Origin of the sequence: Mycobacterium hackensackense, from assembly GCF_025822555.1 — a bacterium.
Classification (GTDB): Bacteria; Actinomycetota; Actinomycetes; order Mycobacteriales; family Mycobacteriaceae; genus Mycobacterium; species Mycobacterium fluoranthenivorans.
Genome location: NZ_JACKUC010000032.1, coordinates 109,606 through 166,439, shown reverse-complemented (window position 1 = coordinate 166,439; position 56,834 = coordinate 109,606). Strand labels below are relative to the sequence as shown.

57 protein-coding genes (3 of these 57 cut by a window edge) are annotated in these 56,834 nt (G+C 65.9%); 31 read left to right on the top strand and 26 right to left on the bottom strand.

What is annotated here, in order from left to right; translation table 11 throughout:
* On the top strand, positions 1-9 hold the final stretch of the coding sequence (locus H7J86_RS25155) for a DUF6611 family protein (protein ID WP_267294290.1). It extends 510 nt beyond the left edge of the window; only the last 9 of its 519 coding nucleotides appear in the window; its start codon lies beyond the left edge, outside the window; its stop codon occupies positions 7-9.
* On the opposite strand, the gene H7J86_RS25150 is transcribed toward H7J86_RS25155, so the two are convergent.
* Together H7J86_RS25150 and H7J86_RS25145 are read right to left on the bottom strand one after the other, a co-directional pair.
* Positions 1-641: the 5' portion of a DUF998 domain-containing protein gene (locus H7J86_RS25150; protein WP_267294288.1), read on the bottom strand. 25 nt of this gene lie to the left of the window's left edge; the window shows 641 of its 666 coding nt (coding positions 1-641); the start codon lies at positions 639-641; its stop codon lies off the left edge, out of view. The two genes, H7J86_RS25155 and H7J86_RS25150, sit on opposite strands and share 34 nt — an antisense overlap.
* Positions 642-666: 25 nt before the next feature.
* Entirely contained in the window at positions 667-1,701 is a 1,035-nt protein-coding gene (locus H7J86_RS25145; protein WP_267294286.1) for a 4Fe-4S binding protein, read from the bottom strand.
* Between the two features lie 246 nt (positions 1,702-1,947).
* Here H7J86_RS25145 and H7J86_RS25140 point away from each other — a divergent pair, with 246 nt between their 5' ends.
* Both H7J86_RS25140 and H7J86_RS25135 read left to right on the top strand, forming a co-directional pair.
* Positions 1,948-2,433, top strand: coding sequence for a MaoC family dehydratase (locus H7J86_RS25140; protein WP_090362379.1), 486 nt, complete (start codon positions 1,948-1,950; stop codon positions 2,431-2,433).
* Positions 2,434-2,500: 67 nt separating this feature from the next.
* Positions 2,501-2,725 carry a DUF1737 domain-containing protein gene (locus H7J86_RS25135; protein WP_267294284.1) on the top strand — a complete coding sequence of 75 codons (225 nt, stop codon included), beginning with the start codon at positions 2,501-2,503 and terminating at the stop codon, positions 2,723-2,725.
* Positions 2,726-2,773: 48 nt separating this feature from the next.
* Here H7J86_RS25135 and H7J86_RS25130 read toward each other — a convergent pair whose 3' ends face one another.
* Positions 2,774-4,411, bottom strand: coding sequence for a fatty acyl-AMP ligase (locus tag H7J86_RS25130; RefSeq protein ID WP_090362371.1), 1,638 nt, complete (start codon positions 4,409-4,411; stop codon positions 2,774-2,776).
* Between the two features lie 279 nt (positions 4,412-4,690).
* Entirely contained in the window at positions 4,691-5,647 is a 957-nt protein-coding gene (locus H7J86_RS25125) for a 4-(cytidine 5'-diphospho)-2-C-methyl-D-erythritol kinase (RefSeq protein WP_267294282.1), read from the bottom strand.
* A 60-nt stretch (positions 5,648-5,707) separates the two neighbouring features.
* Between H7J86_RS25125 and H7J86_RS25120 the strand changes: the two genes are divergently transcribed.
* Entirely contained in the window at positions 5,708-6,472 is a 765-nt protein-coding gene (locus tag H7J86_RS25120; RefSeq protein WP_267294280.1) for a serine/threonine-protein kinase, read from the top strand.
* Here the strand turns inward: H7J86_RS25120 and H7J86_RS25115 are convergent.
* From H7J86_RS25115 to H7J86_RS25100, 4 genes are all read right to left on the bottom strand, one after another.
* Positions 6,462-7,448: an asparaginase gene (locus H7J86_RS25115; RefSeq protein ID WP_267294462.1), complete on the bottom strand. Its 987-nt coding sequence runs from the start codon at positions 7,446-7,448 to the stop codon at positions 6,462-6,464. The genes H7J86_RS25120 and H7J86_RS25115 overlap by 11 nt on opposite strands.
* Positions 7,449-7,450: 2 nt before the next feature.
* Positions 7,451-8,389, bottom strand: a complete 939-nt coding sequence (rsmA, locus tag H7J86_RS25110; RefSeq protein WP_090362359.1) for a 16S rRNA (adenine(1518)-N(6)/adenine(1519)-N(6))-dimethyltransferase RsmA — start codon at positions 8,387-8,389, stop codon at positions 7,451-7,453.
* Positions 8,389-9,516, bottom strand: a complete 1,128-nt coding sequence (locus tag H7J86_RS25105) for a resuscitation-promoting factor (protein ID WP_267294278.1) — start codon at positions 9,514-9,516, stop codon at positions 8,389-8,391. The genes rsmA and H7J86_RS25105 overlap by 1 nt, the downstream gene beginning before the upstream one ends.
* A 111-nt stretch (positions 9,517-9,627) precedes the next feature.
* Positions 9,628-10,464 (bottom strand): TatD family hydrolase, encoded by an 837-nt coding sequence (locus H7J86_RS25100; RefSeq protein ID WP_267294276.1) that lies wholly within the window; start codon positions 10,462-10,464, stop codon positions 9,628-9,630.
* Positions 10,465-10,490: 26 nt separating this feature from the next.
* On the opposite strand from H7J86_RS25100, the gene metG reads away from it, so the two are divergent.
* The 4 genes from metG to H7J86_RS25080 are packed head-to-tail and all read left to right on the top strand — an operon-like array spanning position 10,491 to position 15,477.
* Entirely contained in the window at positions 10,491-12,083 is a 1,593-nt protein-coding gene (gene metG, locus H7J86_RS25095; RefSeq protein WP_267294274.1) for a methionine--tRNA ligase, read from the top strand.
* 49 nt (positions 12,084-12,132) lie between these two features.
* A complete protein-coding gene (locus H7J86_RS25090) occupies positions 12,133-13,299 on the top strand; it encodes an NAD(P)/FAD-dependent oxidoreductase (RefSeq protein WP_267294272.1) in 1,167 nt (388 codons plus the stop codon).
* Positions 13,296-14,180: an RNA polymerase sigma-70 factor gene (locus H7J86_RS25085; protein WP_267294270.1), complete on the top strand. Its 885-nt coding sequence runs from the start codon at positions 13,296-13,298 to the stop codon at positions 14,178-14,180. The genes H7J86_RS25090 and H7J86_RS25085 overlap by 4 nt, the downstream gene beginning before the upstream one ends.
* Positions 14,181-14,199: 19 nt before the next feature.
* Positions 14,200-15,477 (top strand): aminodeoxychorismate synthase component I, encoded by a 1,278-nt coding sequence (locus H7J86_RS25080; RefSeq protein WP_267294268.1) that lies wholly within the window; start codon positions 14,200-14,202, stop codon positions 15,475-15,477.
* Here H7J86_RS25080 and H7J86_RS25075 read toward each other — a convergent pair.
* Both H7J86_RS25075 and rsmI read right to left on the bottom strand, forming a co-directional pair.
* Positions 15,408-15,866: a hypothetical protein gene (locus tag H7J86_RS25075; protein WP_267294266.1), complete on the bottom strand. Its 459-nt coding sequence runs from the start codon at positions 15,864-15,866 to the stop codon at positions 15,408-15,410. The two genes, H7J86_RS25080 and H7J86_RS25075, sit on opposite strands and share 70 nt — an antisense overlap.
* A 16-nt stretch (positions 15,867-15,882) precedes the next feature.
* Entirely contained in the window at positions 15,883-16,728 is an 846-nt protein-coding gene (rsmI, locus tag H7J86_RS25070) for a 16S rRNA (cytidine(1402)-2'-O)-methyltransferase (protein WP_267294264.1), read from the bottom strand.
* A gap of 24 nt (positions 16,729-16,752) precedes the next feature.
* Here rsmI and H7J86_RS25065 point away from each other — a divergent pair, with 24 nt between their 5' ends.
* Positions 16,753-18,291, top strand: coding sequence for a dolichyl-phosphate-mannose--protein mannosyltransferase (locus H7J86_RS25065; RefSeq protein ID WP_267294262.1), 1,539 nt, complete (start codon positions 16,753-16,755; stop codon positions 18,289-18,291).
* A 5-nt stretch (positions 18,292-18,296) separates the two neighbouring features.
* Here H7J86_RS25065 and H7J86_RS25060 read toward each other — a convergent pair whose 3' ends face one another.
* Both H7J86_RS25060 and arcA read right to left on the bottom strand, forming a co-directional pair.
* Entirely contained in the window at positions 18,297-19,589 is a 1,293-nt protein-coding gene (locus tag H7J86_RS25060; RefSeq protein WP_267294260.1) for a cryptochrome/photolyase family protein, read from the bottom strand.
* A 9-nt stretch (positions 19,590-19,598) separates the two neighbouring features.
* Complete coding sequence (arcA, locus tag H7J86_RS25055; protein WP_372517329.1) at positions 19,599-20,810, bottom strand: arginine deiminase; 1,212 nt, start codon at positions 20,808-20,810, stop codon at positions 19,599-19,601.
* Between the two features lie 34 nt (positions 20,811-20,844).
* On the opposite strand from arcA, the gene soxR reads away from it, so the two are divergent.
* Together soxR and H7J86_RS25045 are read left to right on the top strand one after the other, a co-directional pair.
* A complete protein-coding gene (gene soxR, locus H7J86_RS25050; protein WP_167164497.1) occupies positions 20,845-21,276 on the top strand; it encodes a redox-sensitive transcriptional activator SoxR in 432 nt (143 codons plus the stop codon).
* 30 nt (positions 21,277-21,306) lie between these two features.
* Positions 21,307-21,903, top strand: a complete 597-nt coding sequence (locus H7J86_RS25045) for an alpha-ketoglutarate-dependent dioxygenase AlkB (protein WP_267294258.1) — start codon at positions 21,307-21,309, stop codon at positions 21,901-21,903.
* Here H7J86_RS25045 and H7J86_RS25040 read toward each other — a convergent pair.
* Together H7J86_RS25040 and H7J86_RS25035 are read right to left on the bottom strand one after the other, a co-directional pair.
* Positions 21,900-22,562 (bottom strand): DUF5642 family protein, encoded by a 663-nt coding sequence (locus H7J86_RS25040; RefSeq protein ID WP_267294256.1) that lies wholly within the window; start codon positions 22,560-22,562, stop codon positions 21,900-21,902. The two genes, H7J86_RS25045 and H7J86_RS25040, sit on opposite strands and share 4 nt — an antisense overlap.
* A gap of 20 nt (positions 22,563-22,582) precedes the next feature.
* Positions 22,583-23,263, bottom strand: coding sequence for a DUF5642 family protein (locus tag H7J86_RS25035; RefSeq protein WP_267294254.1), 681 nt, complete (start codon positions 23,261-23,263; stop codon positions 22,583-22,585).
* Here H7J86_RS25035 and H7J86_RS25030 point away from each other — a divergent pair.
* The 4 genes from H7J86_RS25030 to H7J86_RS25015 are packed head-to-tail and all read left to right on the top strand — an operon-like array spanning position 23,262 to position 26,263.
* A complete protein-coding gene (locus H7J86_RS25030) occupies positions 23,262-24,227 on the top strand; it encodes a linear amide C-N hydrolase (RefSeq protein WP_267294252.1) in 966 nt (321 codons plus the stop codon). The genes H7J86_RS25035 and H7J86_RS25030 overlap by 2 nt on opposite strands.
* Positions 24,228-24,276: 49 nt before the next feature.
* Complete coding sequence (gene lpqN / locus H7J86_RS25025; RefSeq protein WP_267294458.1) at positions 24,277-24,984, top strand: envelope biogenesis lipoprotein LpqN; 708 nt, start codon at positions 24,277-24,279, stop codon at positions 24,982-24,984.
* Positions 24,981-25,355 carry a hypothetical protein gene (locus H7J86_RS25020; protein WP_267294250.1) on the top strand — a complete coding sequence of 125 codons (375 nt, stop codon included), beginning with the start codon at positions 24,981-24,983 and terminating at the stop codon, positions 25,353-25,355. Before lpqN ends, H7J86_RS25020 begins: the two co-directional genes overlap by 4 nt.
* 2 nt (positions 25,356-25,357) lie before the next feature.
* Positions 25,358-26,263, top strand: a complete 906-nt coding sequence (locus H7J86_RS25015) for a hypothetical protein (RefSeq protein ID WP_267294249.1) — start codon at positions 25,358-25,360, stop codon at positions 26,261-26,263.
* Here H7J86_RS25015 and H7J86_RS25010 read toward each other — a convergent pair.
* Both H7J86_RS25010 and pat read right to left on the bottom strand, forming a co-directional pair.
* Positions 26,260-27,108, bottom strand: a complete 849-nt coding sequence (locus H7J86_RS25010) for a shikimate 5-dehydrogenase (protein WP_267294247.1) — start codon at positions 27,106-27,108, stop codon at positions 26,260-26,262. The two genes, H7J86_RS25015 and H7J86_RS25010, sit on opposite strands and share 4 nt — an antisense overlap.
* Entirely contained in the window at positions 27,108-28,097 is a 990-nt protein-coding gene (gene pat / locus H7J86_RS25005; protein ID WP_267294245.1) for an acetyltransferase Pat, read from the bottom strand. The genes H7J86_RS25010 and pat overlap by 1 nt, the downstream gene beginning before the upstream one ends.
* A 129-nt stretch (positions 28,098-28,226) precedes the next feature.
* Between pat and H7J86_RS25000 the strand changes: the two genes are divergently transcribed.
* Positions 28,227-28,874 carry a TetR/AcrR family transcriptional regulator gene (locus H7J86_RS25000; protein WP_267294243.1) on the top strand — a complete coding sequence of 216 codons (648 nt, stop codon included), beginning with the start codon at positions 28,227-28,229 and terminating at the stop codon, positions 28,872-28,874.
* Positions 28,875-29,050: 176 nt separating this feature from the next.
* On the top strand, positions 29,051-29,638 hold the full coding sequence (locus H7J86_RS24995) for a carboxymuconolactone decarboxylase family protein (protein ID WP_267294241.1): 588 nt from the start codon (positions 29,051-29,053) through the stop codon (positions 29,636-29,638).
* On the opposite strand, the gene H7J86_RS24990 is transcribed toward H7J86_RS24995, so the two are convergent.
* Positions 29,635-30,426, bottom strand: coding sequence for a bestrophin-like domain (locus H7J86_RS24990; RefSeq protein WP_267294239.1), 792 nt, complete (start codon positions 30,424-30,426; stop codon positions 29,635-29,637). The two genes, H7J86_RS24995 and H7J86_RS24990, sit on opposite strands and share 4 nt — an antisense overlap.
* Before the next feature lie 167 nt (positions 30,427-30,593).
* On the opposite strand from H7J86_RS24990, the gene H7J86_RS24985 reads away from it, so the two are divergent.
* Positions 30,594-31,556, top strand: a complete 963-nt coding sequence (locus H7J86_RS24985; protein WP_267294237.1) for an NAD(P)-dependent alcohol dehydrogenase — start codon at positions 30,594-30,596, stop codon at positions 31,554-31,556.
* A 140-nt stretch (positions 31,557-31,696) separates the two neighbouring features.
* On the opposite strand, the gene H7J86_RS24980 is transcribed toward H7J86_RS24985, so the two are convergent.
* Genes H7J86_RS24980 through H7J86_RS24970 form a run of 3 tightly spaced genes read right to left on the bottom strand, consistent with a single transcriptional unit; the run spans position 31,697 to position 32,760 of the window.
* Positions 31,697-32,119, bottom strand: coding sequence for a pyridoxamine 5'-phosphate oxidase family protein (locus H7J86_RS24980; RefSeq protein ID WP_090362299.1), 423 nt, complete (start codon positions 32,117-32,119; stop codon positions 31,697-31,699).
* Positions 32,120-32,159: 40 nt separating this feature from the next.
* Complete coding sequence (locus H7J86_RS24975; RefSeq protein WP_090362297.1) at positions 32,160-32,441, bottom strand: hypothetical protein; 282 nt, start codon at positions 32,439-32,441, stop codon at positions 32,160-32,162.
* 10 nt (positions 32,442-32,451) lie between these two features.
* Positions 32,452-32,760, bottom strand: coding sequence for a DUF3349 domain-containing protein (locus H7J86_RS24970; RefSeq protein WP_170847422.1), 309 nt, complete (start codon positions 32,758-32,760; stop codon positions 32,452-32,454).
* A gap of 156 nt (positions 32,761-32,916) precedes the next feature.
* Between H7J86_RS24970 and phoU the strand changes: the two genes are divergently transcribed.
* On the top strand, positions 32,917-33,564 hold the full coding sequence (gene phoU / locus H7J86_RS24965; protein WP_090362291.1) for a phosphate signaling complex protein PhoU: 648 nt from the start codon (positions 32,917-32,919) through the stop codon (positions 33,562-33,564).
* 703 nt (positions 33,565-34,267) lie between these two features.
* Complete coding sequence (locus H7J86_RS24960) at positions 34,268-36,295, top strand: glycoside hydrolase family 5 protein (protein WP_267294235.1); 2,028 nt, start codon at positions 34,268-34,270, stop codon at positions 36,293-36,295.
* A gap of 43 nt (positions 36,296-36,338) precedes the next feature.
* Here H7J86_RS24960 and H7J86_RS24955 read toward each other — a convergent pair whose 3' ends face one another.
* Positions 36,339-36,752, bottom strand: coding sequence for a MerR family transcriptional regulator (locus H7J86_RS24955; RefSeq protein ID WP_267294233.1), 414 nt, complete (start codon positions 36,750-36,752; stop codon positions 36,339-36,341).
* Positions 36,753-36,810: 58 nt separating this feature from the next.
* Here H7J86_RS24955 and H7J86_RS24950 point away from each other — a divergent pair, with 58 nt between their 5' ends.
* Positions 36,811-37,767, top strand: a complete 957-nt coding sequence (locus tag H7J86_RS24950; protein WP_267294231.1) for an oxidoreductase — start codon at positions 36,811-36,813, stop codon at positions 37,765-37,767.
* 761 nt (positions 37,768-38,528) lie between these two features.
* Here H7J86_RS24950 and H7J86_RS24945 read toward each other — a convergent pair.
* The 3 genes from H7J86_RS24945 to H7J86_RS24935 are packed head-to-tail and all read right to left on the bottom strand — an operon-like array spanning position 38,529 to position 41,868.
* Positions 38,529-39,458: a carbohydrate kinase family protein gene (locus H7J86_RS24945; protein ID WP_267294229.1), complete on the bottom strand. Its 930-nt coding sequence runs from the start codon at positions 39,456-39,458 to the stop codon at positions 38,529-38,531.
* Positions 39,458-40,870 carry a mannitol dehydrogenase family protein gene (locus H7J86_RS24940; protein ID WP_267294227.1) on the bottom strand — a complete coding sequence of 471 codons (1,413 nt, stop codon included), beginning with the start codon at positions 40,868-40,870 and terminating at the stop codon, positions 39,458-39,460. Before H7J86_RS24940 ends, H7J86_RS24945 begins: the two co-directional genes overlap by 1 nt.
* On the bottom strand, positions 40,867-41,868 hold the full coding sequence (locus tag H7J86_RS24935; protein WP_267294225.1) for an NAD(P)-dependent alcohol dehydrogenase: 1,002 nt from the start codon (positions 41,866-41,868) through the stop codon (positions 40,867-40,869). Before H7J86_RS24935 ends, H7J86_RS24940 begins: the two co-directional genes overlap by 4 nt.
* 139 nt (positions 41,869-42,007) lie before the next feature.
* On the opposite strand from H7J86_RS24935, the gene H7J86_RS24930 reads away from it, so the two are divergent.
* The 7 genes from H7J86_RS24930 to H7J86_RS24900 all read left to right on the top strand — a co-directional run bounded on the left by H7J86_RS24930 (position 42,008) and on the right by H7J86_RS24900 (position 49,531).
* The gene (locus H7J86_RS24930) at positions 42,008-43,057 is read left to right on the top strand and encodes a sugar-binding transcriptional regulator (RefSeq protein WP_267294456.1); all 1,050 of its coding nucleotides are present in this window, start codon (positions 42,008-42,010) and stop codon (positions 43,055-43,057) included.
* Positions 43,058-43,095: 38 nt separating this feature from the next.
* Positions 43,096-44,424: an ABC transporter substrate-binding protein gene (locus H7J86_RS24925; RefSeq protein ID WP_267294223.1), complete on the top strand. Its 1,329-nt coding sequence runs from the start codon at positions 43,096-43,098 to the stop codon at positions 44,422-44,424.
* Positions 44,424-45,398, top strand: a complete 975-nt coding sequence (locus H7J86_RS24920; RefSeq protein WP_267294221.1) for a carbohydrate ABC transporter permease — start codon at positions 44,424-44,426, stop codon at positions 45,396-45,398. The genes H7J86_RS24925 and H7J86_RS24920 overlap by 1 nt, the downstream gene beginning before the upstream one ends.
* A 2-nt stretch (positions 45,399-45,400) precedes the next feature.
* Positions 45,401-46,270: a carbohydrate ABC transporter permease gene (locus tag H7J86_RS24915; protein ID WP_267294219.1), complete on the top strand. Its 870-nt coding sequence runs from the start codon at positions 45,401-45,403 to the stop codon at positions 46,268-46,270.
* Between the two features lie 36 nt (positions 46,271-46,306).
* The gene (locus H7J86_RS24910; RefSeq protein WP_267294217.1) at positions 46,307-47,389 is read left to right on the top strand and encodes an ABC transporter ATP-binding protein; all 1,083 of its coding nucleotides are present in this window, start codon (positions 46,307-46,309) and stop codon (positions 47,387-47,389) included.
* A gap of 1 nt (position 47,390) precedes the next feature.
* Entirely contained in the window at positions 47,391-48,659 is a 1,269-nt protein-coding gene (locus H7J86_RS24905; protein WP_267294215.1) for a DUF4032 domain-containing protein, read from the top strand.
* A gap of 113 nt (positions 48,660-48,772) precedes the next feature.
* Entirely contained in the window at positions 48,773-49,531 is a 759-nt protein-coding gene (locus H7J86_RS24900; protein WP_267294454.1) for a DeoR/GlpR family DNA-binding transcription regulator, read from the top strand.
* 684 nt (positions 49,532-50,215) lie between these two features.
* On the opposite strand, the gene H7J86_RS24895 is transcribed toward H7J86_RS24900, so the two are convergent.
* The gene (locus tag H7J86_RS24895; protein ID WP_267294213.1) at positions 50,216-50,689 is read right to left on the bottom strand and encodes a winged helix-turn-helix transcriptional regulator; all 474 of its coding nucleotides are present in this window, start codon (positions 50,687-50,689) and stop codon (positions 50,216-50,218) included.
* A 105-nt stretch (positions 50,690-50,794) separates the two neighbouring features.
* Here H7J86_RS24895 and car point away from each other — a divergent pair, with 105 nt between their 5' ends.
* From car to H7J86_RS24880, 3 genes are read left to right on the top strand one after another with little or no spacing between them, the layout of a single operon-like run.
* Entirely contained in the window at positions 50,795-54,307 is a 3,513-nt protein-coding gene (gene car, locus H7J86_RS24890) for a carboxylic acid reductase (protein WP_308204868.1), read from the top strand.
* 15 nt (positions 54,308-54,322) lie between these two features.
* Positions 54,323-55,750 carry a DHA2 family efflux MFS transporter permease subunit gene (locus H7J86_RS24885; protein ID WP_267294211.1) on the top strand — a complete coding sequence of 476 codons (1,428 nt, stop codon included), beginning with the start codon at positions 54,323-54,325 and terminating at the stop codon, positions 55,748-55,750.
* 34 nt (positions 55,751-55,784) lie between these two features.
* The gene (locus H7J86_RS24880; protein ID WP_267294209.1) at positions 55,785-56,600 is read left to right on the top strand and encodes an oxidoreductase; all 816 of its coding nucleotides are present in this window, start codon (positions 55,785-55,787) and stop codon (positions 56,598-56,600) included.
* Between the two features lie 116 nt (positions 56,601-56,716).
* On the opposite strand, the gene H7J86_RS24875 is transcribed toward H7J86_RS24880, so the two are convergent.
* Positions 56,717-56,834: the end of a xanthine dehydrogenase family protein molybdopterin-binding subunit gene (locus tag H7J86_RS24875; protein WP_267294207.1), read on the bottom strand. 2,078 nt of this gene lie beyond the right edge of the window; 118 of the gene's 2,196 nt are visible here — the last part of the coding sequence; the start codon falls outside the window, past its right edge; it ends in the stop codon at positions 56,717-56,719.

Below are 56,834 nucleotides of genomic sequence, written 5' to 3'. Positions count from 1 at the left end.
GCGGCCTGAGGGGCCCCGCGGATCAGCCACACCGCCAGGGCGATCACCGCGGCGACCTCGAACCCGGCGATCCCCCGCTCCACCAACCCCAGCGGGATGATCCGCCACCACGCCTGCCCCGCCACCACGCCCACCGCGATCGCGCCGAACAGCACGCTCAGCCAGCCGACCGAACCCCACGCCAGCCAGCGCGCCAGCCGCGCCCACACGTCTCGGCCGCGGGCGATCAGCAGTACCGCCACCGGAAGCGCCACGAACGCGAGCAACGTCGCGACCCGGTGCACGGTTCCGCTGGCACTGGGTCCAACCGCCCAGTTGTGCTTGGGAAAGGCCACCACACCCAGCAGCCCGACCACCCAGAGCACCATCAGCACCGATCCGACCGACAGCGGCGGTAGCCGGCCGGCATGAATCAAACCGGCCAGCAGCAGCGCCGACCCGGCCGCCAGCGCCAGGACCGCGATCACGAACAGCCAACCACCGGCGGTGAACACATACTCGGAGATGGTGGCCCGCCGCAATGTCCTGCCGCGCAAGGGCTCTCCACCCAGTACGGCATCGAGCGCCAGCACGGCCAACAGGGACGATGCCGCCCCGAATACCGCGATCCAGCCGAACACCACATGAAGACGCCGGTTCATCGAACCAGCCTACTGATCGGCGACGTCAGCGCCCTCGGATTCCACTGTCGACGACCTTGACCGTCTTGTGCGGGTAGCGCTTCTCGGCATGGGCCTTGGCCGCGGAGTTCGGCAGGACGTAGAGCGTCTCCTTCTTCTCCTGCAGGGGTTTGAGCACCAGATCCATGAAGCCCTTGCGGTCGTCGAGGTAGGGCTCGATCACATCCTCGCCGGCAGGGCAGACGGCCAGACAGTAGGCCGCCTTGTAGTTGGCCTTGAACGACAGGCTCTGCCACATCGAGGCGTTCTCCGAATCACTGACCCTGGACCGGAAATCCGCGGCGTCGGCGCTGTCGGCGATGGTCTGTGCCCAATCGGTGAACCCGCCCATGAACTCGCGGTAGTTGTGCACCGAGCATGCCACGAAGTCGAACTCCCCATCTTTTCCGATAGCCCCCACCGGGCAGGCTGCGACGCACAGCTTGCATTCCAGACACGGCGAATAGTCCAGCGGTTCACCGTATTCGGATATCGGTGCCCCCACCAGCAGGGTGGCCAGGATGATGAAGTTGCCGAACTTCGGGTGAATGACGTTGCGGTGGATGCCCATCACACCCAGCCCGGAGGCCACGGCCACCGGCTTGTGCGCGATCACCCAGATCCGCCCGGGGAACTTGTCCATCTCCATCGGGAACGTCGCCGACGGGTTGATCACCCGGTACCCGGTGTCCTCCAGCGCCCGGGTGACACGGTGTGCGGTCTCGTTGATGATCTCGCCGGTGCGGTGGAACTCCTGATTGGCCACGCTGCGCTCCGCCGAGCGGACATTGTCCCGGTTCATCTTCACCACCAGCGAGATGTAGCTGCGCACTCCGGCCAATGCCGTTTCGGCGTACTCGCGTTCGGAGGCCAGCGCGGGGTCGTCGAACGAGGCGAACGCGACATCGTCGGCCCCGGCATCCAGACACAGCCGGCGCAGCCAGTCCGCGTCGATCACCGGCGGCACCGGTGCGGCGGTCCGGGCGCGGACCGCACGCACGGTGGGATGTTCGGCCAGGCGCGCGGGGAGTTTGTCCGTCACGTAGCTGAATATAGTTCACTAAACTCAGCTGGGCAATGCGGCGGCCCGCTGTGGGCGGGCTTCGGTCGATGAATGCAGCGAGCAGCGCGCGCAAAAAGCCTGGTAAACAACCTATTTCGGGTTGGCGATCGGGGTGCCGAGGTCCATATCCAGATCAGATTTCTCATCGCCGATCTATCCATCAATCGGATCGTCCGAGTGTGCGAGACTCGATGCTCGCTGACGACGAGGGAGCGACAGACATCCATGACCGAGCTGGGACCGTTCGACCCGACCGCATATGCCATCGTGCCCGCACGAACCTTCGACGAGCTAGAGGTCGGCGAGGTGTTCCGGGCACCGAGCCGGACGCTGACCGACGCGCACGCCGCCGCCTTCCAGACCGTCTCGGCCGACAACCATCCGGTGCACTACGACGCCGAATGGGCACGGGCACACGGTCATTCGGCGCCGGTGGTGCACGGCCTACAGGTCCTGGCGTTCACCGCACCCGGTGCCACCCTTTTTCCGCATGTGATCGGCGAGGTCTTCATCCGATTCAAGAGCGTCACCTGCGAGTTCCTCGGCGAGGTGCACGCCGGGGACACGCTCTACTCCCAACTGACCATCAGCGAACTCGTACCCGACGGCCCGGAGGGCATCGTGAAAGCCGATGCCACAGTGCACAATCAGCGCGGTGAGCTGGTCCTGTCCGGGACACACACCTACGTCTTGAAGCGCGACGACGCGTAGGCGACGTTTCTCGCCGGACGCGGGCGTGCACAAGGGGCCGCGGCCCGGCTGTGCGACAGTACGTTGCATGAGTGATCGGTTTCCGCGGTACCGGGTTCTGACGGGTCCAGATGACGCCGTTTTCTGCGCGCGGGTGAGCGAGGCCCTCGATCTGGGATACCAGCTGCACGGCGGGCCCGCCCTGACGTGGACGGGCGCCGGCGTGGTCGTCGCCCAGGCAGTGATCTGGCACGGGCCCGGCGATCCGCCGGTGCGTGAACCGGCGAGCACGTCGTCCACCACCGCCGAATAGCCTCCCGGCGAGACCTGCCGCGAACGGGCGGTCAGGTCAACCGGCGAGCTATCCGGTGACCAGCGCGACCGAGTTGGCGCGACGCAGCTTGCCCGACGGGGTCTTCGGGATGGTGCCCGGGCCCAGCACGACGACGTTGCGCGGGCGGACGTCCACCTCGGTCACCACCTCGTGTGCGACCTGGTGCTCGATCCGGCGCACCGCGACCGGGTCCTGGTAGGCGTTGGACTCGACGGCCACCGCGAAGGTCTCGCGCGAATGGCCGGCATCGAGGCGCACCGCGACGGCGCAGCCGGGGCGCACGCCCTCGACGCGACCGGCGGCCCGCTCGATATCCGTCGGGTAAATGTTGCGCCCGGCCATGATGATGACGTCCTTCACCCGGCCGCACACGACGATGTTGCCCTCGTCGGTGATGTAGCCGAGGTCGCCGGTGTCGTACCAGCCGTGCTCGTCCTGGGTGGGCAGGAACCCGGCCATGGTGATGTAGCCGGGGGTCACCGACTCACCCCGCAGCTGGATCACGCCGACACCGCGAGTCGGCAGCACCGCCCCGTCCTCGTCGACGACACGGGCTTCCAGATCCTTGAGCAGCGGACCGAGCGAGGCCAGCCGGCGGGTGTTGCCCTTGCTGGCCGGCACGGCGCGGCGCAGCGCGGCCAGCAGATCGGCGTCGACCTCGTCGACCACCAGACCGGCGTTGCACGGGGAGAACGACACCGCCAGGCAGGTCTCAGCCATGCCGTAGGCCGGCAGGATGGCCGACGGCTGCAGCCCGAACGGCTTGCCGGCGTCGATCAGGTCCTCGACGTCGGCCGGTTCGACGGGCTCGGCACCGGACAGCGCGAAGCGCAGGGTGGACAGATCGAACTCGCCCGGCTTGGCCTGGCGGCGCAACCGCTTGGCGAACAGCGCGTACGCGAAGTTCGGGGCCGCCGTCATGGTGCCCTTGTACTTGTCGATCAGGCGCGCCCACAGCAGGGTGTCGCGCAGGAAGTCCATCGGCGTGACCTTGACCAGCTCGGCGCCGAAGTACATCGGAATGGTGAGGAAGCCGACCATGCCCATGTCGTGGAAGCAGGGCAGCCAGCTGACCATGACGTCCTTGTCGACGTCGTATTGGGCGCCGATGAACATGGCCTCGGCGTTGGAGAAGATGTTGCGGTGCGTGATCTGCACGGCCTTGGGGGAACCGGTGGACCCGGAGGTCAGCTGCATCAGGGCCAGGTCGTCCTCGTCGGTCTCGACGGGGTCGATCGGATCGGCGGCCAGCAGATCCGCGACCTTGAGCACCTTGATGCCCTTTTCCTCCAGCACCGGGATGGCGACGACGAAGGGCTCGGAGATGATGACGGCCTTGAGCTCGATCATCCCGATGACGGTCATGGTGTCCTCGGCCCAGACGGCGAGGTCGGTACGCGGGGTGGGCTGGTGCAGCATGGTCAAGCTGGCGCCGCGCATCCACACGCCCTGGGCGGTGGGAGCGATCTCGACGGGGAAACCGGCCAGGACGCCGACGGAGTCGGCGGGACCGATGCCGGCGGCGGCGAGGCCACCGGCGATGCGGCGGGCGCGCTCGTGGACCTCACCCCAGGTGTGGCGGACGGGCTCGTAAGGCTCACCGGTCACCATGCCCCGCTCGCTCTCCCGGGCATTGCGGTACATCTTGTCGGTAAATCGGCTCACGGCAACCTCCTGAATGTCTGGAAGCGCGTCGCCGGCGACGTCGACCCCAGTGTCATTGCACGTTTCCCTATATTCCGCCTGCTAGCACGCACTATTCGAGAGGCGCGCGCACACAATTGGGAAGCAGTTATGTCTCAAAACGGTGATGGTCCAGCTGATCCAGTTCCCCCGAACGGCTCTGTCGCGTGGGGAACGACCGGATCGCGCTATTTTCCACCGTCAGCCATCTTAAGAGACCCTTAAGTAACTGCCAAACTGTCGCGAGAATTGAGGGATGGCTCACACTTCGGCGATGACCCGCGCCCCCGGCACCGGGCCGCTGGCCACCCGCACCGTGCGGCACACACCGGCACCGGATAACGCCGCGCCGACCTGCACCGCCCCCTCCTCTGATTCGCAGAGAAAAGCGCAGGTGGGACCGGACCCCGAGACCAGGCCCGCCAGGGCTCCGGCCTCCGTACCGGCACGCAATGTGCGGCGCAGATCCGGGCGCAGGCTCAGCGCGGCCGGCTGCAGATCGTTGCCCAGCAGTGCCCCGAGTTCGCGCGGGTCGCCGGACGACAGCGCCGCGAGCACCGGCTCGACATCGTCCAAGCGCGGCGGCGCATCCCGGTTCGGGGTACCACGCAGCCGGTCGATCTCCCCGAACACCGCGGGCGTGGACAAGCCCTTCTCCGCGAACGCCAGTACCCAGTGGAACGTGCTGCGGGCCAGCACCGTGGCCAGTTGCTCACCGCGGCCCGTTCCCAGCGCCGTCCCGCCGTGCAGGGCGAAGGGCACGTCGCTGCCCAGCTTGGCCGCCAGGGTGTGCAGATCGCGGCGGGCCACACCCAGTTCCCACAGGGTGTTCATGGCGACCAGAACCGCGGCCGCGTCGGCACTGCCGCCGGCCATACCTCCGGCCACCGGGATGGACTTCGCGATCGAGATCGCGACATCGGGTGCACGGCCGACGTGCTCGGCCATCAGTTCGGCCGCCCGCCAGGCCAGGTTGCGGTTGTCGGTGGGCAGCCCGGCCACACCCTCGCCCGACATCTCAATCGACAGCAGGTCGGCGTTGCGGACCGTCACCTCGTCGAACAGGGAGACGGCGTGGAAAAGGGTGGTCAGCTCGTGGTAGCGGTCGTCCCGCAGGTCGCCGACCTCGAGATAGAGATTGACCTTGCCGGGCACCCGCACGGTGACGGAACCCGTAGGCACCCATTCGGACGCGGTGTTTCCGTCGGAGGAGGGCACAGGTCGACATTATTCGCCCACCACCCGCGGGAGCGAAGCGACCGGGGGAATAGTGGAAGCGTGCGATTCGGCGGCTATGAGCCCGACGAGCTCCTCGGGCACGGCGGCTACGCGTCGGTGTACCGCGCCCACCACCGCGACGGCGGTGCGGACGTCGCGCTCAAGGTCGCCCGCGCGCACCGCCACCGGCTGGCTCGTGAGTTCGCCTTCGCCGCACGGCTCGACCACCCCCATATCGTGCGGATGCACCGGCTCGGCGACGGCTGGCTGACGATGGAACTGGCCCGCGGCGGGACGGTGACACACCTGCCCGGCCGCGAGGACCGGTTGCGAGCGCTGACCGAGATCGCCGGGGCTCTCGACCACGCCCACCGCCGCGGCATCGTGCACTGCGATGTCAAACCCTCGAATATTCTGCTGTCCCGCGAGGATCCGCAAAGCCCCGCCGTGCTGGTCGATTTCGGCAGCGCGCACGCCCTGGCCGAGGACGTCTGGCATCACCCGGGCCGCGCGGATGCGTCGCTGCCCTATGCCGCGCCGGAGCTGCTCACCGGCCACCCACCGTCGGCCGCCACCGACGAGTACGCGCTGGCCTGCGCGTGCATCGAATTCGTCATCGGCACAACACCATTCGCCGCAGACACGGCCATGGACCTGGTCGAACAGCACCTGCACGCGCCCGTGCCGCGCTACCACGGACGCGTTGACGGGATACCGCACGCTTTCGATGCCATCGTGGCCAAGGCCATGGCGAAGGACCCGGACGCGCGCTATCGGTCCTGTACCGAATTCATGGTCCTGATCGCTCGCGCGCTCAGCCGGTGAACTCCCCCGCGATCTCACGCTGGACGAACTCGGTGAGCGCGTCCCCGGTCAGGCCCATGCCGGTGCCCAAAGAGACCTTCACATAAGCGGTTTCGGCGCGCATCCGATGGAAGGGAATCAACCCCGCGGCGGCAAAGCCGGTCACCGACTCGTAGGCGGCGACATCCGAGGGGACGGGGCCGAGGAAGATCGGCACCCCGGCCGCGCGACAACGCCGCGCGAATTCCGTGATATCGGTGGGCCCGGACGGGTCGACGGTGCACGCGGTACCGGAGTGATAGGTCTCATGCACCACGGCGTCGAAGCCGGTCGGATCGACCGCCCGGTAATCGAGTCCGGGATACGGGCGCAGGAACAGCACGCGCGCACCGAATCGGACGGCCCCCACCGGCCAGGGCGGCGACGCGGGCGACATGGGTGGCAACCGATCCAGATCGGCGATATCGACCTCGCCGTCGCTGTGCACGAAATGCCGGATCGGCGTGGACGGCTGTAACCGCGCGCCGGCATGCACCAGCCGGCGACCGTCGGGATTGCGGAACGTGACGAAGACGCCGCCACCGGGCACCGCGTCTATCACCTCGAGCGCATCGCGGAAATTGCTGTGCCCGTTGGCATTCGGATGATCGAGGGGTCTGTTGCTGGCGACCACCACCACCGGAACCGTCAGGTGGCACAGCGCAAAGGCCAGCGCGGTGGCCCCGTAGGACAGGGTGTCGGTTCCGTGGGTGATGACCACCCCGGTGTGGTGTGGCCGGATCGCCGCGGTGACCGCGGCCGCCATCGCGGTCCAGTCCGAAGGCCGGGCGTTCTCGCTGAGCAGCGACAGCGGCTCGATCACGTCGAAAGTCGACGTGTCGTCGTATGCCTGGAACAGCAGCCGGGTCTGGCCGGGGGCCAGCCCGATCACGTCACCGGAGCGCCGTGAACCAATCGTGCCGCCGGTGAAGACGACGAGAACAGCTCCTGTGGCGATGCTCAGCTGAGCGACGCCTCGGTGTTGTCGACGGAGTCGACGGCCTCGATGGCTTCCACCGACCGGGCAGTCGGCACCTCGAGCTCACCGGAGCGCTGCAGCAGCCGGACGAAATCGGTGATCGACAGGGTCTCCCCGCGACGGGCCGGATCGATGCTGGCCGCGAGCAGCCGTTCGGCAGACTCGTTACCGGAGCCCGCCCACTCGGCGAAGGCGTTGCGCGAGGTCTTGCGGCGCTGCGCGAAGCCGATGTCGATGAGCTGGAAAACCTGCTCGCGGAAGCTCTCGTCGGTGGGCCACGGCGACGTCTCGTAGCGGTCGATCCGGACCAGGCCGGAGTACACCCGCGGGATCGGCCAGAACACCGTCGGCGAGACCATGCCGTAGCGGCGCACGTTGCCGAAGAACCGGACCTTCGCGCTGGGCACGCCGTAGTCCTTGCCACCGGGCTCGGCGGCCAGCCGCTCGGCGACCTCGGCCTGCACCATCACCATGACCGTCTTGATGGACGGGAACTCGCACAGCAGGTGGATGAGGGCGGGCACCGCGATGTTGTACGGCAGATTGGCCACCAGCGCGGTGGGCTGCTCGTCCAGATCGTCGGACTTGAGCGTGAGGATGTCGCGGTTCAGCACGGTCAGCCGGCTGATCTCGCTGTGTGAGTGGTTCGCGATGGTCTTCGGCAGTTGATGTGCCAGTACCGGGTCGATCTCCACCGCGGTGACCCGCGCACCTCGGTCGAGAAGACCCAAGGTCAGCGAGCCGAGGCCGGGCCCCACTTCGAGGACACAGTCCTGGCGATGGATGCCCGATGCCGACACGATGCGCCGCACCGTGTTCGCGTCATGGACGAAGTTCTGTCCGAAGGCTTTGCGTGGTCGGAAGTCGATCTCGCGCGCCAGATGCCTGATCTCGGTACGACCGAGCAGTCGGATCGTCATCAGGAGTTACCTACTCTCCCACTACACACCGGCCAGGCGCCCCATCCTTGACGCGCCCTCGTCACTTCAGCAATCGCGATCTGCTCCTCACGGGTTGCCAGATCAGCCCGCTGAGCATACCTCAGACCACCCTGTCGTTCCCATGTGTTCTGATCAAATTGGACGCCACCGAAATATCCGTTGCCGGTGTTGATGGCCCAATTACCACCCGATTCGCATTGAGCGACGGCATCCCAGGCTCGTCCGTCACGCACCGGCGGCACCTCGGTGCCCGGTTTCGCGCCGACGCGCAGCACAGAATCGCGCGCCGGAGTGACGACGACATTGGCTACTGGCAATCTGCCGGTTTCGACTCCGTTGAGCGTCGCCACGGCGAAAGTCACGTCCTGCACGCCCGGCGTTCCCGGGTCGACGACGACCTGCCTGCTCATGTTCATCGACGCGTCCTCGATGCGCTGGCTGGCCGGCGCGAGCGGAATCTGCTGGGTGACCTTCTCGATCCGCAGGCGCGTGACCTGGATCTGCATGCCGTCGACGACGGGCGCGGACGCCGCCGGGACGACGGAGTCATTTTGTTGCAGCGGAACTCCGGCGGCATCGAGCAGGCCGGCCACGTTGGGTGCGGCCAGATGGACCGAACGCACGGTGCCGCCGTCGTTGATCTGTACCGTTTTGGCGCTGACCACGGGCAATGCCATCCCCGCCAGCGGCAGGCGGGTGGCGCGGGACGCCGCCGCGGGCGCCGTGTCGGTCAGGGACAGTTGCGCCAGCGCGTCCTGGACGGTCGAGGCGGTGGTCCACACTTCTTTGCTGTTCTGACCATCCAGGGAGATCTGCACGGGACGGCTGCGGCTAAGCACGATGTTGTCGGCATCATGCACCGGGGTACCTGCCGCCGGGTAGAGGTCGTCGCGGTCACTGACGGTGAAGCCGTTCTCCCGCACCACGTCGATGACCTTGGACTTCATGGTGGTCACGGTGATCGGCGCGCCGTCGACGGTCAGCGTCACGGTCTTGTGGGAGGCGACCGCCACCCCACCAGCAAACACGAGCGTCAATAAAAGGGCTCCCACGAGCAGCCGAAGCGCAGGCGAACGCTCCTCATGGATCTTGTCCAAAACACTCAAGAGTCTGTCGTCTCCGGGTTTCGACCCATACGGGCCCGCGGCACTCGCGACCCGGCTGGCCGCCCGCGTTCTATAACAGGAAGGTAACGAAGATCTGCAACCGGCGCCAATTCACACGCCCGGCAGCTGGTAGACCCGCCTCGCGGTGGCGGTCGTGACCTCGGCCAGCTCGGTCGCCGGCCGGTCCAGGATATCGGCCAGCGCCCGCACCGTGTACGGCAGGCAGTACGACTCGTTGGGTGCGCCGCGGAACGGGTGCGGCGTCAGGAACGGCGCATCCGTCTCGACCAGCAGCTGACCGTCCGGGATGACCCCGGCGGCTTCCCGCAGCGCGTGCGCGTTCCGGAAGCTGACGGTGCCCGACAGGCTCAGTGTCCAGCCGTTGGCGACGCAGGTTCTGGCCATCTCGACGCCGGAGGAGAAACAGTGGAAAATCACCGTCTCCGGGGCGCCCTCGGCGGCCAGCACGTCGAGCACCTCGGCGTCGGCGTCACGGTTGTGGATCATCAGCGGCTTACCGGTCCGTTTGGCCAGATCGATATGCCAGGCGAAGGCTTCCCGCTGCTGGGCCGGATCGGCGCAGCCCTCGAGCCGGCCTGGCCAGTACATATCCATCCCGGTCTCCCCCACGGCCACCACCCGGGGATCCCGCGCCAAGGCGTCCAGCTCGGTGCGCGCGGCGTCATCGAGGGCGTTGGCGCGGGTGGGGTGCAGCGCCACCGCGGCGTAGACGCGCTCGTCCCAGCCCGCCGCCTGCGCGGCCCAGCGGGCGGCGTCCAGATCGTCGGCGATGGTGACGACGGCCTGCACACCGACCGCCCCGGCCCTGTCCAGGATCGCGGCGACGTCCGCAGGGGTCTGCGCGCCGCACGCGTCCAGATGGGTGTGCGCGTCGATCAGCGGGGCGAGCGGCTCCGGAGCGGGCGGCTTCTGTCTCTTGGAGCTCACGCCGACACTTTAAGGTGGAAACCCTCATGAGCAACTCGTCTTCCCCCGGCGCGGGGACGCGCACCCCCGGGGATCCCTACTACGTGACCACGGCCATCGCCTACCCGAACGGCGACCCACATATCGGGCACGCCTACGAGTACATCGCCACCGACGCGATCGCCCGGTTCAAGCGTCTCGACGGGTTCGACGTGCGCTATCTGACCGGAACCGATGTGCACGGCCTGAAGATGGCCGAGACGGCCACCAAACTGGGCATCACCGCCGCCGAGCTGGCCAATCGCAACTCCGATGTGTTCGAACGGATGCAGGAACGGCTCGGTGCCTCCTACGACCGGTTCATCCGGACCTCCGATGCCGACCATTACGAGGCGTCCAAGGAGATCTGGCGCCGGATGAATGACGCCGGCGATATCTACCTGGGTAGTTATCAGGGCTGGTATTCGGTGCGCGATGAGCGTTTCTTCACCGAGGACGAGACCGAGGAACGCGACGGCTCGCGGTTCGCGACCGAGACGGGCACCGAGGTGACCTGGACCGAGGAGCAGACCTACTTCTTCAAACTGTCCGCCTACGCCGACCGGCTGCTGGCGCACTACGCCGCCCATCCCGAGTTCATCGGGCCGGATGTGCGCCGCAACGAGGTGGTCAGCTTCGTCTCCGGCGGGCTGCGCGACCTGTCCATCTCGCGCACCACCTTCGACTGGGGTGTGCCCGTCCCGGATCACCCCGACCACGTGATGTACGTGTGGGTGGACGCGTTGACCAACTATCTGACCGGGGTCGGTTTCCCGGACACCTCCTCGGCGGACTTTCAGAAGTACTGGCCGGCGAACCTGCACATGATCGGCAAGGACATCATCAGGTTCCACACGGTGTACTGGCCGGCCTTCCTGATGTCGGCCGGTATCGAGCTGCCGCGACGGGTTTTCGCGCACGGCTTCATCAACGTCAAGGGCGAGAAGATGAGCAAGTCGCTCGGCAACGTGGTCGACCCGCTGGTGCTCGTCGACGAGTTCGGCGTGGACCAGGTGCGCTACTTCTTCCTGCGCGAGGTGCCCTTCGGTCAGGACGGCAGCTACAGCGAGGAGGCCATCATCGGCCGGATCAACGCCGATCTGGCCAATGAGCTGGGAAACCTGGCCCAACGGTCGCTGTCGATGGTCAACAAGAACCTCGACGGCGTGGTGCCCCAGCCCGGTCCGTTCACCGCGGAGGACACCGAACTGCTCACCGCCGCCGACGGGCTGCTGGAGCGCGTCCGCGGCCATTACGACGAGCAGGCCATGCACCTGGCCCTGGACGCCATCTGGTCGGTGTTGGCCGCGGCCAACAAGTACTTCTCCGCGCAGGAGCCGTGGGTACTGCGCAAGGTCGGGACCCCCGAGGCTGAGGAACGGTTCGGCACGGTGCTGTACACGACGCTGGAGACCGTGCGCATCGCCACGCTGCTGAGCCAGCCGGTGATGCCCGGGTCGATGGCCAAGCTGCTCGACCTGCTCGGGCAGTCGGCAGCGCAGCGTGATTTCGCGGCCATCGGGACCCGGTTGGCGCCGGGGACGGCTCTGCCCAAACCCGAAGGCGTGTTCCCGCGGTACCAGGTCGCCGAGGCGGAGTGATCTGGGTCACCGCCTGTCACACTTTCGGGATGGGCGGTGTCTTGAGGGCATGACTGAGAACAACGCAACCCAGAAAGTGATCGTCCTCGGCGGCGGCTACGCAGGCGTGCTCGCCGCCAACCACCTGCTCCAACAGCAGACAGCACAAGTCACATTGGTCAACGCCCGGCCCGAGTTCGTCGAACGCATCCGGCTGCACCAGCTGGTCGCGGGGACCCACGACGCCACCGCCGACTACGACGAGTTGCTCTCCGACAAGGTGACTCTGGTGGTCGACAAGGCCGAACGCATCGACACCGCGGCACGCCGCGTCGAGCTGGCTTCGGGGAACACCCTCGACTACGACTACCTGATCTACGCCGTCGGCAGCACCAGCGCCGGTGCACCCGAATTCGCTTATGCGCTCAGCGAATTCGAAGATGCGCAGCGCCTGCGTGCCCGTCTGCAGGACGTCCCGATGTCGGCGCCGATCGTGGTGGTGGGCGGCGGTCTGACCGGTATCGAGGCGGCCTCGGAATTCGCCGAGGCCGGCCGGACGACGACGCTCGTGGCGGGCCCGGCGCTGGGGCCGTCGCTGGGCGCCCAGGCGCGCAGATCCGCGGCCAAGCAGCTGGCCAAGCTGGGTGTCACCGTCATCGTGGGCCCGACGGTCGCCGCTGTGCACGCCGACCACGTCGAGCTGTCCGACGGTCGCCTGCTGCGCAGCGCCACCACGGTCTGGACTGTCGGCTTCGGGGTGCCCGAGCTCGCCGCCCGCAGCGGCCTTCGCACGGACGACCTGGGCCGGCTGCTCACCGACGAGACGCTGGTGAGCATCGACGACGACCGCGTCGTCGGCGCCGGTGACGCGGTGGCGCCGTCGGGGTCGCCGTTGCGGATGAGCTGCCAGGCTGCGATGCCACTGGCCGCGCAGGCTGCGCGCACCGTGCTGGCCCGCATCGACGGCGACGCCCCGCAGGCGATCAACCAGGCTTTCGCCGGACAGTGCGTCAGTATCGGACGGTCCTACGGCACCATCCAGATCTCACGCCCGGACGACAGCCCGCGCCGCGCCTACGTCGGTGGCCGTATCGCCGCGTCGATCAAGGAGATGGTGTGCAAGGGCACGCTGTGGCAGCTGCGTCGCGAGGCGGCCAAACCCGGATCCTATTTCCTGATCAAGGGTGGTAAGCGGGCCGAGCGGCTGGCAGCGCTCCTGGAGAACGACCCGGTATGAACGAGCACGCCGAGCGGTTCACCGCACTGCGACCGCTGCTGTTCACCATCGCCTACGAAATCCTGGGTTCGGCAACCGAATCCGACGATGTGCTGCAGGAGAGTTACCTGCGCTGGGCCGAGGTGGACCTGGATGCGGTCGTCGACACCAAGGCCTACCTGGCCCAGTTGGTGACCCGGCAGGCGCTCAACGCGTTACGCGCCACGGCGCGCCGCCGCGAGGAGTACGTCGGGCCATGGCTGCCGGAACCCGTTCTCGTCGAGGATGCTTCGGCTGACGTGGTGCTCGCCGAGTCGGTGTCGATGGCGATGATGGTGGTGCTGGAGACTCTCACACCCGACGAGCGCGCCATCTTCGTGCTGCGCGAGGTGTTCGGCTTCAGCCACGACGAGATCGCCGCGGCGGTGGGCCGGTCACCGGCCGCGGTGCGCCAGATGGCGCACCGCGCAAGGGAACACGTGCAGGCCCGACGCAAGCGGTTCGACCATGTCGACGCCGCGGTCGGCGAACAGATCACCGCGCAGTTCTTCGCCACCGCCGCCACCGGCGATGTGGCCGCGCTCGTCGAGATGCTGGCACCCGATGTGGTGTGGACGGCCGACAGCGCGGGCAAGGTCAGCGCCGCACGGCGGCCGGTGATCGGCGCGGACAAGGTGGCCAGGTTGGTGCTCGGCCTGATGCGCGGGGCCGGCGAACGGCCCGACGCGCGGATCGACCTCGCCGTGTACAACAACGCACCCGCCCTGGTCCTGTACCTGGGTGACAACCTCGAAGGGGTGATCACCGTGGAGATCACCGACGGCAGGATCAGCCATTTCTACGCGATGCGCAATCCGGACAAGCTCTCCTCGATCATGGTCCCGCGCGCGATCAGCCGATAGCTTCTGACAGGCTAGGCCGGTGCGAATCGACCGGCTCGGCCACCTGGGTGACGCCCCCGGGGTGCTGCGCGCCGTCGCCGATGCGGGCCGCAGCCGCGGCCTACCCCCACCCGCCGCGCTGATCGGCGACTGGTTCGGGTCACGCGCGGTCATCGCCCCCAGCGTGGCGGCCGAACCGTGCGCGCGGGTGTTCGACGTGCCACTCACCGGAAGATCTGTCGGGACGGACGCCATCGTCGGCGGAGGCTGGTTCGGCTACCTGTCCTATCCCGACGGCAGCCCGCGCCTCCCCGCGGCCGCCGGAGGCTGGTCGGATTGCGTACTGCGCCAGGACCGCGACGGTCTCTGGTGGTACGAAAGCCTCTCCGGCACTGCACCTCCCGACTGGTTGACCGGTATCACCGCCACACCGGCCCGGCCCTATGCCATCGACTGGCAGGCTCCGGACCGCAATGCGCACCAGGCCGGGGTGCTGGCCTGCCTCGAGGCGATCGCCGCGGGTGAGATCTACCAGGCCTGCGTCTGCACCCAGTACACCGGCCGTATCGACGGTGACCCGCTGGATTTCTTCGTCGACGCCGTCACCCGTACCGCACCGGCCCGGGCCGCATTCGTGGCCGGGGAATGGGGTGCGGTGGCCTCACTGTCCCCCGAGCTGTTCCTGTGTCGCCACGGCGAGCAGGTGACCTCCAGCCCCATCAAAGGGACTCTGCCCCTTGATGAATCGCCGGTAGCGCTGCGCGCCTCGGTGAAAGACATCGCCGAGAACATCATGATCGTCGACCTGGTGCGCAACGATCTGGGCCGGCTTGCCGTCACCGGCTCGGTCACCGTCCCCGAGTTGCTGCGGGTTCGCCCGGCACCGGGGGTCTGGCATCTGGTGTCGACGGTGACGGCCCGGATTCCGGTCGAAGTGTCCACGCCGGCGGTACTCGAGGCGAGCTTCCCGCCCGCGTCGGTGACCGGCACGCCCAAGGGCCGGGCCCGCGAACTGCTCCTGCAGTGGGAACCGGATCGCCGCGGAATCTATTGCGGGACAGTCGGTTTGGCATCACCGTCGGCGGGAGCCGAATTGAACGTGGCAATCCGGACGGTGGAGTTCGATCCCCACGGCAGCGCGGTCCTCGGTGTCGGCGGAGGCATCACCGCGGACTCCGACCCGGACGCCGAGTGGGAGGAATGCCTGCACAAGGCCGCCGCGATTGTCGGTCTCACGGACCGAGCGAACTACGCCGGCCGGCCCGGTGCCCAGGTCGTGAGCGCCGCGATCCAATCCCCGTTACCCGAGCGGACGTAGAAGCCGATCTCACCGGATGCGGTGGCGATGATCAGGTGAGTCCGCCCGCCCGTCACCGAACCTTTGAACACCGCCGCCTCCCGCACACCGGTGATCGACTCGACGGGAACGTCGATCGCCGTTCCGGTCAAGGTGCGAAAGGCCAGTCGCCGACGGGTCAGTGCAATGAGCCCGGTGTTCTTCACCGCGGGGTAGCCGGGGGCTGTCGCGCCGCGGTAGGAGCCCTTCTCGGGTGCGCGTAGGACGGTCTCGCCCTCCAGTTCGGTGGCCAACCGTGCCGCCACGGCACGACCACGTCGGCGCATCCACACGATGATCGGTATCCAGATCAGTACTTGCACAGCCAGGATCCCGACGACCAGCAAGACCACGAACACCGCTGTATTCATTGCCTCACCGGGTCTTTCAGTTGCGTGCCTTCAAGACGGCATCGTAGAGCTCACGCCGCGACGGCGCACCGGGATGCGCGGCGATCACCTCGGCACACGCGTCCTTGGCGCGCGCACCGTCGTCGACCAATTCCAGTACGAGGGCGACCAGGGAATCCAGGTCGGCCTTGGGCACCGCGCCCGCCAACACCACGGTGATCTCGCCGAGCACACCGTCGGCGGCCCAGTCGGCCAACTCCCCGAGCGTGCCCCGCTTGATCTCCTCGTGGGTCTTGGTGAGTTCTCGGCATACCACCGCGCGCCGGTCCGCGCCCAGGGTGTCCACCGCATCGCGCAGGGTGTCGGCCAGCCGGCGCGGCGACTCGAAGAACACTGCGGTGCGCTGTTCGGCGGCCAGGGTGCCCAGCCAGGTGCGCCGCGCGACCTGTTTACGCGGCGCGAACCCCTCGAAACAGAACTTGTCCGCGCCCAGCCCGGACACCGCCAGCGCGGTGGTCACCGCCGACGGACCGGGCAGACAACTGACCGCCAACCCCGCTTCGATGCAGGCCGTCACCAGCCGGTAGCCCGGATCGTTGATCAGCGGCATTCCCGCGTCGCTGATCAGGACCACCGTCGCGCCGCCGCGGATCTCCTCCAGCAGGGCGGGCACCCGCGCCGACTCGTTCTGGTCGAACACGCTCAGCCAGCGTCCCGCGGGCGCCACCCCCAGCGCCGCAGCCAGGGTGCGGGCGCGTCGGGTGTCCTCGGCGGCGATCACGTCGGCACCGGCCAGTGCCTCGACGAGGCGGGCGGACGCATCTGCGGGCTGTCCGAGCGGCGTGGCCGCCAGCAACAGTCGGCCAGAGCCGGGGTTTGACACGACCACAGCCTACGATCGTCGGTGATGACCGCTCCCCATACCGTGCAGCCGGAGCGCGCCGTACCCGTGATCAGCCCCGGCCCGCTCGTACCCGTGCCGGACTTCGGGCCGCTGGATCGCCTTCAGGGCTGGGTGATGACCCTCATCATCGGCGCCCTGGCCGCGCTGACCCGCTTCCTGAATCTCGGCTCGCCGACCGACGCCGGCACCCCGATCTTCGACGAGAAGCACTACGCGCCGCAGGCCTGGCAGATGCTGGGCAACCACGGCGTCGAGGACAACCCCGGCTACGGCCTGGTGGTGCACCCGCCGGTGGCCAAGCAGCTGATGGCGATCGGCGAGTGGATCTTCGGCTACAACGGGCTGGGCTGGCGGTTCTCCGGTGCGGTGTGCGGCGTCATCATCGTCGTGCTGACGGCGCGGATCGTGCGCCGGATCACCCGGTCGACCCTGGTCGGCGGGATCGCCGGCCTGCTGCTGATCGCCGACGGCGTCAGCTTCGTCTCGGCGCGCACCGCACTGCTGGACGTGTTCCTGGTGATGTGGGTGGTGGCGGCGTTCGGCGCGCTGATCGTCGACCGCGACGAGGTGCGGTCCCGGATGCACGTGGCGCTGATGGAGGGCCGGATCGCGCAGACCCCGTGGGGTCCGCGCCTGGGCGTGCGCTGGTGGCGGTTCGGCGCCGGCGTGCTGCTGGGGCTGGCGTGCGCGACGAAGTGGTCGGGCCTGTATTTCATCGTCTTCTTCGGGTTGATGACGCTGGCGTTCGACGTCATCGCCCGCCGCCAGTACCGCGTGCCGCGGCCGTGGCTGGGCACCCTGCGCCGCGACGTGGGTCCGTCGCTCTACGTGTTCTGGATCATCCCGTTCCTGGTGTACCTGGGCAGCTACGCGCCGTGGTTCGCCTCCGAGACCGCGGTGGACCGCCATGAGGAAGGCCGCTCGATCGGCCTGGACAGCTGGATGCCGGATGCGCTGCGGTCGCTGTGGCACTACACCTATCAGGCGTATCACTTCCATTCCGGGCTGACCAATGCCGCGGGCAACCACCACCCGTGGGAGTCGAAACCGTGGACGTGGCCGATGTCACTGCGCCCGGTGCTGTACGCGATCGATCAGCAGAACGTGCCCGGCTGCGGCGCACAGTCCTGTGTCAAGGCCGTGATGCTGGTGGGCACCCCGGCGATGTGGTTCGTCGCCGTACCGGTCCTGGTGTGGGCGATGTGGCGGGCGTTCGTGCGCCGCGACTGGCGCTACGCGGTGGTGCTCGTCGGCTACGGCGCGGGTTTCCTGCCGTGGTTCGCCGATATCGACCGGCAGATGTACTTCTTCTACGCCACCACCATGGCGCCGTTCCTGATCATGGCGATCGCACTGATCCTCGGTGATGTGCTGTATCAACCCGGGCAGAATGCCGAACGTCGGACGCTGGGCCTGATCGCGGTGAGTTGTTATGTGGCGCTGGTGATCACGAACTTCGCCTGGATGTACCCGATCCTCACCGGGCTGCCGATCTCGCCGGCGACGTGGAACATGCAGATCTGGCTGCCGAGCTGGCGGTAATTCCGCTACCGAATCCCCTCATACCGCCGCAGCGCCTCGGCTCGTTCGGCCTTGTGATCCACCATCGGGGCCGGGTAGTCGGCCGACCCGTACTCCGGCACCCAGCGCCGCACGTAGACCCCGTCGGGGTCGAACTTCTTGCCCTGGGTGTCGGGGTTGAACACCCGGAAGTACGGGGCGGCGTCGGTGCCGCAGCCGGCGGCCCACTGCCAACCGTGCTGATTGCTGGCCATATCCCCGTCGACCAGCTGCTCCAGGAACCAGCGCGCACCCCACTGCCACGGCAGGTGCAGATCCTTGACCAGGAACGACGCCGTGATCATCCGGACCCGGTTGTGCATGAAGCCGGTTTCGGCGAGCTGACGCATCCCGGCGTCAACGATCGGGAAACCCGTCTTGCCCGCCTTCCAGAGCTCGAACCGCTGGCGCGCCTCGGCGTCCTCGTCGACCTCGATCGCGTCGAAGTTGCGATTCCAGTTCCACCACGCGCTGCGCGGCCAGTGGTGCAGCACATCGGCGTAGAAATCGCGGAAGGCCAGTTCGCGTAGATAAGCTTGGGCCCCTTGGTCTTTGCCCAGGTCGACGGCCAGGGTGCGGGGATGGATGGTGCCGAACTTGAGATGCGCCGACATCCGGCTACTGGCATCGAGATCCGGCCGGTTGCGATCTTCCTCGTAGTCCGCCAATCCGTCCTTCACGAACCGCTTCCACGCCGTGCGCGCCGCCCGCTCCCCCGCGGCGTACTCCAGCTCGGTGTCACCGGCCGGGATGTCCACGCCGCCATCCAGATCGGCCGGGTCGATCCAGCGGACCGACGTCGCCGTCGTCTGTGCGGGCGAGCGCCAACCGTGGCTCTGCCAGGATCGGAAGAACGGGGTGAAGACCTTGTACGGCGTGCCATCGTCCTTGGTGACCCGCCCGGGTGACACCAGATACGGCGAGCCCGTCTCCTCCAGCGCAATCTCACCCAGGGCCTCGCGGACGGCGGCATCGCGGCGCTTCCCGAACGGTGAGAAGTCCCCCGACACGTGCACCGACATGGCGCCGATCTGCTTGACCAGGGCCGGAATCCGTTGTTCCGGGCGACCGCGAGTGACCAGCAGGCGGCCGTCGAGCTGCTCGTGCACATCGCGCAGCGCGTCGTACAGGTACTGCAGCCGCCGCGCCCCCGAGGTGGCCTGCAGCTTCGGGTCCAGCACGTAGCAGGCCAGCACCTCACCGTCGGACTTGGCGGCGTCCAGCAGGGCCGGCAGGTCATACAAGCGCAGGTCACGCCGGAACCACAGCAGCGTAGGCATCCTTCGACGTTACAGCGGGTCGCGCGCCGCCGGACAGGACATGCAACGCGGGCCGCCGCGCCCACTACCCAACTCGGAGGCCGCGATGGTGAGCACCTCGATACCCGAATCGGCAAGGCGGGCATTGGTTTCGGTGTTGCGCTCGTAGGCCACCACCACACCGGGCGCCAGGGCGAGGGTGTTGTTGCCGTCATCCCACTGTTCGCGTTCGGCGGTGACGGGGTCCAGTCCGGTGTCGATCACCCGCAACCTGTCGATCTCCATAGCCGCCGCGGCGGCCCGCACGAACGGCAACTCCTCGTCGATGCGCACCCCACCCCCGGGCGTGCGATGCATGGTGAACGCCGACAGCGAGTCGACGATATTCGGGTACATCACCACGGCGTCGGTGTCGACCATGGTGCACACGGTGTCCAGGTGCATCTGGGCGCGCTGCTGCGCGATCGGCACGGCCAATACGGTGTGCGCCAGATCGTCTTCGAACAGGCTGCGCGCCAATGCTTCCGCCCCAGCGGGCGTGGTGCGCTCACCCACCCCGACCGCCACCACCCCGGGCCGCAGCAGCAGCACATCGCCACCTTCGACCGGCGCGGAACGCGATTCGTAGGCGCGCCGCACCCCCAGGAAGCGGGGGTGATGGGCGTAGATCAGATCGGTCAGCGACGATTCCCGCGACCGCGCCGGCAGCGCCAGCGAGGTGATCGCCATCCGCGGTCCGATCCAGAACGACGAGTCCCTGGTGAACATCAGGTTGGGCAGTGGGTCGATGACGAAGTCGGCACCCAGATGCATGCGGCGCACCAACGACAACTCGCTGCCCGCCAACGGCAACTCGGTGAACGTCATCCCCGCGATCAGCACATGCGCCAGCGTGGCGGCATCCAGGGTGCGCAAGTAGGCCGAAAGCTCTTGGGCCAGTGGGACCCCCAGTCGGCGGGCATCGACGGCCGCGGAGATGCCGTGCATCCTGGCCGCACCGGAGGCGAGTGCCTCGGTGAGCAGATCGGCCAGCAGCAGCACCTCGACACCCCTGGAGGCGAGCACCGCGGCGAAGGCGTCGTGCTCCTCCTGAGCCTTGGCCACCCAGGGCAGTCCGTCGAACAACAGGCTGTCGTTGTTGCGCGGGGTGAGGCGCTGCAGTTCGGCCCCGGGGCGGTGCAGGATGACGACCCGTAGGGTCCCCACCTCCGAATTGCATCCCAGTACCCGAGCTGTTTCCACACCGGAAACGTTAACTCAACTATGGTTGAGGTGTATGGAGTCTCATGAGCTGACCCCGGGTGAGATGGCACACCGCAGTGGTGTCGCCGTGTCGGCGCTGCACTTCTACGAACGCGAGGGACTCATCGCGTCCCGGCGCACCAGCGGTAACCAGCGGCGCTATCCCCGCGAGACCTTGCGCCGGGTGGCGTTCATCCGGATGTCGCAGCGGCTGGGCATCCCGCTGGCCCGCATCCGCGAAGCCCTGGCCTCGCTGCCCACCGACCGGGTACCCACCAGCAAGGACTGGGCCAAACTGTCGGCCGGCTGGCGCCAGGACCTCGATGACCGGATCGTGCACCTGGAGCGTCTGCGCGACAACCTGGCCGGCTGCATCGGGTGTGGTTGCCTCAGCCTGAAGACCTGCCTGCTGTCCAACCCCGGGGACATGCTCTCCGAACAGGGGCCCGGCGCCGCCAAGCTCTGATATCGAACACCTGTGCGATACCATCGGGTGGTGTCTCTGGCCGTTCAGGGGTCGCTCTTCGACCACTCGGAGCGTCGCCATCTGGGCGACGGCGCGTGGATCGATGTCCGGGCCGGGTGGCTCGGCAGTGACGACCGACTGTTCGACGAACTCCTGACCGCCATCCCGTGGCGAGCCGAGCGCCGGCAGATGTATGACCGGGTGCTCGATGTGCCGAGGCTGGTCAGCTTCCACGACCTCACCACCGAAACGGCGCCGCATCCCGGGATCGCACGGCTGCGGGTGCGGCTCAACGACATCTACGCCGGCGAACTGGGTGAGCGGTTCACCACGGCCGGACTGTGCCTGTATCGCGACGGCGACGACAGCGTGGCCTGGCACGGTGACACCGTCGGCCGCAGCAGCACCAACGACACCATGGTGGCCATCGTCAGCCTCGGCGCACGAAGGGTTTTCGCGATGCGCCCCCGCTCGGGTGGGCGCAGCCTGCGGTTACCCCAGGCACACGGCGACCTGTTGGTGATGGGCGGATCCTGCCAGCGCACCTGGGAGCACGCGGTCCCCAAGACGGCCCGGCCGATCGGCCCGCGGATCAGCATCCAGTTCCGGCCCCGCGACGTGCGCTAGTTGCCGCGCACCGCCGCGACCGCTGCGGTCAGCAGATCCTTGGCCTTCTGCACATCCACCGGCGCCGGCGGTTTGTCCGGCACCACCAGCGGATTGGCCGTCACCATCACCAGGAACGTGTCGAAACTCGCCACGTAGTTGAACAACTCGCCGATGCGCGGCGGTCCGCCCGGCATGGCCGTCTGCACCACCCGGTGGGTACCCAGCACGCGTACACCCTCGATGTGCGGGGAGTCCACCACCTCGACCTGCCCGCGTACTCCCGGGCCGGTGTAGCTGACCAGTTTGCAGGCGGGCCCCGGATCCGCGAACGGGATGGGCTCCGAGGTCTCCACGGCAATCACGATGAAGCGGTTGCCCTTGCCCTCGGCCGTCGTGGCCGCCATGTTGCCGTGCAGACCGGCGGGCACCGAGATCCCGTTGGCGAACTTGGCACAGTCGGGCGGCTCGATCGTGACCCCGGGCGGTACCGGCTGCCCCGAGAGCGCTTTCGGATCGATCCCGGCCGGGGCGACCGTACTGACCTTGAACTCCGGGCCGAATTGCGATTTCACGTCGGCGACCCGGGCGATGTTGGGTGGGGAGGCCGGCGGGGCAGTCGAGCACGCGGTGAGTGCGGCAGCACAGGCCACGAGGGCGGCCGCTCGTGGAGTGAGCATCGCCGCCAATCTACCGGGCCTCACCCCGCGACCGCCGAAACCACCTGCGCCAGCAGGCTTGGCGCGATGTTCGGCGGAAGCCCCTGCTGGACGGACCCCGGATCGGTGACCACCGTGACCGACGCGACGTAGGCGTCACGCAGATACGCGGTGACGGTGTCGGCATGCATTCGGGTCTGGGTGCCGCCCTCGACGGTCGTGGTGGCCACCGCACTCATCGCGACCGTCGGCGTACCTGCGATACCCGGCGCGGGGACCGAGGTCACGGCGGCATCGGTATGCCCGCCCGCCAGCGACCAGGTCGCACACCCGTCAGGCGGGCCGGTCTGCGCGCCCGGCCCGGCGACGACGGCGTAGATGATCCCGCCGGGCCCCGACGCCGACCAGCCGCGCACCGGGGTGCCCGCACCGGGGTCGACCAGCGCGCCACAGTGCTCCGGAGCCGCGGCCCACCCGGGCTTGAAGCCCCAAAAGGTCACGGGTGCAGCCTGTTCGGCGAGGGTACCCACCTCGTATCCGGCCGGCAGACCACTTCGGGCCCGCGCCACCCCGGCCGGATCGACGGGGCCGGCGGCCCCCGCCGCGGTGGCCGGCGACGAGGACGCTGGGATGTGGTCCGAAGTCCCGCATCCCGTCACACCCGCCGCCACCACGAGGCAAAACACCATGGTGCGCACGCCGCTGTGATACCACATCCTCATGTGCACCAGGGTGTTCTGGAACAGTAATCAACTCGCCAAACTCGCCGGCCGCAGCATGGACTGGCCCGAATCGACCGAACCTCTGCTCATCGCGTTCGGCGCCGGCCGTGACCGCGACGGCGGAAAGCTGCTGGACCAGGTGGTGATCGCCGACAATCCGCTGCGCTGGACCAGCCGCTATTCCAGTCTGATCACCAGCGTCTACGGCCTTGGCACCGTGGACGGATTCAACGAACGCGGTCTCGGTGTACACGCGCTGTATCTGAAGTCCACCGATACCGGGCCGCGCGACACCGCCCGGCCCGGGCTGCACACCGGTCTGTGGGCCCAGTACCTGCTGGACCAGGCCGCGACGGTGGACGAGGCACTGGCGCTGATGGACGGCGTGCAGCTGGTGATGGTCGGTGCGCGCGGCCGGGAGGCCACCCTGCATCTGGCCATCGAGGACAGTGCCGGTGACTCGGCGATCCTCGAGCTGGCGGGCGGCGAGCTCGTCGTGCACCACGGGCCGCAGTTCACCCTGATGACCAACGACCCCAGCTACGACGAGCAACTGGAACTGCTGGCCGCACATGACTTCTCCCATCCCAGCCGGGACCTGCCGCTGCCCGGCAACGTCAACCCCGTCGACCGATTTCAGCGCGCCGCTTACTACCAGGCCCTGCTGCCCGAACCCAGCACCGAGCGTCAGGCGGTGGCCGGCGTCATGGCGATCATGCGCAACGTGTCGGTGCCGTTCGGGGCGCCCTACGGCGACTTCGGGGTGTACAACACCGAGTACCGGACCGTCAGCGATCTCACCCACCGCATCTACTACTTCGAACTCACCACCAGCCCCAGCGTCATCTGGGTGGAGTTCGACAAACTGCCCTTCGGCCCGCAACCTGTGGCGATCAACCCCTATGACGACTCGCTGACCGGTAACGTCACCGACCGATTCACGCCGAGTGACATAGGTTTCTGACAGAGTTTTCCCAGGCAAGACGGCGACCACCCCAGGAGAAGGCATGACCATGCACACGACGACCCGCGGACTCGCGGTGGCGGCCACCGTTCTGGGCTTGGCCCTGGCCGGTTGTGGATCGAACACCAAGACCGACACCGCGGCCAAAGAGAGCACCAGCAGCACATCGGCGACGTCCAAGACGTCCGAAGCCAGTTCGACCAGCGCCGCGCCGAGCTCGACAGCCAACGCCAGCGGCCCGAACTACACGATCATGGACTACGTCAAGGACAACAAGATCACCGAAACGCCGGTCAAGCGAGGCGATCCGGGTACGCCCACGGTGAACCTGCCGATCCCGGAGGGCTGGGCCGATGCCGGGGGCAAGGCACCGGACTGGGCGTGGGGCCAGATCGTGCTCGCCGGCACACCGGCCGGCCCGGTCCCCCCGACGATCACGGCCATCATGTCCAAGCTCACCGGTGCCGATCCAGCAAAGATCGTCGAGTACGCACCCAACGAGCTGAAAAACCTGCCCGAGTACGAAGGCGGCAACGCAGGCCAAACGGGCAAGCTCGGCGGCTTCGACGCGGTGCAGGTCGGCGGGACGTACGTCAAAGACGGCCAGAAGTTGTTGATCGCCCAGAAGACGGTGCTCATCCCGGCGGGCCAGGATTTGTTCGTTCTGCAACTCAACGCCCAGGGCACCGAAGACGACATGGGTCCGCTGATGGATGCCACGACAGCCATTGACGAGCAAACTACGATCACTCCATGACACAGCCCGCACCTGGCGAACCACTGCCCCCGCAGCGCGGTCAGACGCGCGGCGAGCGCGGTCGCGACATCAGTGCGGCACAGGCCGAAGCCGAGGCCGAGACGTCGAAAGTGCAGCAGTACCTGAAGGTGATGAGCCCGAGGTTCATGTTGTCCATGGCCGAGGGCTACCCGGTGGTGCTCAAGCAGTTCATCCAGTTCTGCCTGATCCTCATCTGGCCGGGATGGGTGTTCACCGTGGCCGTCGGCGCCGCGCTGCACCTGCTGTTCTACGTGACCATCTATCCCATCCTGTGGGTGCTGTTCTGGCCGATCCGCAACCACCAGAAGAAGCACCATCCGGAGGATTACGCGGCCTCCCAGCAGAAGTAGCCGTGGGACTGTTCAGCCGCACCGGCGGCGTGCGCGTCGAGATCACCCCCGGCGTGGTGCGGCCGCGTCAATCCGTGACGGCGACCGTCACCGCCGACAAGCCGGTCGACAAAGTCACCTCGGCTCGGCTGGAGTGGGGTTACGACAACTTTTACCGGTATCACTGGGCCGGCCGAGCCGACTCGGCTGCGGCGGCGGCCAACGACACGCTGTGGATGGCCGGGGAGGTCGGCACCAACTACGGCGGCGAACGCGACACCGATGACTGGGTGTGCGTCTCCCGCACGGAGATTCCCCTGGCCGCCGATGAATTCACCGGAACCACCGCATCATTCAAGGTGCCGTCCTGGGCTCCGGGCTCATCCCCTCAGGTGGCACGGTGGGGTTGCCGGCTGGTCATCGACAGAGGTGGTCGTGATGTCGACGCCAAGGGCGAGTTCACCGTCGTGATCGGGGTCGGCGATGTCGACGCGGTGGACGAACCGCAGGAACGCTATATGGGCGATGCGGCCTCGCAGCTGGACATCGTGCTGGCCTCGCCGGTGGGGCTGGCCGGCGCCGCCATCACCGGTCATCTGGTGGTGCGGCCTCAGCAGGACCTGCCGACCGCCGATATCGCGGTCTATTGGCAACGAGAACGCGAACACCATCCGCTGGAGCGCTATCCCGCACAGGACGGCACGCTGGACGGGCCACCGCTGCATCTGGGTAAGAAGGTTCCGATGCCCGGCGGCACCGAGTTCGGGCTGCCGTTCGCATTGCCACTGCCCCCTGATGCCGCCCCGACCGCGACCTCGGTGCACTCGTCACTGTCGTGGTTCGTCGGGGCCCGCATCTTCTATTCCGGTTTCACCGGGCATCAGGTCGAGCGGGTGCGCAAGCCGTTCACGGTGGTCAACGCGCCTTAGGCGCGGGAGATCGCCGAGGCCGCGGCGATCTGTTCCGATGACGGCCGGACCCCGGTATAGCGTTCGAACTGCTCGGCTGCCTGCAGCGCGATGACCTCTGCGCCGGTGATCACCTCGATGCCCGCCGCGCGTGCCGCGGTGATCAGCGGTGTCTCCGAAGGCAACGCGACAACGTCGAAGACGTTGTGCGCCTTGGCGATCACATCATCGTCGAATGCTTGTTGATACTCCTCGGGGCCGCCAGACATACCGATGGGTGTGACGTTGACCAATATCGGCGCACGCAGAGAACCGACCTCGGGCGCATAGGCGTAGCCCAGCCGGTCCGCCAGCTGCCGGCCCGCTCGGACGTTGCGTGCGACGACGGTGCCCGAACGGAAACCGCTGGCCTGGAACGCGGTGGCGACCGCACTGGCCATCCCCCCACTGCCCCGGATGATGACGGCATCGTCGGGATCCAGCCCATGGCTGTCGATAAGCTGTTGCACGGCAAGGTAATCGGTGTTCGAGGCGCGCAGGTACCCGTCGTCGTTGACGATGGTGTTGACCGACTCGATGGCCCGCGCCGACGGCTCGACCTCGTCAACCAGCGCGATGACGTCGAATTTGAACGGCATCGACACCGAGCAGCCCCGGATGCCGAGCGCACGCACACCGCCGATGGCCGCGGCGATATCAGTGGTGGTGAACGCCTTGTAGAGGTAGTCCAGACCGAGTTCCTCGTAGAGGTAGTTGTGGAAACGGGTACCGATATTGCTCGGACGGGCCGCCAGCGAGATGCAGAGCCTGGTGTCTTTGTTCAGGGGCGGCCGCCGGCCGATGGAAAGGGGATGACCCGGTGCCATCACCCGACCGCCCGCATCACTCGCCTGGCCATCTCGTAGATGGCCCGATACCGTCGTGGGCTCATCGACACCTCAGGCACGTCCACCACGGTAGTCACCACGTTGAGGTCTTCGCGGTCCCAGTGCGCACCGGCCCGGTCCAGGATCGCCCGCATCGGATAGTTCTCCGACAACACGCGGGCGGTGAACGTCGTGACCCCGCCGGCTCGGGCCGCCACCGCGAGCGCGTCCATCAGGAACGTGCCCACACCGCGTCCCTGGTAGGCGTCCCCCACGATGAACGCGATCTCTGCCGTCGTCGCGTCATGCCCCTCGCGCACGAATCGCGCGTCGGCGACCACCGGCCCGTCGGGGCCGTCGGTGAGCACCCAGACGAAGTGATCGACATAGTCGACCTCGAACAGGTAGGCCATCAGCGACGCCGTCGGTGCACGGGTGCTCTGGAACCGGCGGTAGAGGGTCTCGCTGGAGAACTCCACGGGGCCGTGGATGGTGCGTTCGTTGTCGCCCGGCAGCACCGGCCGCAGGTACAGCTCGGTCCCGTCGCGCAGCGAGACGGGAAGCGGGGTGACGAAGGCCGCCAGCCGCTGACGGGCGGTCCGCACCATCCGGTCCATCACGCCCGGCAGATCCAGCATGATGGCGAACGCTGCAGAGTCGCCCACCCACCCGGTCAGCGGATCGGTCGCGGTCACCGTCGCAGTTCGCGGGATACCGCGCAGCAGGGCGATCTCCCCGACCACCAGGCCGGGATGCAGCGGCACCACCGTCGCTTCGCCGCCCTGACCGATATGGGTGACCTCGGCACATCCCGTGCCGATCAGCAGGAAGGACACCGCGTGTTCGCCCTGGCGCATGAGCACCTCACCGGGTACGGCGGTGAGCGGCTGCAGCAGCGCCGCCAGTGGTGCCAGGTCCTGCGCGGTACACCCGGCGAAGAACTCCAACGCGGCCAGTTCCCCGGCACGCGCATCGGTCACTCCAGACACGTCACGAGGCTACGGCCTGGTCCGCGGAGAAGCCACAACGCGGACGGAACTTTGCTGTACAGCGCCTGAGCCGGCGGTGGGGAACGGCATTTCTACGCACCGGTCAGATAAGTGTGGCAAACTCCGCGTATGACTCAAACGCTGCGCCGTACTCGCGGTCGCCCCCGGGCAGCTAACGGCTCGGAGACTCGTGAGCGAATCATCCGTGCGGCCCGGCAGGTTTTCAGCGAACTTGGCTACGACGCCGCGACATTTCAGGCGATCGCCGAACGTGCCGACCTGACCCGGCCGGCGATCAACCACTACTTCGCCAACAAGCGGGCCCTCTACCAAGAGGTGCTGACCGCGACCAACGCCGCACTGATCACCGCGGGTGTGGCTGCCGCCGCGACCCAGACCACCCTCGTGGACAGGTTGTCGGCGTTCCTCAACGGAGCTCTGCTCGCGCACCGGGAGTACGACTCTGCGGCGGCGTTCCTGGTGACCTCGATGCTGGAATCCCAGCGACATCCGGAGCTCAGCCAGGATGCCTACCCTCCGCGTGACGACGTGCGCACCTTCGTGCGTGCCGCCGTCACCGAAGGGGTCGCCGAGGGGCACCTTGATCCGAGCACCGACCCGGACATCCTGGTCGACATGCTGCTGGTGCTGATGTTCGGGGTGGGGTTCTACGCCGGATTCGTCGGCACCGACGCCGAGGTCACCGCCGTGGTCGGCAAGTTGCAGAAGCTGTTGTCCAACAACTTGTGGAAACTGCAGGAGCCCGCCGCCATCTGACCGCAGCGGAAGTGGGCCTCGCCCGGCCGACGCCGGAGGCCGTGGGGCAATCTTGAGGAGCGCGCCCCGATCGATCGGGGCGCGAACTCGGATTTCACCACCACCATCCGGCCGATCGAGGGCGCCGCCGGCGTCGTCGTGGACGGCCGTCTGCCAGGAGAGGACCGGCCGCCCGCATGACCCGTGTCGACCCGATACCCCCCGCCCAGTGGCCGCCCACGATGCGCGACGCCCTTGCCGCGATGAATCCGCCGGTGCGGCGCCATCCCCAGATCCCCACGGAGGGCAGGCCCAAGGGGCTCAACGTGCTCGGTGCGCTCGCGTATCACCCCGAACTGGCGCGCGCGTTCTTCACGTTCAACGGTCATCTGCTGTCGGCGACCTCGCTGAGCCCGCGCCAGCGTGAGCTGCTCATTCTGCGGACAGCGGTGCTACGGCAGTCCGAATACGAGTGGGCCCAGCATGTGGTGATCGCCGGCGATGTCGGGATCTCGCGCAGTGAGATCGCCGCGATCACCGATGGCCCGGACGCGTCGACGTGGTCCGAGGTGGATGCCGCGCTGCTGCGTACCGCGGATGAACTGGTCGCCGACGGCGTGATCGGTGATGCGACGTGGGCGACGCTGTCGGCGGAGCTCAGCACCGAGCAGCTGCTCGACGCCATCTTCACCGTCGGTGCCTACGAGACGCTGGGCTGGATGCTGCGCAGCTTCGGCGTCGAACTCGACGCCGATGTGCGCGAGTACCTGGCCGGCCGGGACTAGCTCGGCGGTTCCGTCAGCACCTGAACAACTTCGTGCAAGGGGTCCGGGGAGGTGGCGATGTCACCGACGAACGGGTGCGCCAGTTCGAGCACCAGGAACAGATTGGTGGCGACCAATACGGCGACGATGAGCACCATCGGGTAGTGCATCACGGGTCGCTCGACGCCGTAGACGATCGCGGCGCCGAGCACCATGGTGCTGGTGATGAAGATGACCGCCCACAGGGGCCACGGGGGTCCGTCGTCGTTGCGCGCCTGCAGGATGCGCACGGTGCGCGCCTGAGCGATCTTGTCCAGGTTGCCGAATGACGTTGACAGGAAGGTCTTCTGGGCATCGGTCGTGGCTTGCACCTGGGCGTAGGCGGTGCGCAGTTCGACCAGCGCACGATCAGCAGCCGCGGACCGCTGGTTGTCGCCGGCGGACCATTCGGCGATCGCGGCGTTCTCATAGGTCAACAGCGCGGTCCTGACCCGGTCGCGGTCGGCGGGGGCGAATACCGTGGCGTCCGTTGCCATCTGCACCGCAGCGGCGCCTTCGGCCCGGGCGTTACCGTCTGCGGTGTTGATCTGACCCCACATCGACGAGACGACGAATCCGATGAAGAAGGCGTAGACGAACCCGATGACCCCGTAGGTGAATCTGGTGACATCATTGTGCTCATCCTGGTTCAGCGCCGGGTAGCGGTGGCGTATCACCTTCAACAGCAGGATCGCACCGCCGGCGATGACCGCGATCAAGATGAGCAGGAGCAGTCCCGCAGGGATGTGTTCCACCAGCCAAGCCACCACCGGATCCTCCCCCTTCGTCGACTACGCACCTTAGGCGCCGGAGGCGGCTCGTGCGATGACGATCACCAATTGGTTTGCGAGCGGCTGATTCTCACCACGGCCCGGCCGCGGACTCACTACGCTGTACGGGTGGGCCGATCTCCGACAGGACAAGCGCGGTGAAGGCGATGGCCCAGCGGACCTGGGCAGCCGGGGCGCCGCTGGAACTGCTGGAGCTCCCCACCCCCGAACCCCGCAGGGGCGAGGTCCGGATACGGGTGCAGTCCATCGGGGTGAATCCGGTGGACTGGAAGATGCGCAGCCACGGTCCCCTGCGCTGGGCAGCCCGCCTGCTGGGCCCGAGGCCCCCGGTGATCGTGGGTGTCGACTTCGCCGGTGTGGTCGATGCCGTCGGTCCCGGGGTGACGCGTGCGGCCGTGGGCGATCGGGTGGCCGGTGGCACCAACTTCGCCCGAAGACAGCGCGGGTCCTATGCCGACACCGTGGTGGTGCGCCAGGACCAGATCTGCCGGGTGCCCGATTCGGTGGATATCACGGTGGCCGGCGCGCTGCCCATCCCGGGAGTCACCGCGTGGATGTCGGTGGTGGATCTGGGCCGGATCCGGCGGGTGCCGACTGCGCAACGTCGAGTGCTGGTACTGGGTGCGTCCGGCGGCGTCGGGCAGCTCGTGGTGCAGATCGCCAAGCAGGAGGGCGCGTTCGTCGGTGGCGTGTGTTCGACCGCCAATGTCGAACGGGTGAAAGAGCTTGGCGCCGACGTGGTCATCGACTACCGGCAGGGCGACGCCCTCAGCCAGGCAACGGCGTACGGTCCGTTCAGCGTCATCGTCGACTGCGCCGGTGGATACTCCGGCCGCCGATGCCGTGCCCTGCTCGCGCCGAGCGGACGGCACATCATGGTGGCCGGCGATGACGCCGGCGCCGCACTTGCCCGGGTGATCGCGCCACGGAAATCCAAGGGCATTCTCGGCAGGCCCACCGGGGCCCGACTCGAACCGTTGATCGCCGCCGTGGCCGACGGCACCCTGCGGGTGAGTATTGCCCGTTGCCTACCGCTGACCAGTGCCGAAGAGGCCCACGAACTGAGCCGGACCGGCCGGATGACGGGGAAGCTGGTGCTGGTGCCCTGAGTGCGCGCCACACAGGTTTCGATCAGCTGCCGGGTGGGGATCCCTGCCGAAGGCGCACGAGCCCAACCCGGGTGGTCTCCGCGCCAGGTTCCCCCGGTACAGACCGCTGCCGGGGGGACCGCTCCGAGGCCGAGCAGCCGTCAGGAGTAGTCCGCGGTGAGCCATCGGTCGGGCCGCACCATGAACAGCACGCTCTGCATGTCCTTCATGGACTCGACGAACGCCCGCCCGCCTTCCTCGCCCAGGTAGCGAATGGCGATCTCCTCCCGCGCCTGCGCCGGGGCGGGCTCGATGGTCTCGACGACACTGCCTTCGACGACCACGTACTGGTACGGAGGCTCTTCGTGCTGCACGACCAGGGTGACCGCCCCCGCCCGTGCGATGAGCCGGGCCTTGCGCGAGGCTGCCCCCGTGTTGATCCGGATGAGCCCCTCCGGGGTGTAGTCGTACCAGATCGGGACGCTGGCCGGCGGCCGGTCATCACCCGACGCCACAGACAGCACCCCGACGTGCTTCGCCGCCAGGAACTCTTCGCGTTCTGTCTCTCCGAAAGGTCTGCTCATAGTGCCGAGCAACACCGCGACGGCCCGGGCCTATTCCCGTTCACCGGGTACGCAGAAAGCGTTCGTCGATCGCGCCGAGCATCCGCGTCGCCTCCTCGACCCGTCGCAGCACCACCCCGATACGGCACGGCGGTTCGACATAACCCTTCTCGTCGCAGCGGCGGCGCCAATCTGCTTCGGCTTTCGCGATTTTCGCGGTCATCGTGGCGATCTCCTGTCGGAGCACACCGGCGAAGAATTCCGCCTGCGCACGTTCAGCGGGCTGCACAAGCCGGAACACCACCCCATCACCGTCCGGGGTCGCCTCGCCGTCTGCGATCACCTGACACAACCTATTTCGGAAACGTCAGCGGGTCGTCTATCGGCCAGCCGGCCGCCAACAGCCGGTGTTCGACGCGTTGCACGTCCTCGTGCGAGGGCATCTCGTCGGTGAGCTTGGTGATCGCCACGCGCACGTCGGTCCCGTGCGCCGGCCTGTTTCCCAACGCAATCAATTGAGTTGTCAGGGTGAGCACTTCGTCGTCGGACAAGCGCCGCCTCAACACCGCGACCAGCGGAATGTAGTCGTCGGCCGGGACGCCCTCGGGATAACCGGCACGAAGGAATCCCAAGATGCGCGCCAGCACATCGGATAGCGCCACAGTTCCCCCTCGGCCGTCCGGCCACATGTCAGCGTTAAAACCTTGTTAGCCGGAATGCCCCATCGGGGGCAACTCCTTTCACCACCCAGCCAGATCACATTCATGGTGAGTTCACCAAGTGCACCTGTCACGCCGTTCAGCATCTACTGTGTGACAATGCGCACCGCCTTCCAAGACCAGCTCGACGGACTGACCCAGACGCTCAGCGAGATGTGCGGGCTGGCCGGAGTGGCCATGGAACGCGCCACGCAGGCCCTGTTGCAGGCCGATCTGGTGACCGCCGAGCAGGTCATCACCGATCACGACCACCTGGCGGCCCTTCGTACCCAGGCCGAAGAGGCGGCGTTCGTCCTGCTGGCGTTGCAGGCTCCCGTCGCGAGCGACCTACGCCTGGTGGTCGGTTCGATGCAGAATGTCGCCGACTCCGAACGGATGGGCGGGCTGGCGCTGCATGTCGCCAAGATCGCCCGCCGCCGCCACCCCGGGCATGCGGTACCCGAGGAGGTCGACGGTTACTTCGCCGAAATGGGCCGTATCGCAGTCGAACTCAGCAACTGCGCCCAGGAAGTGGTGCTGTCGGGCGATCCGCAGCGAGCCGCTCAGATCAGTCGGGACGACGACGCCATGGATCATCTGCACAAGCACCTGTTCACGGTTCTGATGGACAAGGAGTGGCACCACGGCGTGGCCAGCGCGGTGGACATCACGCTGTTGGGCAGGTTCTACGAACGCTTTGCCGACCACGCCGTGGAGATCGGGCGTCGTGTCATCTTCCAGGTAACCGGGCAGACCCCCGAGCTCTGAGGCCGTCCGGCCGCCGAGCCGCCGGCGTCGTGAAGGCGACCAGCCTAAGCGAACTGTAAATCTTCTCTAAGATTCTCGCCCCGCAATAGCGCGCCGACCAGACGTTTTACCTGCCGCCACAGGGTCGCCTGCGACTCGCGACGCGTCCACGCGGCCGAACGAATCTTGCCCCTGAGGCCAGTGCGGCGACGTTTTCGGATTCGGCGAGACTCCGCCCGAATTCGCCAGCCATCGCCCGCCCCGACACCCTGAGACCACACCCGGCATGGGCGCACGGCAGGCAATGTCCCAAAACTGGGAATCTGCTGTGCATTAGCGGCCCATGGGCCGATGCCCCTTCGGTTCGCGCCGAGCGCGGTGCGACTTTCCTCGCGTGTTGCCATAACTCGACTTACCGCCGCCTGATGGAAATCAAGCTAATTGACCAATCCTTTGCCGAGTTACGAGTATCAGGTACCGAAAGCGGCCACCTTAATGCCCAATATGAATGATTTGCCAATTTGCTGTTGCCCACATAACTTTTGGGCAAGAGGCTGGTCACGCACCTGAATTGCTCTATTTCAAAAGAGGAGTCGCCGTCATGAGCCATGCGCTCAGGCATTTCCGAAGGGTTGCCATTCGGTCCGTAATTGCAGTGACCGCGGTAGCACTATTCGCGGCGACGACGAGTCAATATCTCTTGCCGACCAACCAAAATGGTCACGTGCCGGCCGTTCAGCAGGCCTCGTACGACATCATCAATACGGCGGCCATCGACGAGTCCCCGACCACGATCGGTATCGCCGAGTCGAACCTGTACTCGATGAGCAATGCCGAGATCGACAAGGCACTGGACAAGATGCTGTCGCTCGGCGTCACCAATGTCCGTGTCGGCGTGTTCTGGCTGAACATCCAGCCGACGAGTGCCACCAAGTACAACTGGGCCAAGACCGACTACATCGTGAAGGCCGCCTCCGATCGTGGGATGGGCATTCTCGGCGTGCTCAACAAGACCCCACCGTGGGCTGGTTCCCTGGGCAACGGCCATCCCGACCCGGACATCTACGCCAAGTTCGCCGCGACTGTCGCCGAGCGCTACGCGGGCCAGATCTCGGCCTACGAGATCTGGAACGAGCCCAACGGATTCCTGGAATGGAACCCCGTCAGCGCGGCCTCCTACACCGAGATGCTCAAGAAGGCCTACACGGCGATCAAGACGGTCGCGGCGAGTACCAATCAGGACATCAAGGTGATCGGTGGTGTCGTCGGCGCCGGACTGACCCTGGGAAACCTCACCTTGGACCCGGTGAGCTTCGTGACCCAGATGTACGCCAACGGTGCCCAAGGGTACTTCGACGCCATCTCGTTCCACCCCTACAACTACTCGGTGAAATTCAGTGCGGGCCCTGCCAATACGTGGCCGGGAACATCGGCACTCGCGCAGCTCCAGGCCATCCGAGCGCTGATGAACGTCAAGGGTGACGCCGATCTGAAGATCTGGATCAGCGAGTACGGCCAGCCCACGGTGAGCGGTACCGCGGCCGATCTGCAGAAGCAGGCCGACTTCATGGAAGACATGATCAGGACCTGGCAGAAGTTCCTCAACGGCGGTCCCATCTTCATCTACAACGTCAAGGACACCGGCCCCGCCAACAGCACGAACACCGAACACCACTTCGGCCTGTTCGACTACTCCTGGAACGAGAAGGCCGCCGCCGACGTGATCAGGAAGCTGATCCTGGAGTTGACCGGGCCCAAGCCGACAAATCCGACCAAACCCAAGCCGCAGACCGGATTGGCCGCCTTTGCCCACCAGCTCGCATCCATGGTGGCGACGATCATCAACTTCGTGCCGATGACGGCCATGGCGGTGATGAAGGCGGTGAAGAACCTGCTCGGCGGGATCTTCGGTACGGCCAAGGTCGCCACCGCGGCGGCGCGCGTCGCAGCGGCCAGTAGCGAGGCAGACACCACCTCTGCTGTCACGGCGGAATCCGTCGAGAAGACACCCGACGTCGGCGAGAGCGCATCCGCACGGACGGCAACCACCGGCAAGCACGACACCACCACGGCGACAGCCACTCTCGCTGACACCAAGACCGAAGAGAAGCCGGCAAGCACCGACGTCGACAGCGAGGCTGCGGCCACCACCGCTAACCCCCTGGCCGAGGTGGATGTGACCACCGAACCGGCGACCGAGGTGACCGAGGTTGCGACCGAGCCACAGACCGAGGTTGCGACCGAGACGAAGACCGCCACGACAACGGCATCCGAGACTTCCACCGCGACGGAGCCGGCAACCGAGACCAACACCGGCACAGCGGCTGTCAGCGATCCGAAGGCTCCGGCCGAGCCGGATGCCAAGCCTGACACCAAGCCGGATACCAAGTCCGACAGCACGTCGGGCACCAAGACCGACACCAAGACCAAGACCGACACCAAGACCAAGACCGACACCAAGACCAAGACCGACACCAAGACCGAGACGAAGACCGAAGCCGGGTCCACCGCCGGGTCATCGCCGAAGGCCGACGACACCAAGGGTGACAAGGTCACCCGGCCCGGCGCCAAGTCCGGCCTCGGTGTGAAGGGGACCAACCCCAAGAAGGGCGTCAAGCCCAAGCCCGCCCCGAAGCGGCGCACGCCGGAACCCGCCACCGCCGCCGCGACGTCGGAAAGCAGAGGCACCGCAGGTGCCGGCGCTTCGTCGGGCAAGGGTGATGCGTCCTCCGGCAAGACCGCTTCGGACTAGGGCACGAAGGTCGAAAGCGCTGCTTACCACCGGAGTCGCCGGCTCAACTTTCGACCGCGGTCGGATCCCACAGTCCTTGCGCTGCGGCATGTTCGACCCGGTCTTCGTAGACGGCAACCTTCGTCTCGATGACATCGAGGCAATGCTGGAGACTGCCCAGTTGCGCTCGGACGTGAGCTTCGTGTTTACGGAGGAGCTCCAGGCGTTGGTTTTCGTTGCCGGGTCCTTGGCGGACCAGAGCGGCGAACTCGGCGAGTTGCGCGAGCGGCATCCCGGACTCGCGTAATCGAACGCAGATCGCCAGCCACTCGACATCGGTTTGTGCATACCGTCTGCGGCCGGAGCTCGTACGGGCCACATTGCTGATCAGCAGATTCTCACGTTCATAGAATCTGAGGGTGTGGATACTCAGGCCGGTGCGTTCCGCCGCTTGCCCAATCGTAAAGGTCTGTGTCATAGGGGCATTCATCTCCGAGGCTTGACCTAGAGGGCACTCTAGATTTTGGCGTGGCGTGATGACTGGAACCACCACACAGCATCCGATCGGTTCTGGATTCGGGCATGGATCGACCAGCGAGGACGTCATGGCCGGCATCGACCTCACCGGTGCCGTAGCCGTCGTCACTGGCGGCTACTCCAGCCTCGGGCTGGAAACCACCAACCACCTGGTCCAAGCAGGAGCGCATGTCATCATCCCTGCTCGCCGCATCGATGCCGCTGCCCGCGCCGTCGACCACCTCGGGGACGCCGTGACCGTACTGAAGGGTGATCTTGCCGACCTGGATTCGGTTTCGGTGTGCGCGCAACGCATCTGTGATTCGTGGGCGCGGGTCGATCTGTTCATTGGCGCCGCAGGGATCATGGCCACACCGCTGCAGCGGGCGGGGCCGGGTTGGGAGAGCCAGTTCGCGGTCAATCATCTGGGCCACTTCTCCCTTGCCGCGGATCTTTGGCCCAGCCTGGCGCGGAGCGCAGGCCGTATCGTCGTGTACTCGTCTGCTGGACACCACAATTCGGGTATCCGATGGGAGGATCCACAGTTCACGTCGAGGTATGACAAGTGGGCGGCATACGGGCAGTCGAAGACCGCGAACATTCTGTTTGCGCTACGCCTGGACGAATTGGGGGCGGCTGCCGGGGTGCGCGCGTTCTCGCTGCACCCAGGGTCAATCCTCACCCCGTTGCAGCGGCACCTCGAATCTGCCGAGATGATCGATCGCGGCTGGATCGACGAGGACGGCAACGTCGCGGACCCAACGTTCAAGTCCATGTCTCAAGGCGCGGCCACTGGCTTGTGGGCGGCGACGAGCCCACAGTTGGACGGCCTCGGTGGCCTATATCTCGAAGACTGCGAGGTCGCCGGTCCGGCCACCGAGGATGGCACCGGGGTGAAGGCATACGCAGTGGACCGCCGGCAGGCAGAATCCCTTTGGGATCTCAGCGTGGGCCTGACAGGCCGCGATGTGAACTGAGCTCTCGCCCGTCTGCGCCGTCCCCGGCCGGGCGATGCTGCGGTTGGTTTGGACGGCGGTGCGAGATGCGATGCACCCGCACTCGGTTCCATTGCCACCTTGCTTTCGGCGAAACAACAGACCGGCCATTCCCTGGCCGGTCTGTTTGTGGAGCTAAAGGGAGAACTATCGAACCCGCTCACGGTTGATCGGATTCATCGTCTGGCCAGATCTGGAGATAGATCGACTGGTCACACTTCGCGATGTCGGGTGTTCTCGGCGAGGAGCCAATCCTCGGATTGGTACAGGTGCAGCATAGTTCCGACGAGGCTTACTGAAACGACATCGAGCACTTGCAGGCCAGCCCCGGCACCTAGTTGCCGTTCTGGGATATGCCCAATCGCCCGGTATGATCCGTACGGTCGACAACACGCGGTTTTCGGCGGGCGCAGCCCAAACGACTAACGCCCCACGGCTACCAAGATCGATCACGTCCTTTCCGCTGCTCAGCCTGCCGACGCATCGGAGCTGATCAGGCGTTCTTAGACGCGGGTCAAGTCGGGAGTCGGTGTCGACCGGCGCCGCAGCCTTACTCGCCGTTCAGGAGTCTGATAGCGTCCGCGGCCGCCGGCGGGGTTCAAACACGTGGCTGCACCGCGAACGCTCGGTCCGCCAAATCTCCGGGATCAGGCTCAGCGACTGACCTTGGGTCAAACCTGGTCTCTTGAGACGAGTCGCGTTCGCTCGCTGTGTGGAACTCGCGGCGACCGCTTATGGCGCACTTACGAAGTCGAGCGTAACGCCGCGTCGCGTGTCGCGCGGTACGGTAGGACTGCACCGGTCTGCGCCACCGTTAGAGCTGCGTTCAGCACTGCGGCTTCAAGGACGGCCTCGACGTGAGCGGGGCTGATTCGGCGTACGTCATCGCGCCGGTCGGCCCCGAGCAGGTCCAACGACCAGAGGGCGTCTAGAAGTCCAGACATGAAGGAGTCGCCCGCGCCGACGGTGTCCACCACCTGCACCGAGCGAGCCGGCACCCGTACCAATCCCGAAGCCGACACTGCGAAGGCACCTCTTCCGCCCATTGTGACAGCCACCAGGGCCGGCCCCATCGCGAGCCAGCGGCGGGCCAGATCTACGGACTCTGTATCTGGGGCAATCCATGCCAGGTCCTCGTCGCTGACCTTGACGATGTCGCTGACCTCGACGATCCGCTCGATACGTTCTCGCGCCAGCGTGCTGTCCTGCATAAGCGCCGGGCGCACGTTGGGGTCGAATGTGACAGTCGCTGCGACACCATAGGTATCCAGTAGTGCCTCGACGGCCAGGCGACCAGGGTCGAGCGCGGTGGCGATCGACCCGGTGTGGACAACCACCGGTGGCGAGATCTCGGGAGTCCCCGACAGTTGCCAGTCGATGTCGAACTCGTAGGTCGCCGCACCGGTCACATCGAGTGACGCCCGGGCCGACGGTGTCCGACGTGCGCTGGTGCTGCCCGGGACGAGGGCGACGCCCGAGGCGCCCAGGTACTCGGATATCCGGCGGCCGCGTGGATCGTCGGCGATGTGGGTGAAGAAATCGACATCGCGTCCGAGCCGCGCCAAGCCGACCGCGACGTTCAACGGACTACCACCCACGTGCTCCCCGGTGATCTGACCGTCGCGCTCGACGATGTCGATCAAGGCTTCACCGATGACGAGGGCGCGGGTCATCAGACTTCCTTCCGCAACAGCTCGAGGGTGGCTCGGGCTCCTTCGGAATGTAGGGAGTCCAGCGCCCATTGGTAGGCCTCGACAAAGCGCTGCGACGAGGCGAGATCTCCGAACAGTGCGCTGTTCTCGATAAATGCGAGCGGATGTCGATGTTGGGTTTGGGCGATCGGCATTAAGGAGTCGGCCAACTGATCGACGACCTCAATGGGTTGACCCGCCTCGTCGACGCCCTCCGCGTACCGGGCCCAGCTCGCCACGATAGCTGCCGAAAGCCGGATGGGTGCACCCGAGATCAGGTTGGCCCGAATCACCGGCACCAACCATTTCGGGATGCGGTCGGAGGAGTCCGCACACAACCGGGCGATAGTGTCCCGGACGCTTGGATTGGCGAACCTCTCGATGAGCGTGCGTTTGTATTCGGGCAGGTCGATCCCGGGAACCGGTAGGAGTGTGGGAGTGGCCTCGGAATCCATGTACGCCAAGAGGAAATCTGCGAACAGCGGATCGCTTGCGGCTTCGTGGACCAGGCGGTAGCCGGCCAGGTAGGCAAAATAGCACAGACCCTGATGGCTGGCGTTGAGCAGCCGCAGCTTCATCAGTTCGTAGGGAGTCACGTCGTCGACCGTGAGCACGCCAACGTCTTCGAGCGGCGGCCGACCGGCGGCGAAATCGTCCTCCAGCGCCCACGCGGTGAACGGCTCGGTCACCACCGGCCACCCGTCGTCGATGCCGTACTGCTCGGCCAGACCTGTAATGACGTCCGGGGTGGTGACCGGGGTGATCCGGTCGACCATCGAATTCGGGAATGTGGTGTGCTGTGCCATCCAGTCGGAGAGTCCCGAGTGATACCGATCCGCAAAGCTGACGAATGCCTGCCGCGCGACGTTGCCGTTGCCCTCGATGTTGTCGCAGGACACGATCGTCGGCGATTCCATGTTGCGGGCCCGCCGCCGGGAAAGTGCCTCGGTGATCACACCGAAGACGCTGTCGGGTCCGGCCTTATCGATGTGGTAACCACCCTCGGTAATGGTCAACGACACGATGCGGGTAGTGGGTGCAGCAAGCAGTTCGATCACCGACTCCGGGTCGTCCGGGGCGTAGCGGTAGTCAATGATCGAACCGATGACACGGACGTCGCGCGTGCCGTCGGGGTTCTCCAAGATCAGTGTGTAGAGCCCGTCCTGGGCCTGAAGAACATCTTTCATCTTGCGATCCGATGGCAGCACTCCAACTCCGCAGATTCCCCAGTCCCGGGCCAACCCGCGCTGGAGGAGCCGGTCGATGTACATCGCCTGATGCGCGCGATGGAAGCCACCGACACCGAAATGGACTATTCCGACGCCGATCTCGTCCCGGTTGTAATTTGGCTTCGCGACCATGAGATCCGCCGATGACTTGTTGCTGAGTCTCATGACACTGTCACTACCGCTTTGACGCTACCCGGCGTCCGGTCATGGTCCAAGGCCTTGGCCACGTCGTCCAAGGTGAATCGCGCGGTGACCATCGCGTCAAGATCGACACGGCCCGACTCGACCAGCGCGATCGCCGAAGGCCACGAGTTCGCGTACCGGAACACCCCTGTGAGCAACAACTCTCGGTTCTGGATCACTTGGGTCGGTAGGTCCATCGATTCGGCGCCCGACCCGACCAGCACCACCTTGCCTGCGGGCCGAACCGCCCGGATGCCCTGGTTTACTGCCGACGGCGCTCCAGATGCGTCGATGAATGCGTCGACGCCCAGATTCCCGATCGGATCGGCGGTGGGGTCGAGCACTGTCGTCGCGCCGAAGTTCAGTGCCTGGGCGCGGCGCGACCCGTCCGGATCGCTGACGAAGATATCCGTCGCACCATAGGCGCGCGCGACCTGAGCCAGCGCGATACCTATCGGGCCGGCACCTGCTATCAGCACACGTGAGCCGCCGTCGAGGCCGGCCTTGCGCGTCGCCGCGATAGCCACCGAGAGTGGCTCACACAAGGCTGCGGCCTCATCAGACACCGCATCGGACACCGCGTGCGCGAACGCCGCACCAATGGTCACGTATTCGCTGAATGCGCCGTCGACGGGCGGGGTGCCGTAGAACCGCATGTGCGGGCACAGGTTGTAGTGACCACTGAGAGTCTCGGCACTGTTGGGGTCAGGTCGCTGGGGTTCGATGGACACCCGTTGTCCGACGCGTGAGTCCAGCACGCCATCGCCCACCGCAACGATGGTTCCGGCCGCCTCGTGGCCGAGGACTAGCGGTGCGTCGGCGACGAAACTGCCTACCCGACCATGACGGTAGTAATGCGTGTCCGAGCCGCAGACCCCCACGGTTGACACCTTGATCAGCACGTCGCCGTGAGCCGGTTCCGGAACCGGCCGTCTTTCGATCTCGATTCGACCTGGTTCAGCGAGTACGGCAACCCGCATTTGGGCATCTAGGGAAAGTGTTGTGTACGTCACATTAGCCATGTTACCGTGGTGAGCATATGAACGCACGGGTGAGCAAATGCTCACACTCTAGGTGAGCGAGACGTAAATGTCGGTACCGAGCATCAAGGCCAACTCGATGACGAACGGCCGCGCCGCGAATGCGGCTACGACCCCCGCCACATCTAGTGGCGCTAGGACCGAGGACCTGCGCCTGGCGCTGCGTGCGGCCAATCTCTACTACCTTGACGGACTCACTCAGGCCGAGATCGCACAGCGCCTCGGGGTATCCCGTCCGACTGCGGGCCGCCTGGTCGCCCGCGCCAAAGCCAACGGCCTGGTACGTATCGAGGTGGTCGTACCGCCCAGCCTGCGTGATGACCTGCACGCCGATGAGGAGCGAGAGCTTGAGGAGCGATTCGGACTCGCCGAAGCTGTCGTCGCGGGCCATGGCGTCGACACCGGGGCGCGCGACCGACCGGAAGCATACGCGAGCGTGGGTCGCGCGGCGGCCGCCCTGCTGATGCGACGGTTGTCGCCCACCGACATCCTCGGCTTCACCTGGGGGCCTGAGCAAGTAGCTGTGGCAACTGCCCTGACCACAGGTCTGGCGACCTGTCGCACCGTCGTGCAACTGGACGGAGCGATGTCGACGGCCGTCTATCAGACCGGCACCGAGTTCATCCTTAGCCGTTGCGAGGATACGCTGCAAGCGAGTGGGATCCGCCTGCCGGCGCCGCTCTATGCCGATCCCTCGACTGTCGCCTCCATCAGCGCCGACTCCCTGATCTCCCGATCCCTGGAAGCGGGCCGACGGGCCAATGCGATGTTGTTCGGTGTCGGGTCAGTATCAACTGCCACAACCCTTTTCGAGGGAAGCTTCCTCGACACCAGGATGCTCGACGAACTCGTCGCGCTGGGTGCCGTTGGCGAAATCGGCGGCAGGTTCTACGACGGATTAGGCACACCGATCGAATCCGAGTTGCAGCATCGCACGGTATCGGTTCCCCTCGAGGTGATACAGGAGTGCGAGAAGACACTGCTGGTCTCCAGCGGCGCAACCAAATACCTCGCCACTCTCGGAGCGCTTCGCGGCAAGCTCGCCAAATTCCTGGTTTGCGATATCGATTGTGCTCGTTGGCTTCTCAGCCAGGGAAGTTCCGCCCCCTCGAAAGGTCAGGTTCAGTGAAATCTCAACGCAGGGCTTTGCACAAACTTGCAGCCGGCATGGCGGCAGCCACGCTCCTGTTCACTTCTGGCTGCTCAGGTGCGGGCAGCCTGGGGGCATCGACGAACGAGGTGACGATCGCGCTGGTGTCCAACTCCCAGATGACTGACGCACAAAAACTGTCGTCGGAGTTCGAGAAGGAGAACCCCGGAGTCAAGCTGAAGTTCATCTCGCTGTCGGAGAACCAGGCTCGGGCGAAAATCACGATGTCAACAGCCATGGGCGGCAGTCAGTTCGACGTCGCGATGATCAGCAACTTCGAAACGCCGCAGTGGGCGAAAGACGGCTGGCTGTTGAATCTCTCAGAGTTCGCCAAGAACACTCCAGGCTACGACGAAGCTGATTTCATCCCATCGTTGCGGGAATCGTTGTCCTACAAGGGAAATATGTACGCGGTTCCGTTTTACGGTGAGTCATCGTTCCTGATGTACCGAAAGGACCTCTTCGAGCAGGCCGGAATTAAGGTCAACCAAGATCCGACGTATCAACCGACCTGGCAGGAGGTTGCCGGCTGGGCAAAGACGTTGAAAAGCGATGACCGGGCGGGAATCTGCCTGCGAGGCAAACCCGGCTGGGGCGAGGTGCTCGCGCCCCTGAACACCGTTATTAACACGTTCGGCGGCCGTTGGTTCGACGACCATTGGAACGCCCAGCTCAACTCCCCTGAGGTTAAAAAGGCCGTGAACTTCTATGTCAACACCATCAAGGAATCCGGCGAGCTAGGCGCCTCCTCAACCGGCTTCCAGGAGTGCGCCAATCTGTTCGGCCAGGGACAAACAGCGATGTGGTACGACGCGACCTCGGCGGTCTCGGTGCTCGAAGACCCAAAAACCTACCCGGACCTGGTCGGCAAGATCGGGTACCTGCCCGCGCCGATCGTCGTCAAACCCAACGCGGGCTGGATCTACACCTGGGCGCTGGGAATTCCGGCTCACGCCAAGAACCCCGACGGGGCGTGGAAGTTCATCTCCTGGATGACCAGCAAAGACTACATGAAGTTGGTCGGTGAGCAGCTGGGTTGGGCGCGCGTCCCACCCGGCAGCCGAACCTCGACGTACACCGAACTGCCGGAGTACGAGGCAATCTCGAAGTCATACGGCCCGTTGACGCTGCAATCGATCACAAACTCCACCCCGGCTAAGCCCACAGTTCAGCCGGTGCCGTACACGGGTGTGCAGTTCGTGGGCATCCCCGAGTTTCAGGACCTGGGGACACGGGTGAGCCAGCAGATCAGTGCGGCAATCGCCGGGCAGCAGTCCGTCGACGCCGCGTTGGAGCAAGCACAGTTGTATGCCGAGGCCGTCGGCAAGAGCTATCAGGAGAAGTGATGACGCTAACCGCTGATACCACGACCGAAGCCGACGAGAAGGCCGTCGCCGACCGGGTTCGTAAGATCAAAGAGTCTCAAGGCGTTGGCGTGAGCCGCGCCGAGGCGTGGCGACGACGGGGTCCGCTTCTGCCTGCGCTCATCTTCATGATCGCGGTGACGCAGGTGCCCTTCCTGTTCACACTGTACTACTCGACGCTGTCATGGAACCTTGTCCGTCCCGGCTCGCGTCAGTTTGTCGGGCTAAGTAACTACCTCGCAGTCATCCAGGACAGCCAGTTCTGGTCGGTGGCAGGCAACACCGTCATCCTCATCGTCGGAGTAGTACTCATCTCGGCGGTGTTCGGCTTGGGGATCGCATTGTTGCTCGATCGCGCCTTCCTCGGCCGCGGTGTGGTGCGCACTCTGTTGATCACTCCGTTCTTGATCACGCCCGTTGCCGGTGCACTGATGTGGAAGACGACGATCCTCGACCCCAACAACGGCATCCTCAACTGGGTACTGTCCCTGGTCGGGATCGGTCCGATGGACTGGATCGGGCAGTTCCCGCTTGCCATGGTGATGGTCGAATTGATCTGGCAGTGGACGCCGTTCATGATGCTGCTGATCCTCGCGGGTTTGACGTCCATGCCCCGTGATCAACTCGAGGCCGGCCGAGTGGACGGGGCGACCGCGATCCAGCTATTCCGGGAGTTGACGCTGCCGCACCTTCGGCGCTTCATCGAACTCGGCGTCGTGCTCGGTGCGGTCTACCTGGTCAACACCTTCGACGCGATCTTCATGATGACTCAAGGTGGGCCCGGTGTAGCGAGTGCAAACCTGCCGTTTTACATCTACCAGCGCGCGTTCCTCGGCTTCGACATGGGCCAGGCCGCTGCCATGGGTGTGGTGGTCGTCGTCTTCACGATGATCATCGCCAGCTTCGCGCTTCGATTGATCTTCAAATCGTTCTCCGGCACGGAAGAGGCAGCCTAATCATGACCACAACAGTCGAAACGAGTTCGACAGCAAGACAATCGGCCCCGGTTCGCAAGAAGAAGAACAAGAAGCTCAGCCCGTGGGGCGTGGTGGCGTGGCTGGTCGGGCTCGGCTTCTTCTTTCCGGTGTTCTGGATGGTCCTGACGTCTTTCAAGGCCGAGAGTGATGCGGCGACCAATCCGCCGAAGCTCTTCTTTACCCCGACGCTAGATCAGTACTCGGCCGTCTTCAGTCAGGGCATCGGTCCGGCGATGCTGAACTCCGTGTTCGCCACCGCGATGTCGACGATCCTGGTGTTGCTGCTCGGAGTGCCCGCGGCGTTCGCGCTGTCACTGCGACCGGTGCGGAAGACCTCAGATGCGCTGTTCTTCTTCATGAGTACCAAGATGTTGCCTGTCGTCGCAGCAATTCTGCCGTTGTACGTGATCGTGTCCAACATCGGTCTGCTGGACAACATCTGGGCCCTGGTGATCCTCTATACAGCAATGAACCTGCCGATCGCTGTATGGATGATGCGCTCGTTCTTCCTCGAGGTACCCGGCGAGCTGCTTGAGGCGGCAAGTCTAGACGGAGCCAGCCTGTGGCGTTCGGTGCGTGAGGTGATCCTGCCGTTGGTGTCGCCCGGTATCGCAGCCACCGCACTCATTTGCGTCATCTTCGCGTGGAACGAGTTCTTCCTTGCGGTCAACCTGACCGCGGTGAACGCTCAGACCATGCCGGTGTACCTGGTCGGCTTCATCGCCGGTGAGGGTCAGTACTGGGCCGTGTTGTCGGCGGCCGCAACCATGGCGGCACTACCCGTGATCCTCTGCGGGTGGTTCGCCCAGAACAAGCTGGTGCGCGGACTCTCGTTCGGCGCGATCAAGTAACCCACTCACTTTCCGGATCCAGAAGGAGCCTTCACCATGGCTGCAATCACCTACAAGAACGCGTCTTGCATCTACGAGGGATCGGACAAACTCGCCGTCGACAACCTCAACCTCGACATCCAAGACGGCGAATTCATCGTGCTGGTCGGCCCGTCCGGGTCCGGCAAGAGCACCGCGTTGCGAATGTTGGCCGGCCTCGAGGACATCGACGAGGGTGCCATCGAGATCGGCGGCAAGGACATGACAGGCGTCCCGTCCAAGGACCGCGATATTGCGATGGTGTTCCAGAATTACGCCCTGTACCCCAACAAGACCGTCGCCGAGAACATGGGCTTCGCACTGAAACTGCGTGGCGTCTCAGCCGAGGAGCGTCGTAAGAAGGTCGAGGACGCCGCGAAGATTCTGGACCTCACCGATTTTCTGGATCGCAAGCCTGCCAAGCTGTCCGGCGGTCAGCGGCAGCGCGTAGCAATGGGCCGCGCGATAGTGCGCGAGCCGCAGGTGTTCTGCATGGACGAACCGCTGTCGAACCTCGACGCGAAGCTGCGTGTGCAGACTCGCACCCAGATTGCGGCGCTACAAAGACGGTTGGGCACCACCACCGTCTACGTCACCCACGATCAGGTCGAAGCGATGACGATGGGCGACCGCGTCGCGGTGCTGCGATTCGGCAAGCTTCAGCAGTTCGCCTCGCCGAACGAGCTCTACGACCGCCCGGCCAACGCGTTCGTCGCCGGCTTCATCGGCTCGCCCGCCATGAATCTGGTGGACTTGCCCCTTGCAGAACACGGCATAAAGATCGGCGACGCCGTGCTGGAGCTGGAGCGCGCGGACGTCGCGAAGATCAGCGAGGCGGGCCTGCAAGATGTCACCTTCGGGATCCGCCCCGAGCAGCTCGAGATCTCCACCGACGGTGTCGGAGTCGAGGTCGTCGTCGATCTAGTGGAGGATCTCGGTAGCGAGGCATACGTGTACACGCACGGGCGATCGGGAGTCGAACTGGTCGCGCGGTGCAACCCGCGGACGGCGCCGAAGCTGGCGAATACGGTGCGGCTACGCAAGAAGCCCGAAGGCGCTGTGCATCTGTTCCATCCGAAGACCGGCGAACGTCTTAACTGACGTGCGAGCGCCCGAGTTCCGGCTGCGGACGCCGACTCCCGGTCTGCTCGCCCTGCCGTGGGATAAGCCGTTGTCGAAGTGGAACGTCCCCGAAGTTCCGCTGCGCGACATCGCGGTCGGTCCCAGCCGCCACCTGGTGAAGTTCGTCGACGCCGACGGTGCGCTGTGGGCGGTCAAGGACATGCCGCCGCGCATCGCTGCCAAGGAATACGACGTCCTGCGCAGGCTTGAGGAAATAGACCTACCCGCGGTGCGACCCGCTGGTCTGGTCACCCAGCCCGAGTTCGATACCGCGATCCTGGTGACGCGCTACCTCGAAGGGTCGTGGCAGTACCGGCGATTGTTCATGCGGCTACCCGCGGACCAACCCAAGCACCGGGCGCGGCTGTTGGACGGCATGGCCGGGCTGCTGGTGGAGCTGCATCGCCACGGGGTGTTCTGGGGGGACTGCTCGTTGGCAAACACGCTGTTCTCCCGCGACGGGCAGACCTTGCAGGCGTATTTCGTCGATGCCGAAACATCGGAAGTCCACCCGAAGTTGAGTCGCGGCCAGCGCGAGCACGACCTCGACATCATGGTGGAAAACGTCGCGATGGGAATGCTCGACCTCGCCGAACGACTAGGACGCTCGGCACTGGAAGACGTCCTCATTGCCGAGGTGCAAGAAGCGCGGCGCCGCTATGACACCCTGTGGGAAGCACTGCATGCTGAGCCGGTGTTCGGCTTCGCGGACCGGTATCGCGTCGAGGGTACGGTGCGCAAGCTCAATAACCTCGGATTTGCCGTCGACGAGGTCTCGCTGCAGCCCGTCGGCGAGAATCCTAATCAGCTGAGACTTCATGTGGCCGTGGGTGATCGGCGTTACCACGCGCACCGGCTACAGAACCTCACCGGTTTAGACGTCGGCGAGGGTCAGGCTCAGATCCTGATCGGCGATCTACTGGCCTACCAGGCGCAACTGTGCCGTGAGGAGGGACACGACGTCGACGAGCAGACCGCCGCCCGGCTGTGGGTCATCGAAGTGGTGACGCCTACCGAGCACATCGCCCACACCGCTCTGAACAATCAGGGCACTCCTATTCAGGCATACTGCGATCTATTGGAGGTGCGCTGGTTGCTCAGTGAGCAAGCTGGCCGCGACGTTGGAACCAACGCTGCGCTGGCCGCCTTGGCGCGTGGCGCCGCCCCGACCGACTCTGCGGCCAAGATGGCGATCGCCGAGGTCCCAACCGCGCCATTCGGGGTCCTGGACATCGATGAGGACCTCTGAGTGCCTAGGCAAACGATTTCTGAGACATTGAGAACTAACCCTAGCGAACATAAAGATAGGACCAGCCGTCCTGCTCGTCGAGGTTGTCGAGGTTGTCGAGCCATATGAAAGGAGTGGACTCCGAAAGTCGCCAGAGGATGATCCTTGAGTTCACCCTTACGCGAGGACGGGTAGAGGTGAGCGCGTTAGCCGAGGAGCTCGACGTCGCCCTCGAGACGGTCCGCCGCGACCTCAAGACACTCGCAAACCGGAGACAGCTGAAAAGAGTTCACGGCGGCGCGATCCCACTGGAGATCGTGGCGTTCCACCCGGGTGTCGAGTATCGCAGAGGAGTCGATCTTGCCCACAAACACCGGATCGCTGCTGCTGCGGTGGAGTTGCTTCGCGGCGCTACGACAGTGTTTCTGGACGCGGGCTATACATCTCGACTGATAGCCGAGCGGCTCGTCAATAAGGAACTCACCGTCATCACACCGTCACTGCTGGCCGCTGAGGCATTCGTGGTCAGCTCAACCGCGACGGTCTTGCTGCTGGGTGGCCGGATTCGCGGTTCCGCGTTGTCGACTGCGGACCATTGGACGTTAGAAATGCTACGCAGCTTCAACATAGATCTGGCTTACCTTGAGGCGAAGAGTATTTCGATCGAACATGGCATCACAACCTGCGATCCTGCAGATGCGGCAGTCAAGCAGTCTGCCGTACGAGCCACCCGCCGTCGCATCCTTATAGCCGCTGACTCGATGTTAGAGTCAGAGTCCCTCACGCGGTTTGCCGAGGTGTCTGAATTCGAGGCGATGGTGACCGGGCCAGAGTTGAGCAACACCGATGCCAACCTTTACGAGACAGCGGGTACGGTCGTCATCCGCGCCTGAGGTCGGTCATCGAAAGATCGCAGCAGCGTGCCACAGATCGCAAAGGCTCATTATCAACCGGAGCCCACACCATACAACCTACGGTCTCACTGAAACGCGCGTCTTCACCCGTTCGTCAACAAGCGCGAGTTTCTAACATCGGAACACCGGAAAATATGCACCGCCAACCCAAAGGTTCCGCCATCAGCACCGCCGAATCATGCTGGGCATCAAGAGCCGTGGCGGCGCGGCCCTGAGGCGTCGACACTTCCCGTGGCCAGCCTGAACGCTCGGTGATGCCGTCGGGTTCGGGCCCCGGCCGATCGGTCGAGTGACCCCGATGGGCCGTGTTGGGACCCCAACCGCCACGGCGACATCGACGAGTGCGCCGACCGAGGAACCAGAAACGCCGGTATCGTACGTGCGATGGAGGCGCCAGCCCGAGTAGCCGACGCCGTCCGCTGTGTAGGCAATGAGTGTGTTCATATTCGGTCAGCTCGTCGTCATTTTCAGATTGATACAACGGTCCACATGGGCTCGATCTCCAACACGCGGACCGCGCGGTCACTCGCGACTACTTGATCAGGTTCGAGCGCCAGGTGCGAATTGGTATCGCCGCTACGCACGACCGCAAAAGACTCTGCGCCGACTGCCACCCTGGCGGTTCACTGTGTGCAGCCCGACGGGTCGCGAAAGGTCCACGCATCAACCGCGTGGCGCGACCTCGATGTCTGCCGCTGACACGGAATGATCGGCCCCACAGCGAATGTCGACATCGATCGGCGACCCGCACTCGGCATGCGTCAACTTCACCCGCCCACCGTCTGCGCGGACCCAGCGGTCCCCCCACCGCATCAGTGCCAGCAGCGCGGGCAGAAAGTCCTCGCCCTTCTCGGTGAGGTGGTACGCCTCTCTGCCGCGTTGCCCGGGTTCGTGGTACGGCCGCCTCTCCAGCAGACCCTCGTCGACGAGCTCCCTCAGCCGGGTTGCGGTGATCTTCTCGCTGAGCTTGGCCCGCCGCGAGAACTCGTCGAACCGGTGCGCGCCGTAAAACGCTTCCCGCAACAGCAACAGGCTGGCTCGTCGCCCGACAACGTCCAGCGCCGCCGCGACGGAGCAGCCGTCCGCCGACCAGGCATCACGGTCGCTGAGCCGGCCGGTGAGTGTCATGGAGGTCATATCGGCCATGGTGCCAGCTGACTTGCCTTCAGTAAAGTCAGAGGCCTAGGGTCTGACTAGACAAAGGCATAGCCAGAAGGTGTGGCATCGAGCTCAGGAGACCGCGTGACCGCTGGGATACCGACCACAACCGCGGTCGTCGCCAACGCGCAACTGCAGGCGGCCATTCCGCGTCCCGACGTGCTCGGCGCGGCGCGGCGCCCCGGGTTGCGGTTGTCGCAGGTACTGCAGACCCTGGCCCAGGGCTACTCCGACCGCCCGGCACTGGGCACCAGGGACCGCGAGACGATCCGCGACGAGGCCGCCGGTCGCAGCGCCACACGGTTGCTCCCCGCGTTCACCACCGTGTCCTATGGCGAGCTCTGGTCCGATGTCCGCGCCGTGGCCGGCGCATGGCACCACGACCACCGTGATCCCATCCGGCCGGGTGATTTCGTGGCGACGATCGGTTTCTCCAGTGCCGACTACCTCACGATCGACTTGGTGTGCGGCTACCTGGGACTGGTCTCGATACCGTTGCAGCACAATGCCACATCGTCTCGGCTGACACCCATACTCGACGAGACCAGGCCGCGGGTACTGGCAGTCGGTGCAGCCTATCTCGACTTGGCCGTCGAGTCGGCACTCGGCGTGAACGAGCTGTCCCGGATGGTCGTGCTGGATTACCGCGCCGATGATGTACTGCACGCCGAACGCCTGCAGCACGCCCGCGACACATTCTCCGCCGCGGGGATGGATGTCATCGTCGAAACCCTGCCTGAGCTCATCGCCCGCGGCAGGCAGGCGCCCCACGCCCCGATCTACACCGACGGATCCGACGACCGGCTGGCGATGATCCTCTACACCTCGGGCAGCACAGGCACACCCAAAGGTGCCATGTGGACCGAGCGGATGGTGGCCACCCTGTGGACGATTCCGACGAAATCGACCGAGTCGGCGGTGATCAACGTCAACTTCATGCCGCTCAACCACCTGGGCGGACGGCTGCCGCTGGCGGCATCGTTCCAGACCGGCGGCACCAGCTACTTCGTCGCCGAAAGCGACCTCTCGACACTGTTCGAGGACTGGGCGCTGGTACGACCCACCGACCTCGGCCTCGTCCCCCGCGTCGTGGACATGCTGTACCAGCGCTACCAGCAGATCAGGGACCGACTGGTAGCCCATGGCGCCAACCCTGATGTCGCCGAGCAGAAGGCCAAGACCGAGGTACGCGAAAAGCTCCTCGGCGGACGGGTTCTCGGCGGCTTCGTCAGCACCGCCCCACTGGCAGCCGACATGCGTTACTTCCTGGAATCGACCCTGCAAGTGAGCCTGGTGGACACCTACGGGCTGACCGAGATCGGTGCGGTCACCACGGACGGGAACATCGTGCGACCGCTGGTCATCGACTACAAGCTGGTCGATGTGCCGGAGCTGGGCTATTTCAGCACCGACAAGCCCCACCCCCGGGGCGAGCTACTGGTCAAGAGTGCAGCCGCCATGTCCGGTTACTACAGGCGCCCGGAGCTCACCGCCGAGGTCTTCGACGCCGACGGCTATTACCGCACAGGCGATGTCGTCGCCGAACTCGCACCAGACCGGCTGGCCTATGTCGATCGCCGCAACAATGTCATCAAACTGTCCCAGGGTGAGTTCGTCGCCGTAGCCAATCTGGAAGCCATCTTCGCCGGCGCCCCACTGATCCGGCAGATCTTCGTCTACGGCAACAGCGAGCGCCCCGCCCTGCTTGCCGTCGTCGTCCCCACCGACGATGCGTTGGCCACCTACGGCGGGGCCAACGCCGACCTGAAGGCAGCCGTGCGCGCCGGGCTGTCCCGCACTGCCCGCGACTCCGACCTGCAACCCTACGAGCTGCCGGTCGACTTCCTGGTCGACACCGAGCCATTCACCTCAGACAATGGGCTTCTCTCAGGAGTGGGAAAGCTGCTGCGCCCCAAGCTGAAGGAACGTTACGGGGTCGAACTCGAGCGCATATACGAGCAGCTGGATGCCTCTCGGGCCGACGAGGTGCGCGCGCTGCGGGACGCGGCGCGCGACCAACCGACCATCGACGTCGTCGTCCAGGCGGCCGCCGCACTGCTCGGCATACCCGTTGCCGAAGTCACCCCCGATGGTCGCTTCCTGGACCTGGGCGGGGACTCTCTGTCGGCGCTGACGTTCTCGAACCTGCTGCAGGAACTGTTCGCCGTGGAGACTCCGGTGGGAGTACTGACCGGGCCGACGACGACCCTGGGCGACATCGCGGACTACCTCGAACGGGAAGCCGGGGACGGGCCCTCCGGACCGACGGCGGACACTGTGCACGACTCGAGCACCGGCACGATACGTGCCGACGAGCTCACACTGGACAAGTTCCTACCGAAAACCCTTCTCCAGCAAGCCTCGGCGATGCCGCCGCCTGACGATCGGGCGCCCAGCGTCGTTCTGCTGACCGGCGCCAACGGCTATCTGGGTAGATTCCTGGCACTGGAATGGCTGCAGCGGCTGTCCGTGACCGGTGGGACACTGATCTGCCTGCTGCGCGGCGGCGACGACGACTCCGCCCGGGCGCGTCTGGAGGAGGTCTTCGACAGCGGCGACGCCGAACTGCTCGAACACTTCCGGGCGCTGGCCTCCGCTCATCTTGAAGTCATCGCCGGAGACATCAGCAAGCCGCAGTTCGGCCTCGAGCCGCATATCTGGGACGACCTTGCTCAGCGCGTCGACCTCATCGTCCACCCGGCGGCCCTGGTCAACCACGTGCTGCCGTACCGGCAACTGTTCGGCCCCAACGTCATCGGCACCGCCGAGGTCATCCGGCTGGCACTGAGCGCTCGGCTCACGCCGGTCAGCTACCTGTCCACGGTGTCGGTGGCGATGACCGTCGAGCCGGGACGCTTCGAGGAAGACGGTGACATCCGCGAGATCAGCCCGGTGCGACCGGTCGACGACTCCTACGCCAACGGATACGGCAACAGCAAGTGGGCCGGCGAGGTGTTGCTGCGCGAGGCTCATGACCTCTGCGGTCTGCCGGTGTCGGTGTTCCGGTCGGGAATGATCCTGGCCCACCGCCGCTACGCCGGTCAGCTCAACGTCCCCGACATGTTCACCCGCCTGATCTACAGCCTGCTGGTCACCGGCCTGGCACCTCGATCCTTCTACGAGACAAGTTCTTCGGGGCAGCGTGCGCGCTCGCATTACGACGGCCTGCCCGTGGACTTCGTCTCCGAAGCGATCACCGCACTCGGAAGCGCGGCCGGTCCCGGCTTCCGGTCCTACGACGTGATGAATCCGCACGACGACGGTGTATCGCTGGACGTGTTTGTGGACTGGATGATCGAGGCCGGACACGACATCAACCGCGTGGACGACTACCGCGACTGGCTGGATCGATTCGACACCGCACTGCGCGCCCTCCCGGACGCACAACGCCAGCATTCGGTGCTACCGCTGCTGACGGCCTACAGCCGACCGGAGCGGCCGACGCTGGGTGCGCTCGCACCCGCGGAGGCGTTCCGGCACGCCGTACAGCAGCAGAATATCGAGGGCGCCGAGGACATTCCACACCTGTCGCGGCAATTGATCGACAAGTACGTGTCGGATCTGTGTGCCCGCGCCCTACTCCCGCAACGCGGCTGACGTCTTGGCCATGACATGACCACCTCCGCCAACGCCCGACCGGGCGCCGTCCTGGTGATCACATCCTCGGCGGCCTTCCTGGCCACACTCGACCTGTTCATCGTCAACATCGCCTTCCCCGCCATCAGCGCTGACTTCCCGGACGCCGACTTCGGCCAGATGTCCTGGGTGCTCAACAGCTATACCGTCGTCTTCGCCGCGGTACTGGCGCTGGCCGGCCGCCTAGCCGACCGCTACGGACACCGGCGGGTCTTCCTCATCGGACTGGCGATCTTCACCGTCGCCTCCGCGGCCTGCGCGCTCGCGCCCCACCTGTGGACGCTGGTGGCCGCCAGAACGGTGCAAGGGGTCGGGGCCGCCCTGATCACACCGACCTCATTGTCGTTGCTACTGAACGCCTGGCCCCCCGAACGGCGCGCCAAAGCCGTCGGAACCTGGGCATCGGTGGGAGCGGTCGCAGCCGCCCTCGGACCGCCGCTGGGCGGGCTGCTCGTCGCCGCAGGCTGGCAATGGGTGTTCCTGGTCAACGTTCCCATCGGCATCGTCACCATGGTGGCCGCGGCACGCATCCTCCGCGAATCCGATGTCGCGCCGATCGGACGACCCGATCTGCTCGGCGCCGCCTTCCTGGTGATCGGAGTCGGCGCGCTGGCCTACGCGTTGGTCGAGGTTCCCGAGCGGGGCTGGGGCGCAACGGTAGTGATCACCTCACTCGTCGTCTCGGTGGTGGGCATGAGCGCGGTCGTCCTCCGCTCGCGCCGCCATCCGGTGCCCGCGTTGGATCTCGCGGTGCTGCGTGTCCCCCAATTCGCGCTGGCCACCGCCATGATGCTGGCGTTCTCGTGCGGATTCGCCGGCATGCTCCTGGTCAACGTGCTGTACCTGACCTCCACCTGGGGTTGGTCGACTCAAGCGGCCGGTCTCGGCCTCGCGGCCGGCCCGGTTGTTGTTGTCGTCGTCGCCCGACAGGCGAATCGTCTGACAGCACGGCTGGGAATCGGAGCCGTCGCCACGCTGGGCGCCCTGAGCTTCATGGCCGCTGCGCTCTGGTGGCTGTGGCGGCTCGGACCATCGGAGAATTACCTGGGCGGCCTGCTACCTGGTCAGCTGCTGACCGGGCTGGGGGTCGCGCTGATCATGCCCACCCTGTCCTCGGTCGTAGGGTCCGCGCTGCCGGGACCACGCTGGGGTTCGGGTTCGTCGCTGATCAACACTGCCCGACAGGTCGGCTCGGTACTGGGCATCGCGCTGATCGTCACCGTGGTGGGGACGCACATCGCAAGCGCCCCCACGGCGTTCGCCTCCATCCGCTCCGGCTGGACGCTGCTGGCCGCGGCCGGAGCCACCAGTGCCCTCGTCGGAACCGCCTTGATCGCCGTGGAGTCTCTGACACGCAGGCGTTTACGACGGCCGCAACACGAGCGTCCGCTGAAAACACCATGACCACCCACCGCACACCACGTCAGGAATGAACCACATGTCATCATCACAGCCCGTCGCACTCGTCACCGGCGCCAACTCCGGCCTCGGTAAGTTCGCCGCCCTCGGTCTCGTCGAGGCCGGTTTCGACGTCGTCGGCACCAGCCGCAACACCAACGGACTGGAGCGACGCCGCGGCGTGACACTGCGCGACCTCGACGTCACCAACGACGAGTCGGTCGCCGCGCTCATCAAGGGCGTGATCGCCGACTTCGGGCGCATCGACGTTCTGGTCAACAATGCCGGCACGGGACTCGCCGGCGCCACCGAGGAGAACTCGATTGCACAACAGCAGAAGCTCTTCGACATCAACGTCTTCGGCGTCATCCGAATGACCAACGCCGTGCTGCCGCACATGCGCGCCCAGGGAAGCGGACGGATCGTCAACATCTCCTCCATCTTCGGATTCATGCCCGCCCCGTACATGGCCGCCTACAGCGCCACCAAACACGCCGTCGAGGGCTACTCCGAGTCCATCGACCACGAAGTCCGCGGCCTCGGCATCAGGGTGTTGCTCGTCGAGCCGGGCGGCACCAGAACCGGTTTCGATGACAACACCACGGCGCCGGACAGCCCGTTGGATGCGTACGCGCGACAGCGAAACCTCACCAACCAGGTGGTGGCCGAGCAAGTCAACGGTGGCGATGACCCAAGGACTGTCGCCAAAGCCATTGTCGCCGCCGCCACCGATACCAAACCCAAGCTGCGCTACGCTGCAGGCTCGCAAGCACGCCAGCTCGGCGTCATGCGCCGTTTGGCCCCCACTCGGATCTTCGACAAGCAGTTGCGCAAGACCTTTAGACTCCCTGCGTGAAGAGCGATCAGAGGCACCCCTGCATGAGACGGCGAACTCGTTGCGACACGCCCCTTCCTGCTAGGTAACCGGAGAAGTCGCGCCTGCGACGGGGGATTTCGGGTGAACCGCAAGAATCACAGGAGGGCCTCGGCGGTGATGGGGAAATGGCGGATACGCCGCCCCGTGGCATGGAATAACGCGTTGGCGATTGCAGGCGCCACTCCGACGATGACGATTTCGGCGAGGCCCTTC

Coding starts and splice junctions, on each gene's coding strand:
- H7J86_RS24925 (WP_267294223.1), top strand. CDS start 43,096: ATGGCGGCAGCCACGCTCCTGTTCACTTCTGGCTGCTCAGGTGCGGGC.
- H7J86_RS25075 (WP_267294266.1), bottom strand. CDS start 15,866: ATGAATACAGCGGTGTTCGTGGTCTTGCTGGTCGTCGGGATCCTGGCT.
- H7J86_RS25000 (WP_267294243.1), top strand. CDS start 28,227: ATGACTCAAACGCTGCGCCGTACTCGCGGTCGCCCCCGGGCAGCTAAC.
- H7J86_RS24930 (WP_267294456.1), top strand. CDS start 42,008: ATGACGAACGGCCGCGCCGCGAATGCGGCTACGACCCCCGCCACATCT.
- H7J86_RS25030 (WP_267294252.1), top strand. CDS start 23,262: ATGTGCACCAGGGTGTTCTGGAACAGTAATCAACTCGCCAAACTCGCC.
- H7J86_RS24935 (WP_267294225.1), bottom strand. CDS start 41,868: ATGCGGGTTGCCGTACTCGCTGAACCAGGTCGAATCGAGATCGAAAGA.
- H7J86_RS24995 (WP_267294241.1), top strand. CDS start 29,051: ATGACCCGTGTCGACCCGATACCCCCCGCCCAGTGGCCGCCCACGATG.
- H7J86_RS24920 (WP_267294221.1), top strand. CDS start 44,424: ATGACGCTAACCGCTGATACCACGACCGAAGCCGACGAGAAGGCCGTC.
- H7J86_RS25020 (WP_267294250.1), top strand. CDS start 24,981: ATGACACAGCCCGCACCTGGCGAACCACTGCCCCCGCAGCGCGGTCAG.
- H7J86_RS25010 (WP_267294247.1), bottom strand. CDS start 27,108: ATGGCACCGGGTCATCCCCTTTCCATCGGCCGGCGGCCGCCCCTGAAC.
- H7J86_RS25040 (WP_267294256.1), bottom strand. CDS start 22,562: ATGCTCACTCCACGAGCGGCCGCCCTCGTGGCCTGTGCTGCCGCACTC.
- H7J86_RS24940 (WP_267294227.1), bottom strand. CDS start 40,870: ATGAGACTCAGCAACAAGTCATCGGCGGATCTCATGGTCGCGAAGCCA.
- H7J86_RS24910 (WP_267294217.1), top strand. CDS start 46,307: ATGGCTGCAATCACCTACAAGAACGCGTCTTGCATCTACGAGGGATCG.
- H7J86_RS24885 (WP_267294211.1), top strand. CDS start 54,323: ATGACCACCTCCGCCAACGCCCGACCGGGCGCCGTCCTGGTGATCACA.
- phoU (WP_090362291.1), top strand. CDS start 32,917: ATGCGCACCGCCTTCCAAGACCAGCTCGACGGACTGACCCAGACGCTC.
- H7J86_RS24980 (WP_090362299.1), bottom strand. CDS start 32,119: ATGAGCAGACCTTTCGGAGAGACAGAACGCGAAGAGTTCCTGGCGGCG.
- H7J86_RS24955 (WP_267294233.1), bottom strand. CDS start 36,752: ATGACACAGACCTTTACGATTGGGCAAGCGGCGGAACGCACCGGCCTG.
- H7J86_RS25140 (WP_090362379.1), top strand. CDS start 1,948: ATGACCGAGCTGGGACCGTTCGACCCGACCGCATATGCCATCGTGCCC.
- H7J86_RS25035 (WP_267294254.1), bottom strand. CDS start 23,263: ATGAGGATGTGGTATCACAGCGGCGTGCGCACCATGGTGTTTTGCCTC.
- H7J86_RS25065 (WP_267294262.1), top strand. CDS start 16,753: ATGACCGCTCCCCATACCGTGCAGCCGGAGCGCGCCGTACCCGTGATC.
- H7J86_RS25085 (WP_267294270.1), top strand. CDS start 13,296: ATGAACGAGCACGCCGAGCGGTTCACCGCACTGCGACCGCTGCTGTTC.
- soxR (WP_167164497.1), top strand. CDS start 20,845: ATGGAGTCTCATGAGCTGACCCCGGGTGAGATGGCACACCGCAGTGGT.
- metG (WP_267294274.1), top strand. CDS start 10,491: ATGAGCAACTCGTCTTCCCCCGGCGCGGGGACGCGCACCCCCGGGGAT.
- rsmA (WP_090362359.1), bottom strand. CDS start 8,389: ATGACGATCCGACTGCTCGGTCGTACCGAGATCAGGCATCTGGCGCGC.
- H7J86_RS24915 (WP_267294219.1), top strand. CDS start 45,401: ATGACCACAACAGTCGAAACGAGTTCGACAGCAAGACAATCGGCCCCG.
- lpqN (WP_267294458.1), top strand. CDS start 24,277: ATGCACACGACGACCCGCGGACTCGCGGTGGCGGCCACCGTTCTGGGC.
- H7J86_RS24945 (WP_267294229.1), bottom strand. CDS start 39,458: ATGACCCGCGCCCTCGTCATCGGTGAAGCCTTGATCGACATCGTCGAG.
- H7J86_RS25060 (WP_267294260.1), bottom strand. CDS start 19,589: ATGCCTACGCTGCTGTGGTTCCGGCGTGACCTGCGCTTGTATGACCTG.
- H7J86_RS24950 (WP_267294231.1), top strand. CDS start 36,811: ATGACTGGAACCACCACACAGCATCCGATCGGTTCTGGATTCGGGCAT.
- H7J86_RS24985 (WP_267294237.1), top strand. CDS start 30,594: ATGGCCCAGCGGACCTGGGCAGCCGGGGCGCCGCTGGAACTGCTGGAG.
- H7J86_RS25135 (WP_267294284.1), top strand. CDS start 2,501: ATGAGTGATCGGTTTCCGCGGTACCGGGTTCTGACGGGTCCAGATGAC.
- H7J86_RS24895 (WP_267294213.1), bottom strand. CDS start 50,689: ATGACCTCCATGACACTCACCGGCCGGCTCAGCGACCGTGATGCCTGG.
- H7J86_RS24880 (WP_267294209.1), top strand. CDS start 55,785: ATGTCATCATCACAGCCCGTCGCACTCGTCACCGGCGCCAACTCCGGC.
- H7J86_RS25090 (WP_267294272.1), top strand. CDS start 12,133: ATGACTGAGAACAACGCAACCCAGAAAGTGATCGTCCTCGGCGGCGGC.